General features: G+C 32.7%; 48 protein-coding genes. 43 read left to right on the forward strand and 5 right to left on the reverse strand.

Annotation, left to right across the window (positions count from 1 at the left end):
• Positions 1-319 precede the first annotated feature (319 nt).
• Positions 320-2359, reverse strand: coding sequence for a discoidin domain-containing protein (locus KQI85_RS06600; RefSeq protein WP_216575294.1), 2040 nt, complete (start codon positions 2357-2359; stop codon positions 320-322).
• 258 nt (positions 2360-2617) lie between these two features.
• Between KQI85_RS06600 and KQI85_RS06605 the strand changes: the two genes are divergently transcribed.
• A complete protein-coding gene (locus KQI85_RS06605; RefSeq protein WP_216575295.1) occupies positions 2618-3622 on the forward strand; it encodes a hypothetical protein in 1005 nt (334 codons plus the stop codon).
• A gap of 191 nt (positions 3623-3813) precedes the next feature.
• On the opposite strand, the gene KQI85_RS06610 is transcribed toward KQI85_RS06605, so the two are convergent.
• On the reverse strand, positions 3814-4992 hold the full coding sequence (locus KQI85_RS06610) for a PucR family transcriptional regulator (protein WP_216575296.1): 1179 nt from the start codon (positions 4990-4992) through the stop codon (positions 3814-3816).
• Positions 4993-5386: 394 nt separating this feature from the next.
• Between KQI85_RS06610 and KQI85_RS06615 the strand changes: the two genes are divergently transcribed.
• From KQI85_RS06615 to KQI85_RS06755, 29 genes are all read left to right on the forward strand, one after another.
• Entirely contained in the window at positions 5387-7297 is a 1911-nt protein-coding gene (locus tag KQI85_RS06615; protein WP_216575297.1) for an EAL domain-containing protein, read from the forward strand.
• Between the two features lie 121 nt (positions 7298-7418).
• On the forward strand, positions 7419-8417 hold the full coding sequence (locus KQI85_RS06620) for an aldolase catalytic domain-containing protein (RefSeq protein WP_216575298.1): 999 nt from the start codon (positions 7419-7421) through the stop codon (positions 8415-8417).
• Between the two features lie 281 nt (positions 8418-8698).
• Complete coding sequence (locus KQI85_RS06625) at positions 8699-9340, forward strand: YitT family protein (RefSeq protein ID WP_216575299.1); 642 nt, start codon at positions 8699-8701, stop codon at positions 9338-9340.
• Positions 9341-9494: 154 nt separating this feature from the next.
• Positions 9495-10925: a TldD/PmbA family protein gene (locus KQI85_RS06630; RefSeq protein WP_216575300.1), complete on the forward strand. Its 1431-nt coding sequence runs from the start codon at positions 9495-9497 to the stop codon at positions 10923-10925.
• 21 nt (positions 10926-10946) lie between these two features.
• Complete coding sequence (locus tag KQI85_RS06635) at positions 10947-12221, forward strand: metallopeptidase TldD-related protein (protein ID WP_216575301.1); 1275 nt, start codon at positions 10947-10949, stop codon at positions 12219-12221.
• 27 nt (positions 12222-12248) lie between these two features.
• On the forward strand, positions 12249-12845 hold the full coding sequence (locus KQI85_RS06640; protein ID WP_216575302.1) for a GNAT family N-acetyltransferase: 597 nt from the start codon (positions 12249-12251) through the stop codon (positions 12843-12845).
• Entirely contained in the window at positions 12838-14688 is a 1851-nt protein-coding gene (recQ, locus tag KQI85_RS06645; RefSeq protein ID WP_216575303.1) for a DNA helicase RecQ, read from the forward strand. Before KQI85_RS06640 ends, recQ begins: the two co-directional genes overlap by 8 nt.
• A 20-nt stretch (positions 14689-14708) precedes the next feature.
• Positions 14709-15212: a transcription elongation factor GreA gene (gene greA / locus KQI85_RS06650; RefSeq protein WP_216575304.1), complete on the forward strand. Its 504-nt coding sequence runs from the start codon at positions 14709-14711 to the stop codon at positions 15210-15212.
• A gap of 79 nt (positions 15213-15291) precedes the next feature.
• The gene (locus tag KQI85_RS06655; protein WP_216575305.1) at positions 15292-18078 is read left to right on the forward strand and encodes a histidine kinase N-terminal 7TM domain-containing protein; all 2787 of its coding nucleotides are present in this window, start codon (positions 15292-15294) and stop codon (positions 18076-18078) included.
• Between the two features lie 6 nt (positions 18079-18084).
• Positions 18085-19170, forward strand: a complete 1086-nt coding sequence (locus KQI85_RS06660) for a response regulator (RefSeq protein ID WP_216575306.1) — start codon at positions 18085-18087, stop codon at positions 19168-19170.
• Between the two features lie 140 nt (positions 19171-19310).
• On the forward strand, positions 19311-20045 hold the full coding sequence (locus tag KQI85_RS06665) for an arginase family protein (protein ID WP_216575307.1): 735 nt from the start codon (positions 19311-19313) through the stop codon (positions 20043-20045).
• 17 nt (positions 20046-20062) lie between these two features.
• On the forward strand, positions 20063-22921 hold the full coding sequence (locus KQI85_RS06670; protein WP_216575308.1) for a hypothetical protein: 2859 nt from the start codon (positions 20063-20065) through the stop codon (positions 22919-22921).
• Positions 22922-23174: 253 nt separating this feature from the next.
• Positions 23175-23498 (forward strand): cupin domain-containing protein, encoded by a 324-nt coding sequence (locus KQI85_RS06675; RefSeq protein WP_216575309.1) that lies wholly within the window; start codon positions 23175-23177, stop codon positions 23496-23498.
• 22 nt (positions 23499-23520) lie between these two features.
• Positions 23521-23730: a hypothetical protein gene (locus KQI85_RS06680; RefSeq protein WP_371820562.1), complete on the forward strand. Its 210-nt coding sequence runs from the start codon at positions 23521-23523 to the stop codon at positions 23728-23730.
• Between the two features lie 367 nt (positions 23731-24097).
• Positions 24098-25432, forward strand: a complete 1335-nt coding sequence (gene gdhA / locus KQI85_RS06685) for an NADP-specific glutamate dehydrogenase (RefSeq protein WP_216575311.1) — start codon at positions 24098-24100, stop codon at positions 25430-25432.
• A gap of 393 nt (positions 25433-25825) precedes the next feature.
• Positions 25826-26743, forward strand: a complete 918-nt coding sequence (locus KQI85_RS06690; RefSeq protein ID WP_216575312.1) for an ABC transporter ATP-binding protein — start codon at positions 25826-25828, stop codon at positions 26741-26743.
• Positions 26736-27650: an ABC transporter permease gene (locus KQI85_RS06695; RefSeq protein WP_216575313.1), complete on the forward strand. Its 915-nt coding sequence runs from the start codon at positions 26736-26738 to the stop codon at positions 27648-27650. Before KQI85_RS06690 ends, KQI85_RS06695 begins: the two co-directional genes overlap by 8 nt.
• 15 nt (positions 27651-27665) lie before the next feature.
• On the forward strand, positions 27666-28109 hold the full coding sequence (locus tag KQI85_RS06700; RefSeq protein WP_216575314.1) for a LytTR family DNA-binding domain-containing protein: 444 nt from the start codon (positions 27666-27668) through the stop codon (positions 28107-28109).
• Positions 28110-28164: 55 nt separating this feature from the next.
• The gene (locus KQI85_RS06705) at positions 28165-28599 is read left to right on the forward strand and encodes a DUF3021 family protein (RefSeq protein ID WP_216575315.1); all 435 of its coding nucleotides are present in this window, start codon (positions 28165-28167) and stop codon (positions 28597-28599) included.
• A gap of 81 nt (positions 28600-28680) precedes the next feature.
• Positions 28681-30534 (forward strand): HD-GYP domain-containing protein, encoded by a 1854-nt coding sequence (locus KQI85_RS06710; RefSeq protein ID WP_216575316.1) that lies wholly within the window; start codon positions 28681-28683, stop codon positions 30532-30534.
• Positions 30535-30623: 89 nt separating this feature from the next.
• Positions 30624-32672: an amylo-alpha-1,6-glucosidase gene (locus KQI85_RS06715; RefSeq protein ID WP_216575317.1), complete on the forward strand. Its 2049-nt coding sequence runs from the start codon at positions 30624-30626 to the stop codon at positions 32670-32672.
• A gap of 368 nt (positions 32673-33040) precedes the next feature.
• A complete protein-coding gene (locus tag KQI85_RS06720; RefSeq protein WP_216575318.1) occupies positions 33041-33607 on the forward strand; it encodes a TetR/AcrR family transcriptional regulator in 567 nt (188 codons plus the stop codon).
• A gap of 4 nt (positions 33608-33611) precedes the next feature.
• The gene (locus tag KQI85_RS06725; protein WP_216575319.1) at positions 33612-36002 is read left to right on the forward strand and encodes a glycoside hydrolase family 2 TIM barrel-domain containing protein; all 2391 of its coding nucleotides are present in this window, start codon (positions 33612-33614) and stop codon (positions 36000-36002) included.
• 19 nt (positions 36003-36021) lie between these two features.
• On the forward strand, positions 36022-37395 hold the full coding sequence (locus KQI85_RS06730; protein WP_216575320.1) for a glycoside-pentoside-hexuronide (GPH):cation symporter: 1374 nt from the start codon (positions 36022-36024) through the stop codon (positions 37393-37395).
• A 70-nt stretch (positions 37396-37465) separates the two neighbouring features.
• Positions 37466-39796 carry an alpha-galactosidase gene (locus KQI85_RS06735; protein WP_216575321.1) on the forward strand — a complete coding sequence of 777 codons (2331 nt, stop codon included), beginning with the start codon at positions 37466-37468 and terminating at the stop codon, positions 39794-39796.
• A gap of 380 nt (positions 39797-40176) precedes the next feature.
• A complete protein-coding gene (locus KQI85_RS06740; RefSeq protein WP_216575322.1) occupies positions 40177-40395 on the forward strand; it encodes a helix-turn-helix transcriptional regulator in 219 nt (72 codons plus the stop codon).
• Positions 40388-41197, forward strand: coding sequence for a DUF3169 family protein (locus KQI85_RS06745; protein ID WP_216575323.1), 810 nt, complete (start codon positions 40388-40390; stop codon positions 41195-41197). The genes KQI85_RS06740 and KQI85_RS06745 overlap by 8 nt, the downstream gene beginning before the upstream one ends.
• 326 nt (positions 41198-41523) lie before the next feature.
• Positions 41524-41871, forward strand: coding sequence for a hypothetical protein (locus tag KQI85_RS06750; RefSeq protein WP_216575324.1), 348 nt, complete (start codon positions 41524-41526; stop codon positions 41869-41871).
• Positions 41872-42143: 272 nt separating this feature from the next.
• On the forward strand, positions 42144-43556 hold the full coding sequence (locus KQI85_RS06755; protein WP_216575325.1) for a spore germination protein: 1413 nt from the start codon (positions 42144-42146) through the stop codon (positions 43554-43556).
• 69 nt (positions 43557-43625) lie between these two features.
• Here the strand turns inward: KQI85_RS06755 and KQI85_RS06760 are convergent, their stop codons facing one another.
• Both KQI85_RS06760 and KQI85_RS06765 read right to left on the reverse strand, forming a co-directional pair.
• A complete protein-coding gene (locus KQI85_RS06760) occupies positions 43626-44120 on the reverse strand; it encodes a hypothetical protein (protein ID WP_216575326.1) in 495 nt (164 codons plus the stop codon).
• 2 nt (positions 44121-44122) lie between these two features.
• Positions 44123-44515, reverse strand: coding sequence for a DUF4430 domain-containing protein (locus KQI85_RS06765; protein WP_216575327.1), 393 nt, complete (start codon positions 44513-44515; stop codon positions 44123-44125).
• Positions 44516-44731: 216 nt separating this feature from the next.
• Here KQI85_RS06765 and KQI85_RS06770 point away from each other — a divergent pair, with 216 nt between their 5' ends.
• The 8 genes from KQI85_RS06770 to KQI85_RS06805 all read left to right on the forward strand — a co-directional run bounded on the left by KQI85_RS06770 (position 44732) and on the right by KQI85_RS06805 (position 52995).
• Positions 44732-45502: a heparan-alpha-glucosaminide N-acetyltransferase gene (locus tag KQI85_RS06770; RefSeq protein WP_216575328.1), complete on the forward strand. Its 771-nt coding sequence runs from the start codon at positions 44732-44734 to the stop codon at positions 45500-45502.
• 63 nt (positions 45503-45565) lie between these two features.
• A complete protein-coding gene (locus KQI85_RS06775) occupies positions 45566-47290 on the forward strand; it encodes a class I adenylate-forming enzyme family protein (protein ID WP_216575329.1) in 1725 nt (574 codons plus the stop codon).
• Positions 47291-47312: 22 nt separating this feature from the next.
• On the forward strand, positions 47313-48092 hold the full coding sequence (locus tag KQI85_RS06780; protein ID WP_216575330.1) for a threonine/serine exporter family protein: 780 nt from the start codon (positions 47313-47315) through the stop codon (positions 48090-48092).
• A complete protein-coding gene (locus KQI85_RS06785; protein WP_216575331.1) occupies positions 48089-48550 on the forward strand; it encodes a threonine/serine exporter family protein in 462 nt (153 codons plus the stop codon). The genes KQI85_RS06780 and KQI85_RS06785 overlap by 4 nt, the downstream gene beginning before the upstream one ends.
• A gap of 64 nt (positions 48551-48614) precedes the next feature.
• Positions 48615-48935 carry a hypothetical protein gene (locus KQI85_RS06790; protein WP_216575332.1) on the forward strand — a complete coding sequence of 107 codons (321 nt, stop codon included), beginning with the start codon at positions 48615-48617 and terminating at the stop codon, positions 48933-48935.
• Positions 48936-49064: 129 nt separating this feature from the next.
• Positions 49065-50054 carry a methyl-accepting chemotaxis protein gene (locus KQI85_RS06795; protein ID WP_216575333.1) on the forward strand — a complete coding sequence of 330 codons (990 nt, stop codon included), beginning with the start codon at positions 49065-49067 and terminating at the stop codon, positions 50052-50054.
• 366 nt (positions 50055-50420) lie between these two features.
• Complete coding sequence (locus KQI85_RS06800) at positions 50421-52418, forward strand: ATP-dependent helicase (RefSeq protein WP_216575334.1); 1998 nt, start codon at positions 50421-50423, stop codon at positions 52416-52418.
• A gap of 4 nt (positions 52419-52422) precedes the next feature.
• Positions 52423-52995, forward strand: coding sequence for a thymidine kinase (locus tag KQI85_RS06805; RefSeq protein ID WP_216575335.1), 573 nt, complete (start codon positions 52423-52425; stop codon positions 52993-52995).
• 83 nt (positions 52996-53078) lie between these two features.
• Here the strand turns inward: KQI85_RS06805 and KQI85_RS06810 are convergent, their stop codons facing one another.
• Positions 53079-53399: a DUF1292 domain-containing protein gene (locus KQI85_RS06810; protein ID WP_216575336.1), complete on the reverse strand. Its 321-nt coding sequence runs from the start codon at positions 53397-53399 to the stop codon at positions 53079-53081.
• A gap of 226 nt (positions 53400-53625) precedes the next feature.
• Between KQI85_RS06810 and KQI85_RS06815 the strand changes: the two genes are divergently transcribed.
• The 5 genes from KQI85_RS06815 to KQI85_RS06835 all read left to right on the forward strand — a co-directional run bounded on the left by KQI85_RS06815 (position 53626) and on the right by KQI85_RS06835 (position 57324).
• Positions 53626-54201: a hypothetical protein gene (locus KQI85_RS06815; protein WP_216575337.1), complete on the forward strand. Its 576-nt coding sequence runs from the start codon at positions 53626-53628 to the stop codon at positions 54199-54201.
• A 372-nt stretch (positions 54202-54573) separates the two neighbouring features.
• Positions 54574-55035 carry an Lrp/AsnC family transcriptional regulator gene (locus KQI85_RS06820; RefSeq protein WP_216575338.1) on the forward strand — a complete coding sequence of 154 codons (462 nt, stop codon included), beginning with the start codon at positions 54574-54576 and terminating at the stop codon, positions 55033-55035.
• A gap of 60 nt (positions 55036-55095) precedes the next feature.
• A complete protein-coding gene (locus KQI85_RS06825; protein ID WP_216575339.1) occupies positions 55096-55725 on the forward strand; it encodes a CBS domain-containing protein in 630 nt (209 codons plus the stop codon).
• 52 nt (positions 55726-55777) lie between these two features.
• Positions 55778-56359 (forward strand): nucleoside triphosphate pyrophosphatase, encoded by a 582-nt coding sequence (locus tag KQI85_RS06830; RefSeq protein ID WP_253293777.1) that lies wholly within the window; start codon positions 55778-55780, stop codon positions 56357-56359.
• Positions 56360-56520: 161 nt separating this feature from the next.
• Positions 56521-57324 carry an ECF transporter S component gene (locus KQI85_RS06835; RefSeq protein ID WP_216575340.1) on the forward strand — a complete coding sequence of 268 codons (804 nt, stop codon included), beginning with the start codon at positions 56521-56523 and terminating at the stop codon, positions 57322-57324.
• The last annotated feature ends 347 nt before the right edge of the window (positions 57325-57671 follow it).

Here is a 57671-nt window from a genome sequence, read left to right on the forward strand (position 1 = left end):
CCGTAACTTTGAGAATTTTAGAAATAGAATTTTGCTATCAACGACTTAGTTATATTAAAGAAACCTGATGCTTATGCACCAGGTTTCCAATATGGGATTTTACCCCCGCTCTTGACAAAGAGCCATTAAAAAACTCCTCATCGATAAACAGTATACCAACATTAGAAATCTAAAATCATTGGTATCTGTATGTCGATGGGGAGTTTTTGGTTAACCGTATCTGAATGATTAATCGTAATTATTCTTCAAATAGCATTAATTATTCTTAGTTAATATTAATTACTCTTAGTTAACATTAATTACTCTTAGTTAACATTAATTACTCTTCAACATATATCTCGAATAGGTTAAGTCCATTATTCTGTGAGTATATAGTAAGTTGTCCGGCATTACCAGTATAATTAAAAGTCTCAGAAGAACCGGAAGCTGTAAAATGTAATGTATTAATTATGGTACCACTTGCATCACATATACATAATGTTCTCTCTGCAGCACCTGAACTTGCAGCTGTAATAGTGATAGTTGATGGACCTGATACATCGAATGATACAGAACGTGAGTTAATATCACCAGTTCCATTAAGTGCAAGAGCAGTAGCATAAGTTGTATCACCAATGTTCTTATTAAGGTGCTTAACAGTAAGATATTCAGAAGAAGATGCATTAAGTGTTAAACCATCTATCTCTGTAGTCTCTTTAATCTTCTTATATGAAGCAAAAGCATCTGTATCAAATGTCCATATAGATGGATCATAACTTCCCTCATCATCAGAAGAACTTTCGTCACTCATTGATTCATCATTATTAGAATCAGAACTGCTATCATTATCTGATTCCGATGTCTCAGGAATAATTACTTCGCTTGAAGATTCATTGTATTCTTCGGAAGAATCTTCAGATGGTATTGTTGAACCATCGTAACCGAATAACTGCCACTGAATAATACCGGTTGAATATGTATCATTAGAAGTCATACTTAATCTTACAGCTTTAGCAGATACAGGCTTGAAGTTGGCAGTATTAAAAGTATCTTTTTCTGTATCAACAGTTGCAAGTGAAACCCAGTTGCCTTTTGCATCCTGATATTGAAGTTCGGCAGATGAAGGAAGATCAATACCTGCACCATCATAGAACCAATATACACTTGTGCCGCTTATAGTATACTCTTCATCGAATGTATACTGAACCCATTGAGTTCCGGTATAAGGCCAGTTACCATATACAAGACTTCCACGATCTTCAGATGAAGTTGGTGTATATCCATTATTAAGAGCATCCATAGTCTCCCAAGGTGAGCAGTATGAACTTGAAGTTGTTGCAAGTCCTGCAATATTAGTAAAATCAGAATTAGTTTGGTTAGAATTATCTGTAGTATCCTCAGAAGAACTGCTTTCTTCGTAAGTAGTGTCATTATCAGAAGAATTAGTATCATTGATGTTAAAACGTCCACTTTCTGATTTGATCTGTGACCATATATATCTTAACATCCAGCCGTCCCAGTCAGTAAGAGTCTGTGAATTGCCTGCCCACATGATAGTACTGTCAGGAAATCCCATAGGTGGTCTGTCATCTTCTTCATAAAAATCAGGAAGACCAAAGCCATGTCCTATCTCATGTTCTATAACATGTGCTTCATCATCATTAAGACATTGAAGAATATACTGGTCAGAAACTCGTTGTCCCCAGTCACCTCCGGCACCACCTTCGAATCCACTTGTACCCCACAGATACATATCAAATCTGTTAGAATAATCACCGTCATAAGAATATGAACTGTCAGAAAAATGTTCTGCTCGTGACAGAGTAGAAGGTGCACAAGGAAGAAGTTCTGGTATATTCTGATTAGATTCATATAATCCATCAGTAATAGTATCAGTATAGATAATCTCATCAGGCTGAGGATCTTCAATAATAGCTTCATTATTAACAGCCCATCCGGTTATATTCACATCTATACTGTCATAAGGCCATTCGTCATATCCTGCAAGATAATTATTCCAATTGTTGATCTGACGATTTAACATCTCTTTTATCTGTTGTCTTACAGATAGTGTAAGAGGTTCATCAGATTGCCATCGTATTACATAGTTAAGTGATCCATTACCTGCGAATATCTGATCGAATATAAGATTACGTCTAGAAATAGAATCTTCAACGAGAATTCTGTTATTATATACCCATTCAATTGAATCTTTATATTCAGAAGGCATATCAGAAAGTGTTATATTCTGGCTGCTTGCAGCAAATATATTATTAGTATCAAAAAAAGTTGTCAAAGCAACATGACCAACGACAGCAGTTACAGCAAGTGATACAGCAACTGTTCCTGATATAAGAATGCCTTTAAATTTTTTACTCATAAAAATGTCTCTCTTTCTAAAAACTTTGTAGTCTATATATATCCTGATAATGCGATATCTGATTACGATATTAGGATATATTTGTATTCTTTAAATCATTTTATAATAGGTCGAAAGTCTTCTCAATGGTATAAAAGTATTATTAAATTAGCGGGCATAGTACCAAAGTCACAAAAATAGTATCCTGATATGATAGTCACATATTGAATATGCTTTCAATATAATAATGTAACAATAAAATAAAATGGAGGATTAATAATGTCAGGAAAATTAAAGGATGCAAAAGATAAAATATTAGGCAAAGATAGCAGCATGAGTGATAAAAATAACAAAGAGTCTTCAGATATAAAAGATATGGAGATTGAATCTTTGGCATGTGGTGGATGTGGCTGTGGTAATAATGGCAGGTGTCCGGTTAGAATATTTGGTACAGTTGACTTGGCACCTGGAAGTGAAGTGGGATTAAGCTATGGCAGTTTTGTTAATCTTGTACCGGGAACTACAATAGGGCTTACACCTGGAAGCACAGTGAGTCTAGATCCTAACACAACAGTATACCTTAATCCGGATGCAACAGTAGGCCTCACACCCGGAACAACAGTAGGAGTAACAGGAACAGTAGGACTTAATACAGGAACAACAGTAGGCCTCACACCCGGAACAACAGTAGGACTTAATACAGGAACAACAGTAGGCCTCACACCCGGAACGACAGTAGGAGTAACAGGAACAGTAGGACTTAATACAGGAACAACAGTAGGCCTCACACCTGGAACAACAGTAGGAGTAACAGGAACAGTGGGACTCACACCAGGGACAACAGTAGGGATTACACCTAACAGTGTGGTTACAACAGCTAATAATTTTAGCACAACAGATATATTTACACCGACAGCGACACCTCTTACTCCATATACAATAACAGCAGATGGAACATATTATTCACAGCCATTTGATGTAAGTAATTATAAAGATTATACATGGTATATAGAGAATGCTACACAGAGTGATGCAGGTATAACAGTGTCACCACAGTTTGCACCAGTTAATACAACAGGTGTAATCTGGACTCCGGTCTATGTGCCGGAACCTTCAATAGATGGAACAGCAGCACAGACAACAGTTAATGTAGCACCTGGAACAGCAGCAGTACTTGGCGGTGGCAAACAGATACAATATACAAGACTTGCGATAACAGTAACAGGTCTTACTGCAGGTCAGAGTATTGTTGTAAGAGGAAGTATACAGGGAAGCCAATATTAGAATAGGGATATAATAATTACCTGCAATACCATAATTAACCACTAATTGAGCTAAGCCAATACTAGAACAGTGATATAATAATGAATATTTAGATACTTGCACCTATTTTTTATACAAAGTAGGTGTAAGTATTTTTATCTGTGATAATTGAATTATTTATAGTGTATCATTTCATTTACAAGAATCTTTCATCATGCTTGAGTGGATATATCATACAGCTCATAGTATCTGATAATAATGAAGATTTCTTCGTAAAATGAAGAATCATCAACAATATCATTAAGCAGTTCTTTAACTTTTTTGATTCTGTATCTTACAGTATTAGGATGTTGGAATAGTGTTTTTGCAGTTATATTAATCTCTCCATTATTATTGACATAAGCTATAAGTGTATCAAGAAGAGAAGAAGAATATTGATTGTCATATTCAGTAATTATATTAATTATCTTATTATAGAGTATCTTAAAGCTTTCATTAGTATTATAAGCAAATATATACTTATAAAAACCACAATTATCATAATACATATATTGAATATCTTTATTATGACAGATCATATTGGCATTTACAGATTCAGTTATACAGAGATTAAGCTCTGAAAGAGAAGAATGAATACTACTTATGCCTATATGAAAAAGTTCAGGATTGATATCAAGCTTTTTAAGGATGTTAAGAAATATACCAGCACAGTCTCTAATAGTTTCCTCATTCTTAAAAGAGTATATTAATACCATGCCATTTTTATACTTGACATAAGAATAATTGTAGGATGATAATTGCTGATATTTTTTATATAAAAGCCTGTTAAAACAAGATATAACCCAATTATAGTCTTTGGTGAGTTCTTTTTTTGTAATATAAGCAGATACAATATTATTACTAAAATGTGGATTAATCTCATAAGCTGTATGCTCAACAGTATGTTTAGACGGTGTTGTATTAATGATACTGTTAAGATGTTCTTCTGCAATAAGATATTGCTGCTTGCCTTTTAGAAGATCATTAACGCATACAATAAGATCTTCCATATATGCGTTATTAAAAGTAAAGACAGGTATGTTTGAAGCATTGCACATATTAATAACATCATCAGGGATTGTATCGAAGAATATAGTCTTAACAGCTATTGCAGCAACATTAAGTTCTACAAGATGATGAAATGCTTCACGAATAAGAGATTCGTTATCTTTTGCAAAAAAGAGTGATGAGATAACAAAGTCACCCTCACAAAATCCGGCATAGTTGTTAATAATGCTCTCGTATTCAAGAATAACAATATTACCTACATCTTTTGAAAGTCCATCATTTTTATTAATAAGTCTGAAGTTTGAAAAAAGATCAAGATTAAGGATCTCATTAACTTTAACCATATATACCACCTTGCTAATTTATAAATTAAAAATAAAAACAGTGTAACACTATTTATTATAAAAGTAAAGGTCAACTCTCCACCACCTAAAGGTAGTAGTTTTCTGCCTATGACAAACGAAAGAATTTTATATATGAAAATGGTTCTATGAGCAACCTTTATGAAAAAGCTGAACATAAGATTGATAGCTGTGATAGATTATAGATAAGAGACTATATCACGAATTAGAAAATTGTAATATAATATATAGTACTAAAAAATTCGATGTATATAAGTAGGAGGATATTATGTAAATTTGAAGAGTGCAATAAAACATCTTCAAAGATTGATATGATGAAGAAAATTATGATAAAGAGAACTATGATAGAGAGAATGTTCCATGTTGGAGGTAAGTTATGAAGTATATTATACATTATGATATAGCGGCATTGATTGTATTTATATCGATAGGAATAGGATATTATATGTCGCAGAAGTTCCCGTCAAGGCAGGCTAAGAGATATGAGAAGCTTCTTGTAGTATCTGCAGTGTCAGTTGTTCTTGATCTTATTACAGTACAGTGCATTGCATACGCAGCTGTAGTACCTGTATGGTTTAATTATATTATAAACATACTTTTTTATCTTACATTTAATAGTGTACCACTTTTATATTGTCTCTATATAAAAGAGATAGTTGATGGCAAACAGACAAAGAGTGGATTTGAACCAATGATAATACCATATATATGTATTGCTTTAATGATTGCGACTAATGGTATTCACAAGCAGGTATTTTATTTTGATGCAGAGCATAACTATTGCCATGGTTATGGATATTATGTTGTATATGTAGTTACATTCGTATATCTTATACTTAGCCTTGTGTTAACGATTCGTAACAGAAAAAAATTAATAGCGATACAGAAGATAGCAACAATAATATATAATATATCTTCTATATGTGTTGTATTATTACAATGTATATATGATAACCTGCTTATATCAGAATTTGCAGTTGCCATATCGGTTCTTCTTATGTATATGACTTTACAGAATCCACTTGAATTCTCTGATGCGAGAACGGGAACATTTAACAGAGAAGCATTTACAAAGGCTGTAACTGAGAGAATGTTTGGAAGAAAAAGACAGACAATAATAGGTGTACAGCTTGAAGGAACACAGAAGATAAGAGAATTTATGGATAGTAGTAATGAACTTAAGATATTAGATGAATTCGGAAAGTTCCTTAAGGATATTGCAGGATATAAGCGAGTATACAAGATTGCAGATGTGCAGTTTGCAATAGTTGTTGAGAAAGATGTTGAAGATATAAAAAATGCAATACTAAGATGGGTAGATGCACCATTTGAGATAGATGATCTTAAGATTAATCTGTGGGTAAGCCTGTGCATTGTTGAAAATACCAAAAAAGCTGAGCAAAATGGAGACTTTTTAAAACTTATGGATTACTGGGGTGCAAGAGAGAGCAACATAGAAGCAAGCAGGATTATAGATAATGATAAATCAGTACTTGAAGAGATAGAGTATGAATATAAGTTAAAACATGTACTTGAAAAATCTATCTCAGAGCAGTCATTTGAAGTATATTATCAACCTATATATGATTGGAAGAATAAAAAATTTGCGGTTGTAGAAGCACTTGCTAGAATGTATGATAAGAATATGGGCTTTATCTCACCGGATGAATTCATAATAATGGCAGAGAAGAGTGGACAGATTATTAAGATTGGTGAGATGATATTAAGAAAAGTATGCTCAATGATAAAAGAAGATAATCCTATGCAGTATGGAGTTGAGAAGATACATATTAATCTGTCAGTAATTCAATGTATGCAGGAGAATCTTGCAAAAGACTTTACAAAGATAATTGACAGCTACAATATCTCACATGACAATATATGTTTCGAGATAACAGAGACAATATCTTCTGATATGACAGACAGTATTAAGAAGAATCTGGATTATTTTATTAATAATGGTTTTGAGATGTCTATGGATGATTATGGAACAGGTTATACTAATATAATGAGTATAGCTAATTACCGCTATAACAGTGTTAAGATGGATAAGAGTATGGTATGGACTTCGATGGAGAGCGATACAGTTAGAGTACTTCTTGAACAAAGCATATCTATGTTCAAGATGCTTGATAAGAAAATTGTAGCGGAAGGTGTTGAGACAAAAGAACAGATAGAGATGCTAAAGCAATTTGGATGTGATTATTTTCAGGGATATTATTATTCAAAACCACTTAAGAGAGAAGATTACATATCATTTATGAAAAAATATGGAAATGTAAAATGAAAAAAATATGGAAATATAAAAGAGGTTGACAAAAATTAAAAAATGATGTAAAATTAATGTACTTTATAGGTTTAAAGCGTAACACTTTAAAGCAGATTTTAAAAACAGGAGGACAAAGATAATGACAATAGATAATCAGAAAAACCAGCGTAATAGAGGAACATTAATTTCATATCGCCCAGATATAAAAGTAGTTGACTGTACATTAAGAGATGGAGGATTAGTTAATAACTTTTATTTTGATGATGAATTTGTAAAAGCATTATATAAAGCTAATATAGAAGCTGGTGTTGATTATATGGAGTTTGGATATAAAGCATCAACAGAATTATTTAATGAAGCAGAATTTGGAAAATGGAAATTCGCAAAAGAAGAAGATATAAGAGCAATAGTTGGTGAGAATAATTCACCTCTTAAGATATCAGTTATGGCAGATGTTGGAAGATGCGATTATAAGAAAGACATAATTAATAAGAAAGACAGTGTTATAGATCTTATTCGTGTTGCTACTTATATTCATCAGATTCCAACAGCAATTGAGATGATTAAGGATGCCAAGAAAAAAGGCTATGAAGTAAGTGTCAATATTATGGCAATCTCTAAAGTGAATGATGAAGATCTTACTAATGGACTTGAACTTCTTGCTAAGACAGATGTTGATGTGATCTATCTTGTAGACAGTTTTGGAGCTTTTTATCCTGAACAGATAAGAAAACTTACAGATAAGTATCTTACAATAGCTGAGAAGACAGGTAAAAAAGTTGGTATTCATGCACATAATAATCAGCAGCTTGCATTTGCTAATACTATTGAAGCTGCAGCAGGTGGTGCAAGCTATCTTGATTCAACATTAAGCGGAATGGGAAGAGGTGCAGGCAACTGTTTTACAGAGACATTGTTAGCATTCCTTAAGAATCCAAAATATAATCTGATTCCGGTTATGAATCTTGTAGCAGAATATATGCCAAAGATAAAGGCATCAGGTGCTGTATGGGGATATGATATACCATATCTTCTTACTGGTGTATTAAATAGTCATCCTTCATCAGCGATTAAGTTTATCAAAGATAATAGAAATGATTATGCCAAATTTAATCAGGAGATACTTGATTTGGAATAATTACAAATTTGTTAAAAATAACAGTTGACAAATCATTCAAAAGTAATATTATTATACTAATAAGAAACTGAAGATAAGTTTAATGATAAACAGAATAAAAGTGAAAGGTAAGCGATAGTATGTTGCGGATGAGATTTCACAATAGAATAGAGAGTATATTAAAGAGTCAGACCATTTGATGGTCTGGCTCTTATTTATTTTGTGCTTTACTATGATAACAAGATAAAAGAAATTGTTAATACTAATACAATTGTTAAGAATATTTATAGGAGGAGAAGAATATGGAAAAAAGAAAAACTTTATTTCGATTATTAATGATAATAATCGGAAACACTATCTATGCACTGGCGGTGGCATTATTTATTATGCCTAATGGATTAATAACCGGTGGAACAACAGGACTGGCTCTTTTTGTAAATCATATAACTAATATTCCGGTGTCAGCTTTTGTTGCAGTATGGAATATTGTAATGTTTATAATTGGAGCAGTGATACTTGGCAAAGCATTTGCTATGAAGACACTTCTTAGTACATTCTATTATCCGGTTGCACTTGAGATTATACAGAAGATAACAGGTAATTATAAAGTTACAGAAGATGTTATGTTAGCAACAGTATGTGCCGGACTTATGATTGGTTTCGCAATAGGACTTGTAATACTCGCAGGTGCAAGCACAGGAGGAATGGATATACCACCACTTGTTCTCAATAAGAAGTTTAAGATGTCAGTATCAGTAACAATGTATGCAATCGATTTTGTGGTTCTTATATTACAGATGGCATTTACAAGTGTTGACAAGATACTATATGGAATTATCCTTGTATTGCTATATACAGTTACACTTGGCAAGATACTTGCGTATGGTGAGAATATGAAAAAGGCTGAAGTTCAGTTACATAATCAGAATCTTCAAAAAGCATAAAGTGATAAAAATTTGCAAATCCCGTCATAGACTATGGCGGGATTTATGTTATAATATAGACTGTGTCGGTTTTTTAGCTATATAAGATTAAAAAAATGAAGAATTAATATATATAGTAAGGACAGACATATAGAATAAGAAAAGAGGTAGCAGTATGAAGGTGGAGAAAAGCGTTCTTTTAGAGAAGAAAAGACCATTACTAAAGAGATTACTGTCAATACTTACTGACAGTTATGAATATGTTTCAATACTTGCCTGCGATACAGTAGGTAAAGGATATTCGATATCAAAAAGCGGAATAGTTGTTCAGGAACAGCAGCTTTTTACAGACAAAGGTTATGTTGTAAAAGTATATGATGGCGAGAGTTATGGAGAATATTCATTTAATAACATAACAGAGAATAATATTGATGAGATAAAAGAAGCTGTAAGTGAATCACTTATGCCATGGAAAGATAGTCTTAGAGAAGAACTCTCAGTTAAAAAGTATAAAAAGATGACAGAAGAGAAGATTTCATTTGAAAAAAGTACAGAATATGAAAAAGATCCGTCAGAGATGGGAGATGAAGCTATAATAGATGCTTTATCAGCAATAAGACAAAATACACTTGATAAAGAATCAAAACTTATAGATGCAGCTGTAAGTTTTTCATACCAGAAATATCACAAACTGTTCTTATCTGATAATAAAGAACTTGAGCAGAATGTAATGTGGTCAACAGCAGCACTTTCAGCGAGGTCAGCAAAGGGACAGGAAGTAAAATCTGCATTCTCTACAGCTTCAGGAATAAAAGGTGCTGAAGTAATAGATGAGATAAGAGAGAAGATAGATGAAGTTATAGAAAAGGTTAACCTTCTTCTTATTAGCGAGCCTATGATACAGGGAGAGTATGATTGTATATGTGCACCTGATGTAACAGGAATGATTGTACATGAAGCATTTGGACATGGCGTTGAGATGGATATGTTTGTCAAAGATCGTGCACTTGCAAAACAATATATCGGAGAATATGTTGCATCACCACTTGTTACAATGCATGATGGAGCATCTGCATATACACAGACAGCTACATATTTCTTTGATGATGAAGGAACACTTGCTCATGATACTGTTATAATAGAAAAAGGTATCTTAAAACAGGGTATATGTGATGCACAGGCAGGTATGGCACTTGGCTTTGAACCTACAGGTAACGGAAGAAGACAGAGTACAGAGAGAAAAGCATATACAAGAATGACTAATACATATTTTGAAGAAGGAACAGATAAAGTAGAAGATATGATAGCTTCAATAGAATATGGATTCCTTCTTGAGAATGCAAGCAGTGGAATGGAAGATCCTAAGAACTGGGGAATTCAGTGCCTTGTAGATTGTGCAAGAGAGATTAAAGATGGTAAATTTACAGGAAGAGTATTCTCACCAATAGTACTTACAGGATATGTTCCAGACCTCTTAAAATCTATAACAATGATGTCTGATGCAAAAGAATTAAGCGGAAGTGGTATGTGTGGAAAAGGTTACAAAGAATGGGTTAAAGTATCAGATGGCGGTCCATATATAAAAGCTAGAATCAGATTAGGATAATTAAGAGAGGATGGTTGCAGGATGATAGATATAATATTAAAAGCTATTAAGAATAACTCTATAGAGAAATATCTTATAGAAGAAAAAGTTACAAAAAGTGCTGAACTCTTTTTTGTAAAAAAAGAGCTTGATATGAGAAGAATGAAGAATGTAGCTCATTATACTGTTACAGTATTCAGAGATTTTGAAGAAAATGATATTAAATACAGAGGAAGCAGCATTGTTAATATCGTTCCGGAGATGGATGAAGATATGATTGAAAAAGCCATATCAGAAGCATATTATGCAGCACAATTTGTCAAGAACAAGTACTATGAACTTATAAAAGGTGAGAAAAAAGAGATGAAAGTTATGCCATCATCTTTTGAAAATTATACACTTAATGAGGCATGTAATGCATTTGTAGAAGCATTATATAAAGAAGATGTAAGAAAAGAATCTTTTATTAATTCAGCAGAATTTTTTGTTAATAAGAATGTTGTAAGAATTATTAATTCAGAAGGAATAGATGTATCATATACAAGATATAATGCTAATGGTGAGTTTGTAGTTCAGTGTATAGAACCACAGGATGTAGAATTATATCAGAACTTTGAATATACTGATCTTGATACAGAAGCTTTGTCAAGACAAGTAAGAGAAGCATTAGATACAGTATGTGCAAGAGCTAATGCAAAGACAGCACCAAAAAAAGGTGAATATACAGTAATATTGTCTGGTAAGAATCTGTCACAGTTATTTGAATATTATGCAGCAAGAACAAGTGTAGGATATATCTATGCAGGAATATCAGATCTAAAACCTGGTGATAATGTTCAACGTGAAGATGCCAGTGGAGAGAAAGTTAATGTTACACTAAAAAGTACTATTCCATATTCACTTGAAGGAATTGAGATGAAAGATGTAGAGATTGTACAGGAAGGTATAGTTAAGAATATCTATGGTAATGCAAGGATATCATATTATCTGGGCGTAGAACCAACAGGTATGCCTGATGCAGTTAGTGTAGATAATGGAACAGTTACATTTGAAGAGATGAAAAAAGAACCATATCTTTATGTGGTTAATTTCTCAGATTTTAGTGTCAATCCATTGACAGGATTCTTTGGTGGTGAGATAAGACTTGGATATCTGTTTGACGGTGAGAACGTAACACCGGTTACAGGTGGCTCAATTAGTGGTAATTTTATTGAATTACAAAATAATCTTGTATTTTCAAAAGAAAGATACAAAGATAGCAAATATGAAGGACCATTTGCAGTAAGAATTAAGAATGTTCAGGTTGCAGGTGAGTAGATAATTAATATAGGTAAAGGTGAAGATATGGAGTTAAGAAGACTTAGTGTTGAACAGATTGTGGAATTATATGACAGACATCTTAAGTATGATTTTCTAGAAGACGAGTTAAAGCCAATAGGCAGGATTACAGATATGTATGACAGAGGTGTCTATTTTGCGGCTGGAATGTATGATGAAGAGAATGTACTTAGAGCATATGCCTATTTTGTACATGATGCAAAGGAAAAGACAGTTCTTCTTGATTATTTTGCAGTTGTAAGAGGTAATAGAGATAAAGGATATGGAAGTAAGTTTTGGGAAAATGCAGGTGCATTTCTTAAAGAATATGATATAGACAGGCTTTATCTTGAAACTGAGAATATTCATTTTGCAAAAGATGATGAAGATATGAACACAAGGATTAGACGAATTGCATTTTATAAGAAGAATGGTCTTACAATGACAGATGTAAGAAGTATGCTATTTGGTGTTAATTATAATATTATGACGTTAGAACTTAATAAAGATAATGTTGCAACAGGTATATGCGATACTGATACAGCAAGACAACAGTTAAAGAATATATACAATATTATGTTTGAAGAAGAAAAATTCAAGGATAAAGTGATAATTTATGAATAAATATGAGATATTAAAGAAGTATTTTGGTTATGACAGTTTTAGAGAAGGGCAGGAAGTACTAATTGATGGTATATTAAGTGGACATGATACACTTGGAATAATGCCAACCGGTGCCGGTAAGTCATTATGTTATCAGGTTCCGGCACTCATGCTTGATGGCATTACACTTGTAATATCTCCACTCATATCACTTATGACAGATCAGGTTATGGCACTTAACCAGGCAGGTGTACATGCAGCTTATATTAATAGTTCGCTTACACCTAATCAGACACGACTTGCACTTATGTATGCAAAAGAAGGAAGATATAAGATAATATATGTCGCACCAGAGAGGTTGCTTTTACCGGAATTCATTGATTTTGCGTCATCAGTTAATATATCAATGATTACAGTTGATGAAGCACATTGTATATCACAATGGGGACAGGATTTTAGACCAAGTTATCTTAAGATTCTTGATTTTATCAATCTTTTGCCAAAACGTCCGGTTGTAAGTGCATTTACAGCAACTGCAACGCATGAAGTAAAAGATGATATTATTAATATAATGAAACTTATAGATCCTTGTATCCTTGTAACGGGATTTGACAGGAAGAATCTTAAGTTTGTTGTAAAAAAACCAAAAGACAAATATGCACAGGTTATAGATTATATTAATGAACATCGCAATGAATCAGGCATAATATATTGTCAGACCAGAAAAAATGTAGAAGAAGTATGCGAAAAACTTTGTCAGGATGGCATAAATGCGACAAGATATCATGCAGGACTATCTGACACAGAGCGAAAACAGAACCAGGAAGATTTTATATATGATACCAGACCGGTGATGGTTGCAACTAATGCATTTGGAATGGGTATAGATAAATCCAATGTAAGATATGTTATTCATTATAATATGCCTAAGAATATTGAAAGTTATTATCAGGAAGCAGGAAGAGCAGGTCGAGATGGACTGCCTTCCGAATGTATATTGCTTTATAGTGGTCAGGATGTTGCGACTAACCAATATATGATAGATTATGTAAGCGAGAATAATGAGCTTGATTATGATACACTTAAAATTATAAAAGAACGTGAGAGAAACAGGCTTAAGAAGATGACTTATTATTGCTTTACCAATGATTGCTTAAGGACATATATATTGAGATATTTTGGCGAAAATGCAGAGAATTACTGTGGGAATTGTTCTAATTGTCTCACACAATATGAAAATGAAGATGTAACAGAAGTTGCAAAGGGTATTCTTATATGTATGAAGGAATCAAAAATGAGATATGGAATAGCAGTAATTCTTGATACACTTAGAGGAAGCAAGAGTCAAAAAGTCTTAAAATATTCGCTTGATAAGAGCAGTCAGTATGGAAAGTATCAGACTATGACTATACATAAACTTCGTAATATATTCAATCATCTTCTTGTGAATGACTATGTATATCAGACTGATGATGAATATCAGATAGCCAAGATATCAGAAAAAGGAAGAGATTTTCTTGACAGTGATACCGAGAGCATTATAATAAAGCTGCCAAAAGAGATAGAAAAAGTGGATACTGATAAAAAAGCAAAGAAGCAGACGTCAAAGAATAGCAGCAATGTATCCGGTGCTATGTCAGGAATGTTTGAAGAACTTAGAAGTCTTAGAAAACAGATAGCATCAGAACAGCAAGTGCCACCATATCTTATTTTTGCTGATAAGACACTAATCGATATGTGTGATAAAGTACCACATACCAAAGATGAGATGTTAATGGTATCTGGTGTAGGTGAGAAGAAGTATGAGAAGTATGGTGAAACATTCTTAAAGGCAATAAAAGAATACGAGATTAATAATATGTAAAAATAAGGGAGATGTTTTGGATGGGCGACAGACTTATGAAGAGTGATGTTGAGAAGATAAAACAGGAGATTGAACATAGAAAACTTGTAGAAAGACCAAAACTTATAGAAGCTGTTAAAGAAGCAAGAGCACAGGGAGATCTCAGTGAGAATTTTGAATATCACGCAGCTAAAAAAGATAAGAATCGTAATGAGAGCAGAATCAGATATCTTGAGAGAATGTTAAAGAATGCAGAAGTAATCGAAGACAATTCTAAAGAAGATGAAGTTGGACTTAATAATACTGTTGAAGTCTATTTTGAAGATGATGATGAGACAGAGACTTACAAGATAGTAACTTCAGTAAGAGGTAACTCACTTGGCGGTTATATAAGTATAGAATCACCTATAGGTAAAGCAGTTATGGGTAAGAAAGAAGGCGACAGAGTATACGTTGAAGTCAATGAAAAAGTCGGATATTATGTTGTAATCAAGAAAATTACCAAGACTGTTGATGATTCACAAGACCATATCAGAGGATATTAGACATTTTAAAAAGTAAAAAATAGTTGTCTTGCCACCGATAAAGAATATGGATCTATATTTTTTATCAGGTGGTGAGAGAATGGCGGAATTAATATATATAATACAAGTAATAGCTGTAATAACGTCTTTTATGGGGTTTTTGCTTGTATATAAACAAAGATCTTCAAAGACACAGAAACTGATGATGGCAGTTATGCTGTGTCTTTTTATATATAGTTATGGTTATCTGCTTGAGATTATGAGCGGAAGCCTTCTTGAAGCACTTATGGCAATAAGGATGGAATATCTTGGAATAGCATATATAGCTACATTCTATTTATTGTTTCTGGCATCATATCTTAACATACAATTTAATAGAATAATAGAAATGTGTCTCTTTTTTCATGATACATTGATAGTTCTTTTGGTTTTTTTGGTTAAATATAATAATATCTATTATAGAAATGTGCAATATGTATATACAGGTGTAATGCCACATATAAAACTTGTTCCAGGAATTATATATACATATAACTGCATTATTAATTTTGTACTTATGGGAACCGGACTTGGCTTTATAATATTTAAATATGTAAAAGCTGAGACTGATAAGAAGAAGAAATCACTTAGAACTATGTTATATGCGTCATGTATACCAATAATTGCATATATAATCGGAATACATAAGATGCTTGGTGATTATGATATAGTACCAGTTGGAATACTTGTGTCGATGATTATATTCATTGGAATTATTATGAAAGAGAGAATGTTCAGTATAACAGAGATGGCTTATGAACAGATAGTTCTTGATATGAACGAGCCTATAATAATAGCTGATAATGAATTCAATATAGTGCATAAGAATCATGAAGCAAAAAGAATATCATACAATTTTTCACAAGAATATGAAGAAGAACTTATAGAGAATATATGTACAACAGATTCACAGGAATATAGACTTAATGACAGATATTATCACAAACACATAACACGTATAGGAAGTGGTGACAGTACAGATGCATATGTAATAGTTCTTTTAGATATAACAAAGAGTAAAGAAGACTATGTAAAGATGGAGGAACTTCGCAATAAAGCTGATGCTGCGAATAGAGCAAAGAGCATATTTCTTGCTAATATGAGTCATGAGATTAGAACACCACTTAATGGAATTATTGGATATTGTGAGCTGCTTATGAATGATAATATAGATATGAGAGTAAGAGAGAGAGCACAAGGAATAGATGCTTCTGCTAAGATGCTCCTTACAATTTTTAATGAAGTTCTTGATATATCAAAGATTGAGCAGGGAACAGTTGAACTTAATGAAGAAGTATATAATACACAGTCTTTAATCAATGACATAATAAGTAATGCTATGTTTTTCATTAAGAATAATGGAATAGATATGAATTGCAATATATCCGAGAATATAGCATATAAGATGTATGGAGATATTGGTAAGATAAGACAGATTGTTAACAATACGCTTATAGGAGTGCAACAATATATAAATAAAGGAAAGATTGAGTTTAATGTATCACAGGAAAAAGTCGATGTGGATATATGTATATTGTGTTTTGAGATAGTTATTGAAGGAACATATATTAATTGTGATGAGATAATAAGAATCTATAATACACTTACAAGAAAAAACAATGTAGACAGTGAATTGTTAGATGAGACTAACATAGGTTTTTCAATATCAAAAGCATACGCAAAAGTTATGAAAGCAAGGATAAGACTTGAAATTCCGACAGAGAATGAGATAATAATAAAAATTGCCTTTAGACAGAAGATAAAAGATGAGCGTGAAATTGGTAGAATGCTATATGGAAGTGAACTAGATAGAACGGGCAAGAAGATAAGAGTAGAGAAAGCAGATATTCTGGTAGTTGATGACAACAGAGTTAATCTTGATGTTATGAGTGGATACTTTAGAACTTTTAACGTAGAACCAGACCTTGCATGCAGTGGTAAGGAAGCGATTGAATATACGCATAAGAAGAGATATGATATTATATTTCTTGACCAGATGATGCCTGTAATGGATGGACTCGAAACAGAGAGAGCGATTAGAAGAGAAGAAACTGATAGTGAAAATCATACGATAATAATAGCATTTACAGCTAATGCAATCAGTGGCGAGAGAGAAAAACTTCTTGCATCAGGGTTTGATGACTTTATATCAAAGCCAATAAGGATGTCAGAACTTAGTAATATTCTTGTTAAGTATCTTGATAAAAGTGTGATTACATATTGTGCTGGTAATGATAATGTTAGTGAAAAAGCCAAAGATAAGACTTTTGATATTCTAAAAGAACTAGGTATAGACGTAGAAAAAGCTTTGTCACTGTGTGATGAGAGTGTAATAGAATATGTGAACACACTAAAGATTAATGAGAAGTATAGTAAAGAAAAAATAATGCAGCTGACAGATTCGTATGAGAATAATAACATAGAAGATTATACAATTATAGTACATTCAGTGAAGAGTACACTTTATATGATAGGTGCCAAAGAATTGGGGGATGAAGCTAAAAGACTTGAGATGTCAGGTAAAGAAGGAAGAATAGAATATATAGATAATAATACAAAATCATTCATTGTGCGTTATGATGAACTTATGAATGGCATCAGAGAGTTTATTAAAGAATATGAGAATGACAAAGACAATGAAGCATATATAGATATACAGACGGATACACAAGATATGCATAGCAAAATAGATGTACAAGAGGATATAGAAACTGTGCATAGTGATGAAGACACGCAGGATGATGAAAAAGAGATGAAAAAGAACATATCAGATATGCTGGCACATGACAATTATGATGATGCAATTAATATGATCGAAGTACTTAAGATGTATACAAAAAAGGAGTGAAAATGTATGATTAATATTCTATCAATTGGTGATAATGCAATAATAGACGGCGAAGTAAGATATATGAATAACACGCTTTTATTTGTAACAGTAACAGAGCCACTTAAAGCGTTTAATTCTATAATAAAAAGTCCACCGGATATAATAATAATTGATATGACAGATGAGAAGCTTGATTCGCAGATGGTATTTGAGAGAATACGAAGAATACAGGCATCGAAGACAATGCCTGTAGTCCTTATAACAAGGAATGAAGATGATCCGGAATTTCGAAGATTACTTCAGGATGGAGTGACAAAAGCACTTAGAAGACCATATAAGATGGACGAATTGTATTATAAGATATTGCGTATACTTAATATTCATGCCGGAGATGTTAAGAAAAAGGTTCTGATAGTTGATGATGATCCTGCAATACTTGACACAGCAAGAATGTATCTTGATGCACAGTATGAAGTTATAACTAAATTAAGTGGAAAAGAGTGCCTTGAATATCTAAAAGACAATCTGGTAGATCTTATGATACTTGATATAGTTATGCCTGGCATGGATGGAATTGAACTTCTAAAAGAGATAAGAAAAGATAACAGACTTAAGAAGATTCCAGTATTATTTCAGACAGGTATGTGTGATAACAAGACAGTTACAGACTGTATGGAACTTCATCCACAGGGCTATACAGTAAAACCGATTGTAAAAAAAGATCTTATGTCTGTAGTAGGATCAATATTTCAGAAAAAAAGAGAGATTAGTATATGCTACATAGATGCAGATGCCACTAACAGAGCAGTTTTTAAAAAAATACTAAAAGCACCATATATACCTAATATAATGGAAGGAAGCATAATGACAGTTAATGCTGTTAATATAGAAAAGACATCATGTATTATTATCAATTATGATAATTCAATGTTTTGCCTGCCACCTATTAGGAGCAAACTTGCAAAGACAAGAATACCTGTTATACTTGTATCTAAGAATACAGCCAATTCGGCATTGCAAAAAGAATTATTAGAATATAAGACTTATGCATTGCCATTTCCAATAGATGCAGAAGCACTTAATAGAAAACTTGATGAACTAAAACTCTGATATGTGAGAATAAGTATAAGTATATGTTATAAAGTACTATATCAAGTTATAAGGCTGTAAGTAAAATACAGGTAGTAGTAATGCAATATATTATATATTGTAGATAAAATACAAGTGAAACAGATGGAGATAGACAGAATATGATTAAAATTATGGATATGCAGGGAATATATAAAGATATGGACTTTTATCGAGAATATCAATATACGATTAGTGATTGCACACAGATAGAAGGAACTAACTGTTATTGTGATGATGAAGCAAGACATGTACTTAGACAAATAATAGAAAGCGATACAGCTAAGATACGTTTTAGCGATTCAGGCAATTACCATTACCTTACAGCAATATATCTTGAGATGATACGAGAACCATTTTCTCTTATTGTATTTGATCATCATCCTGATATGCAATTATCAGCTTTTTCTGAGATATTGTCATGTGGGGGCTGGGTATGTGATGTATTGCTGAATAATAAGTATATACAGGATGTTATAATAATAGGTGTAAAGGATGAACTTATAGAACTTGCGGACGAAAGACTTAGAGACAGAGTGAGATTTATAAAAGAATCTGAACTTGAGACAGGGATAAAAGAGATACAAAAACTTAAGTCAGAGTATCCTATATACATATCAATAGACAAAGATGTTATGGATACAGAGAGCGTTATAACAAACTGGGATCAGGGAAGCCTTACAATAGATGGACAGATCAGATGCCTTGAAGCACTCATAGATAACAATAGCATAATCGGAGCTGATGTCTGTGGTGAACTTATGGCAGAAAATGGTATATATAACGATGCTGACGCAATTAAGAATAATGAATGTAACAAAAAGATACTTAAGGCGTTATACAGCGCATTTATATAAAAAAGGAGATGACATATGTGCTTGTTCTTAAAGCTAATAGTGAATTAAAAAAGACATATAATAAACTTGTAGCATCAACTAAGTCAAGGGTTGAATGGAGTGGTACATTTGTTGTTAATAATGATAATGTAATACTTCTTGGAACAGAGAAAAGTCTGGTATTTAGTATGGAGAAGAGAAAAGTCTTTGGCGATGTAGTTGAGATGCATATTGATGATAGTAAAGCATACATTGTAAATAGTGCAAAGCCTGGAATTGTCAGTTATTTAACTATTCCTTTATATGTTCTTGGTAAATGGGGTGCACTTAAAGGGCTTGTAGTAAACCACGATTATAAAAAACTTACGGAGATGTTTACTGCTATAGTTAAGAGCGTTGGAATAGAAGTAGATTTTACAGATAAGCATCTCTATTTTTATAAAAATGGGATAAGATTTGACTATGAAGACGTACTTAGTGAACTTATAAGAAATATAGAAGAGATGGAATCAGGCAATAGTAAAGAAACAGATGGACATAATGAATATAAGATGGGACTGTGGCGTAAGATAAAATGGATATCTGCAAGGGATAATTTTGCAAAAATGCCAAAACAAAACAGAGTTGAAGTATGTGATATTGGAAAGAACTTTTTCAGCGTTCCTTTTAAATGTCCATATTGTAGTAACAAATTATATATGGTAGTATTTGAAAAAAATAAGGAATATATAATAGAGACAGATGTGCAAAGAGTATATCTTGCAAGAGCATATACCTGTCCACATTGTCATAGTATGTTCACACCAAAACCTGATAAACTTTTGTCAGAAGGAGATATTTTTAAGATTGATTTTGAAGATGATGCAGTAGCATATGAGGATTATGCTTCACTTCTTAGCGATGCCGGTTCAAGAACGACTAATTATAATTTTAACAGATATGAGAATCAGCCAAAGAAAGAAGAAAACAAAGCAAAATCACATATAGAAGATTATGCAGATAATGACTATGACGAAGATAAGATTATAGAGATGATGGACAACAGCTTCTTTGATGAAGAAGATGTTAAAAAGAACAGAGATAAGATGCTTGATAAAGCAAAGAAGAAAAAAGGCATCTTAAGTGGAATAAAAAATAAAATGTCCCGTGATAATGATGAAGACTATGAAGAAGACAGTGATAACGAATTCACTTATGATTCAGAGTCAGATAATGACACTTATGATTACAAGTCGAATAATGCTTCTTATGATGGTGAGTCAGATAATGAAAAATCTTATGAAGATAACCAGGATTCTAATTATAGAAGCAACAATAATATAGAAGGTAAAAAGAACGACAATAAGAATGTTAATGGAAATAGACAAGATACAGACTCATATAATAATAATGACAATAACAATAAGAATACAAAAAGAGATAGCAACACAAGAATGGATAGCGATGTAACAGACAATAAGACTAAAAAAAATACACAACAAAGAAGAGTGTTATACAGAGGAACAGTATTAGAAGAGCCAGAAGAACTTATATACAAAGACGATGATAGTGATGAATTAAGAGTGCGGACACCTCGTACAGAAAGTGAGATTAGACAGCTTGTTGGTGTAGTTAAAGCTCTTAACTATGATGATACAAAAAAGATATTAGATGCGATATCAAAGAGTCCTGTTGAATATTTTAAACGACAACCTTATGTTGATGCAATTAAAAAAGCAGCAAAACTTAAAGCTGAAACAGAGATTAGAAAGAAGATGTCTGGCAGCGATAAGATGAATGCAAAGCAGATAACAGAACTTAAGAACCATACTGCAAAATATAGAGAAGATGCACCACATATAGTAAAACAGATAAAGTTTGCAGCAGATAATGTAAAACAGAATGAAAAAGCACAGATTGACAAGATAATGTCAAACTTCAAAGGAAGAAAAAGAGAAGATCTGAAAAAACTTAAAAAAGATCTTAAGGACAGAGGTTTTTCTGATGAATCATTAGAGCCATATATAAAGAGAATAGACGATTCTATACGAAAAAATGATGAAAAAGAGATAGACAAGCTGTGTCCTGATATTGCTAATATGTCATATGATGATGCACTATATGCTTATGATAAGATATCAAATGGAATGTATCTTCCGGAACTTAAAGACAATGCACTTATGATGCTTGACAAACGTCTTAGTATGATTAAAATTAATGAGAGTGATCTTTTAGTTAAAAAACTTAAGAAGATGATAGAACAAAAAGTAATAGATACTTCGCAGATACATTATTGTAATGCAAGACAGATTGCACTTGAAAGAGATAAAAAAACAATACTTAAGAGAAAAGACTATGAAAATGCAGATGATATAGAAGATATATCGCATAGAACTTTATCATCAGAAAGCTTATCACATGATACAAGAAACGATGATATAGATAAAAGCGAGATATCAGATATAATAATAAATAATGCACTTAAGAATTATGGATTTATTAAGAATAAGTATGAATATCCAATAGTTGTTTTTGATTCAAGCAGACAGTCAAATGGTAAGTCAGGCTTTATAATAACACCAGAGCATATATTTTATAAGAATGTAATTAATCCTGATAAGATATATATTGCAAATATTGCAAAAGTTGAAGCGGAGAAGAAGCTCTTTGGGAAAGGTCTTATAGTAGAGCTTATTAACAAAAATAAGATAAAACTTCCATCAGGAGCAGGTTCAAAGAATATGACAGAACTTGCAGGCGTACTTACAGAATTCATCAATTATCTGAAAGAAAAGCCTGAATCAAGAGATCTTAAGTATATGGCAAGAACTGATCACAAAGTAAAATGCTGTTACAGGTGTGGATATACTTTCACTGAAGGTAACGTATGTCCAAAATGTGGTAATGTGCAGAGATAAAAATAGTGTAGTTAATTGCGAAAATATATTTTAACCGAAAGTACGCCCTATTAACTTTACTATATTACCGCAGTAGGCACTCTCGCTTCATTGCAAACGTAGCAGTACTAAGCTCACTATACATCTTAAGATGTATAGTGAGCTTAGTACTGACGATTGCAAAGACTACTGCTTGCAATATAGTAAAGTTATAGGGCTGTTTGCAAATATAGTTTCGCAATTAAAAATAATGCAGAGATAAGGAGAAAATATAATGTTTGTAAAAAATAGTGAATGTAGAATAACTGATTGTGAACCTGGAGTAACAAGAAAGATTTTAGCATATTCGGATGAACTTATGATGTGTGAGATTACATTTGAAAAAGGTGCAAGAGGTAATGTACATAGTCATGAACATCTTCAGATAACATATATAGCTGAAGGAAGTTTTGAATTCACAATAGATGGAGAGACTAAGATAGTTAATAAAGGTGACAGTGTATATATGCCATCTAACAGTGTTCATGGAGTAGTATGTCTTGAAGCGGGTAAACTTGTAGATGTATTCAATCCTATGAGAAAGGATTTTTTGAAATAGTATGAGACAAGAAGATTTTAAGATGGAGAGACCCGGTCTTGTTAATGTCGGTGACAGAGTTGAGATAACAGAAGGAAAACTTCCTAATGCATGGTACTATACAGTTGAGCCGGCCGTTGCTATGTCAGGAAACTATACTTTTAGAGAAAAGATAAAATCAAAAGAAGGAATAGTAAAGGATATAAAAGAGACTGACAGAGGTTTCTATATAACTGTTGCGTTTGATGAATAGTACTTATATAACAATATATGTAAATGTATAAAAATATACACATGCAGATACATAGACATGTATATGCTATGAAAGGACTGTGTATTTAATGATATTTGTATTATGGAATATTGCGACAAATATTACTATAAAAAATGCACAAATCATACCTAAAAGAATAATGATGTTATAGACAAGTTTAACAAAATTAAGAAAAATGATAAAAAAGTTAACACAAATGACAATCACTAGTTTATAATATACAAAGATGCTTTAATGCATTAAAAAATTGATATAACATAGCAGGTTACATTGCAGAGCAGCAGGTAACATCGAAGCTTTGCGATATCAAAATATATTAATATTATATCTAGGGGGAAACTGATATATGTCATACACAGACGAGATTTATAACAGGGTTGTTGAGCAGAACCCAGGCGAACCAGAATTTCATCAGGCAGTTAAAGAAGTATTAGATTCTTTAAAAGTAGTAATTGATGCCAATGAAGAAAAATACCGTAAATTAGGAGTTCTTGAACGTATTGTAGAACCTGAGAGAATTATCTCTTTCAGAGTACCTTGGGTTGATGACAACGGACAGGTACAGGTTAACAAAGGATACCGTGTACAGTTTAACAGTGCAATCGGACCATACAAGGGTGGTTTAAGACTTCATCCATCAGTTAACCAGGGAATTTTAAAATTCTTAGGATTTGAACAGATCTTCAAAAACTCACTTACAGGACTTCCAATCGGTGGTGGTAAAGGTGGTTCAAACTTCGATCCTAAGGGTAAATCAGACAGAGAAGTAATGGCATTCTGCCAGAGCTTTATGACTGAATTATCTAAGTACATCGGAGCTGATCAGGACGTTCCAGCCGGAGATATCGGTGTTGGTGCAAGAGAAATCGGATATCTTTACGGACAGTACAAGAGACTTACAGGATTATATGAAGGTGTATTAACAGGTAAAGGACTTTCATATGGCGGTTCTTTAATCCGTACACAGGCTACAGGATATGGTCTTGTATACATCTTAAAAGAGATGTTAGAGCATAACAATCAGTCACTTGAAGGTAAGACAGTAGTCGTATCTGGTTCAGGTAACGTTGCTATCTATGCTACAGAAAAAGCTCAGCAGTTAGGTGCAAAAGTAGTAGCATTAAGTGATTCAAACGGATTCGTATATGACGAAAACGGAATCAACCTTGACGTAGTTAAAGAGATCAAAGAAGTACGTCGTGGAAGAATCAAAGAATATGTTGAAAAAGTTCCAACAGCTAAATATACAGAAGGAAAAGGAATCTTTAAGATCAAATGTGATATCGCATTACCATGTGCTACACAGAATGAACTTGACTTAGAAGATGCTAAAGCTCTTAAAGCTAATGGCTGTTTCGCAGTTGCAGAAGGTGCTAATATGCCTTCAACAAGAGAAGCTACAGATTTCTTCCTTGCTAATGATATGTTATTCATGCCTGGTAAAGCTGCTAATGCAGGTGGTGTTGCAACAAGCGCACTTGAGATGAGCCAGAACAGCATGAGACTTAGCTGGACAAGCGAAGAAGTTGATGAGAAACTTAAAGGTATCATGAAAGGTATCTTTGCAAAAGTTGACGCAGCTTCAAAGAAATACAACTTAGAAGGCAACTATGTAGCAGGTGCTAATATTGCTGGTTTCGAAAAAGTTGTAGATGCTATGCTTGCACAGGGAATTTGCTAATATAAATTTTCCTGAATAGCTATGCTTACATACAGTATAGATATATAATATAACAAAGAGGTTCACATTAGACTATTTTTGTTGCAGATTTAAGTTTATATTTATATGCTTAGTATCTGTGATGACTATTGGATAATGTGAACCTTTGTTAATATGTGCAATATTTTTTATATGTGCAACTGCTAAAATATGTACTGTTTTTATTATATATGCAACTTACATAGTTCAGAATGCAACTTACCCTGATTAATTTGATATAGTGAATAACTTTTATTATGCTGAATATAAGATAGATATTGGAAACATATAAGACAAATATCAAAGATTGAAAGAACATTGTTATTAAGAGAATATTGGTGTTAGACAAATATTAATAAAGTGGAGGAAGAATATATGGAAGATATAATAAAAGTTCAGCATTTAAAAAAATATTTTAAAGGAGTAAGAGCTGTTAATGATGTAAGCTTTAATGTAAAATCAGGCGAGCTTTTTGGTTTTCTTGGTGTTAATGGAGCTGGAAAGTCAACTGTCATTAATATGATGTGTACGCTGTTTAAACCGACTTCGGGTGATATCGAAATATGTGGATATAAAGTTGGCAAAGATGATGCAGAGATTAGAAAAGAGATAGGCGTTGTCTGGCAGAATAACTGTCTTGACGGCAGACTTACAGTTAAAGAGAATATATGTGTGAGAAGTGCACTTTATGATATGGAAGAAAAGGTTGATAAAGTGTGTGAAATTATGGAACTTACGGAGGTATGGAATAGAAGATACAAGGATTTGTCTGGTGGACAAAAGAGAAGATGTGAGATAGCAGCAGCACTTGTTAATTCACCAAAAATACTTTTTCTTGATGAACCAACAACAGGGCTTGATCCGGCTACTAGAAAAATAGTATGGAATAATATTAACCGTCTTAGAAAGGAGAATAAAGTAACAGTATTTCTGACAACACATTATATGGAAGAAGCTAATGAGGCAGACAGAATAGTAATAATTGATGCAGGTAGAATAAAAGCGCAGGGAACTCCTTTTGAACTAAAAGAAAAATATACAACAGATGTTCTTAGAATTATTACAAGAATGGAAAGAAATAAAGAATTTGAAGATTATCTTGTAAAGAAAAATGGAGAATATAAGTATAAGCGAAAAGATAATATATATGAGATAGATATTAATAAAAGTACAGATGCAATAGAACTGCTATATGTTATGAAAGATAGCATCGAAGGTTTTGAGATGATGAATGGAACACTTGATGATGCATTTCTTAATATAACAGGAAAGGTGGTAAACGATTATGAATAAAATATTTTATCTCACAAAAAGAAATTGTCTTGTATATTTAAGAGACAGGAGTGCAGTTTTTTTCTCAGTAATGTCAACACTTATTGCGTTAGGACTTATGGTAGTATTCTTAGGTAAAATGAATAGTGAAAATGTCATATATATTTTGGAAGATTATTCTAGTATGGTAATAACAGAAACAGACAGAATGAATGTGTCATATCTTATACAGATGTGGACGCTTGCAAGTATGCTATCTATTAATACTGTTACAGTAGCTTTTACAGTTATAGGTACAATGATTAATGATGAAACAGCAGGAAAGATAATGGCATTTTATATAACACCGGTAAAAAGACTGTATCTGGCACTTGGATATATAATGTCAGCATGGATTATATCAGCAGGAATGAGTGTATTTACGCTTGTGATTGGGGAGATATATTTTGTAATGCAGGGATATGAACTACTTACAGTTAAAATTTTACTAAAGATTATAATGGAAGTTACTGTAAGTGCATTCACATTTTCAGCTATTGGTTATGTTATGGCATTATGTGTGCACAGTAACAGTGGTTGGAGTGGAGTGCTTACAATTACTGGCACACTTGTTGGATTTGCAAGTGGGATATACATACCAATATCACAGTTTTCACATACAATACAAGCAATAGTAAAAGTTACACCTTTTTTACATAGTGCAGCAATTCTTAGAAAAACAGCAACAGCAGATATTATTGTCAAAACCTTTAAGAATGTTCCTGATGAGGTTATGCAGGCATATTGTGATAAGATGTCAATAGATGTTATAATTAATGAGGAAATATGGAATGAGAGGCAACAGATTATTCTGATTCTTGTGTATTCAGTAGCAGCTATTTTGATAGCGGTGACTATTACTAAAAAAAGAAAGTTAAAAGACAGATAGAAAGGTGTGAACAGCGTGAAGATCACAATACAGGATTGTGAGAGTAGTGAGGAAGAAGAGATAATTATAAAGTGTCATTCTGTGGATGAACAGTTATTAAAGATGATTTATGCAATTAAAAATGGCAGAGATAAGATAACTGTATATAAGGAAGATAAGTTTTTTCGCATTAGTCCAAAAGATATATATTATTTTGAAGCAGTTGATAATAAAGTTTTTGCATATATGGAAAAAGAAGTATATGAGACGAAGTATAGGCTTTATGAGTTGGAGGAAAAATTTGCAAATACAGATTTTTTCAGGGCAACGAAGTCGACTATAATTAATCTTGTACATGTAAAAAATTTCGCACCGTCATTAGGGGGCAGATACGAGGCATATATGAAAAATAGCGAAAAACTTATTATCTCACGACAGTATGTAGCAGACCTTAAGAGTAAGCTTGGAATAAAAAATTGATACTAATACTGATATATGGTGAATGAGACATGGTTATAAGACTAAGGAGGCAATAATGAAAAAATTTTGCTATATAATGAAAAAATTTACTGAGATTACAACAGGAGAGCTTATTGCAGTTACAGTATTTACAAATATTATATATAAAGTCGATGTGATAGAGTCAGATATGCTTTGGCAGATTCTTGTAACTTCGTTATTATGTGCGCTAAGTATAGTTATATATCCGGATGTTGTTGTGAGCAGAAGAAAAGCGATAACCCTAAGTATAGTGCATTATTTAATAATTGTATTGATAGTTATGTTAAGTGGCTATGAGTATAATTGGTATGCTATTAACTCAGCGAGAAGTATTACATATATTTTAACAACCATAACAATAGTATTTGTAATAATATCTGCAATATCATGGAAAAAATCTGCAATAGAAGCCGATAAAATGAATAAGAAACTAGAAGAATATCATAATGATAATTTTAATGCAGAATAAAAGTATTAGAATGATACTGATTGATAGAATTTAGATAATTTATACGGTTAATGATAATGGTGTACGTTGGAGGCGTTTTATATGGTAAAATCGTCAGATGTAAAGCAGTTTTATGAAAAATATATGGATAACATAGAACGGGAGAATAAGATTCAGGCAGATATGCGTGATTTTAGCATACCGGAAGAAGAATGGAAGATTAGACTAAGAGAGAATTCCATTGAGAGAAGAAAGATATATCTTGAAAACGAAAATCTGATATATAGTATCATGAAGCCATTCATAGATGGAGAAGAAGAATTCACAGATGAACTTGGTGATGCAATACTAAAATATATGGATCTGCTTTCAAGAGCTGATGTTCAGAATATTAATATTACAATAGGTATTCTTGACAAGATTATAGATTACTATAAAAAAAGAGATAATCTTCATTCATATATGAAAGCGTGTTATTATAAGGCATTTTTTGAGCAGAAATGTGGAGATATATCTAACTATTATACAGCCTATGAATATTTTACCAAAGTTACAATTCATAAGGATGAGTTTGAAAAATCAGATTATGATATAAAAGAGATAATAGTATATTCATTCGTAAACAGAGTATACTGTTCAGCACTTAGCATAAGAAAAGGCGATGATAATAAAGAAGCTCTTTTGGCACTTGATGAAGCAGAAGAATTTTTTTCCAAAAAAGAAGTTATTGAATGTGGTGAAGAATTTGATTTTGACAGAATGCTTATAAGAGCAAAGAGAGTATTTGTATCAGTTGCTAATGATCTTTTTTTTGATAATGAAGATGATATTGACAAGAATAGACAGTATATCAACAGAGCATTCGAAAAAGCAACAGAACTCTTTGATTATGAGACAGAAGTTAATCCGGATAATATATCAATAAAACTTGTGGCAGACTATACTTATCTTAAATATCTTATAGGATTGTATGGAAAACATGAATTTTTTAATGAGATATATACATTTTATATAAAAAAGAGAAAAAAAGCATTGTCAGAGCCTGGAATGGTAAAATCATTAGTAATCAACGTTGCACCGTTAGTTGTAAGATTCTGCGACTGTTCGGATATGACATGGCAGGGAAGACAGGAAGTAAAATTTGATATACTTAATGATCTGTGCGATGTATATGCCAATCATGAGATAAAGACACAGAATTATTATGTGAATCAAAAAGTCTGGAAAGTACTTGATAGTATCCTTAGGACAACTTCGGAAAATGATTTTGCCAAACATTGCATTATAGATATAGCGGTTATGTCGGATGCTGAATCTGCGATACATGCAGTTATGGTAAGAAAGATAGCGATGGCACTGGCAGAGAAAATATTTGAATTAAGACCGGAGATATTAGTGGATAATAATTATACTACTGTAGAAAGTGTGCTAAAAGAACATAAGAATATAATGAATTATATAAATGATGCAGCAGTTCTACATGATATAGGTAAAAGTCTGTGCTTTGAGAAAGTTAATAATTACTTCAGAAAGATTACAGAAGCAGAATTTGAGATAATAAAGAGACATCCTGTAGATGGAGCAATGCTTCTTGATAAAGTACCATTAATGTCAAAATACAGAGATATATGTTATTATCATCATAAATACTATAATGGAAAAGGTGGTTATCCAGAGGATGCAGATAATACCAGGTCGGATAAAAAAATATATGTTGATTTAATTACAATTGCTGATACAATAGACTCAGCGACTGATAGTATAGGAAGAAGTTATAATGCTTCAAAGAGTCTTAAAGTTGTTCTTTGTGAACTCAAAGATGGCAAAGGAACAAGATATAACCCCGATATTGTTGAGCTTATCGAAGAGAATAGAGAGTTGTTTGAAGTACTTAAGAGAATAACATTGAGAGAAAGAGAAGATATATATTATCAGATATACAAAAGATTTTCTTAGTATATGCTTTACAAAATGGATAATATGCTAAGCTGATTAGATAAACTAAGCAGGTATATAATCAATACAAAGTAATAAAGGAGAGAGATATGAGAGAACTATTATATAAGTATGGGCGAGGGGATTTTAGAACATTTGACGAGGGCATAGAGCGAGAATGGCTTATGACTAATGGAATAGGTGGATTTGCGAATCAGTCTATAATAGGGGCGAATCAGAGAATATTCAGTGGATATCTTATAGCTTCACTTAATCCACCTATAGACAGATATACAGTATTCTCTTCAACACACGAATGTCTGCGTATTAACGGAAGAGAATTTGATTTTACGTCACAGGAATATCCGGGATATATAAAAGAAGGACAAAGATATATGGTATCTTTTGAATATAATGGTGTTCCAACATACACATACAAAGTTCATGATGTAACTGTTAAGAAGACAGTATCATTAGTATATGGAAGAAATAAAGCAGTTGTATGTTATGACATAAAGGGTGGTAATGCAAAAAGTGAACTTACAATAACACCATTATTTACAATACGACCATTTGACAAACCGGCACTTGCTAATGAAGTCAAACTTGGATATGAGATCCATGATGACCATAGTATAAGCCTTACATCTGATATATATAAGGATATCACAACTAATGTATATGTATCATCAGGAAGAATAGTAGAACGCAATACTTATAAGACATCAATGGCAGAACCGGACTTTACTATTGATGCTAATGAATATTATAGAATTGATGGACGTAATGGTTTTCTTGGAGTTGACAATCAGTTTACACCGATAGATATTGTAAGAACTGTAGAACCACATGAGAATGTGAAATTGTATATAAGCTGCAAGGTAGCAGATGGAATATCATGGGATGAAGAATTAGATGGATTTACAGAACGAGATGAGTATATTAACAGGATAAATCATCTTATGGCATCAGTTGACAATTCAGATACATTTGTGAGAAAATTAAGTGCAGCAGCTGATAATTTTATAGTTGACAGAAAGTCAACCGGACTAAAGACAATACTTGCAGGTTTCCCATGGTTTGCGGACTGGGGAAGAGATACAATGATTGCACTTACAGGACTTACACTTTGTACTGGAAGATATAATGATTGCGCACAGATACTTGAATCATTTTCAAAATATGAGAAAAATGGACTTATACCTAATGTATTTCCAAATACGCAGTCAGAAGAACCAATGTATAATACAATAGATGGTTCGATGTGGTATTTTTATGCAGTATATAAGTATCTTAAATATACAGATACATTTGAAAGTTTTGAATTTGTAAAAGATAAGATATATTCAGTACTTAAGAATATAATAAGAGCATATGAGAACGGAACAGAATATGGCATTCACATGGATGATGATTATATGATTATGGGTGGAAGTGATCTTGATCAGCTTACATGGATGGATGTAAGAGTTGGTGAGATAGTTGTAACACCAAGGCACGGTAAAGCTGTTGAGATTAATGCACTGTGGTATAATGCCCTTAAGATAATGGAATGGCTGTCAGAGCGATTCGAAGATATCGAAGGACATGAACACTATGAACATCTTGCAATGAGAGTAAAAGAGAATTATACAAAAGTTTTCTGGAATGAGAAAAAAAGCTGCCTTAATGATGTTATTGATGAATATGGCGTTGCAGATGATTCAATAAGACCTAATCAGATATTTGCAGTATCACTTCCTTTTGAACTCCTTGATGGCGAGAAAGCACATAAGGTTGTTGATAAAGTATATGAAGAACTTTATACACCATATGGACTTAGAAGTCTTGGACGTAATGAGAAGGGATACAAAAAAGAATATATCGGAAAACTTTTTGACAGAGATATGGCTTATCACATGGGTACAGTATGGGCATATCTATTTGGACCATTTATAACAGCATATACTAAAGTTAATGATCACGCAGACTGGGCGGTTATGGAGGCTTATGATATGTGCCAGATATTCGGCCTTCATCTTAATGATGGATGTATAAATGGTGTCAGTGAGATATTTGATGGAGACTTTCCATCAACAGGACGTGGCTGTTATTCACAGGCATGGAGTGTTGGTGAATTGATAAGATGTTACTATGAAGATGTACTTCCATATATGTAGAATATTCAATTAGAATGTACAGGTATTTAGTTGAATTGATATACTAATATATGTTATAAAGTTTTTATATGGTATTAACAGAGCTATGAGTGGTTAGTAATGTATATAATATTGATATAGACAAGGAAACTGATATTAGTAAAATAGTACTATGATGAGTGAATAAAGTACACTAGGAAGCAAAATACATAGGATAAAAGACCTAGAATGGTTGGATAAAAGCAGGGCTAAAAACAGGATTTAGTGCAAAAAAAGCACGAAAAAACTTGTTTTTAGCTCTTGTTTATTTTTTTGAAGTGTGATAGAATTAAGAAAAACCGAAAAACGAATTAAAGTTTTCAAGTTTCCACAAATGTAAAGGAGTAATTATGGACGTAAAAGAGAGAATAATAGGAGCAACAATAGAAGAATTTAACGAGAAAGGAATTAAATTTACAATGGACAGTCTTGCAAAGAGACTTTCTATGAGTAAAAAAACTTTATATTCAGTATTTGCCAACAAGGAGACACTTTTAAGAGAAACTGTTAGTTGTGGATTTGGAGATATAAAAGCTGCAGAGAGAAAGATTTTAGAAGATGATACACTTGATGTAGTAGATAAGTTAAGAAGAATTATTATCGTACTTCCTGATAAATATCAGGCTATTGATTTTAGAAAATTATCAACTTTAAAAGGAAAATACCCTGACATATATTATGAGATAGCATCAAAGATTGAAGGTGGCTGGGAACCTGTATTTGAACTTTTCAATCAGGCAATCGCAGAAGGAAAAGTAAAAAATGTTAACTTATATGTAATTAAATCAATTATAAGTGGTGCAATGGAGAATTTTATTAGTACAGAAGAACTTTCAGAACATCAGGTTGAGTATGGTGAGGCACTTGAGATCCTTATCAACGTAGTTATGGATGGAATTGTAGTTAAGGGGGAATAGTGTAATGGAGTCACTTTTTTATATTAATAATGACTGGAAGTTCGCTTTCACTTATGAAGAGGGAATGACAGAAGATGATTACGATGAGAGTAAGATGGAGGATGTCCGAATCCCACATACAGTAAAAGTGACGCCATATAATTGTTTTGATGAAAGCTGCTATCAGACGATAGCAGCCTATAGAAGATGGATAGATGCACCAAAAGACTGGCAGAACAAGAGAGTATTCTTAAGATTTGAAGCTATTGCACATATATCACAGGTATATGTAAATGGCCAGTTGTGTGCAGAACATAGATGTGGATATACAGAATTTAAAGCTGAGATAAGCGAATATCTTAATTTTGGAGAGAAGAACCTTATAGCGGTTGTTGTTAATACAAGAGAAGACAGTAATGTTCCACCTTTTGGTAATGTAATTGATTATATGACATACGGTGGTATATATAGAGATGTTAGTATTGAAGTTAAGAACAGACATTATATTGATGATGTATTTGTTAAGACGTCAGGTAAGAAGATTGAAGCAGAACTTTCATTTGATGAAGAATTAAAAGAGATTATAACAGTCAAGACATACATTAGAAGATGGAATCCACAGTCAGAAGAAGAGTTTGAACAACTTACAGTTGGCAATGTGGATATAATAGGAATAAGCAGAATAGAATGCGAGTATGACAAGGCTGAATTATGGGATATAGATACTCCTAACCTATATGAGTTCAAGACAGAACTTTGTATGGAAGGAGAATTAATTGATAGTAAGATAGTAAGATTTGGTTTTAGAAAATGTGAATTTAAGTCAGATGGTTTTTATCTTAATGACAGAAAAGTAAAATTAAGAGGATTAAATAGACATCAGTCTTATGCTTATGTAGGTTATGCGATGCCGAAAAGAGCACAGGTTAATGATGCAGATATATTAAAATATGAATTGAGTGTTAATGCTGTAAGAACATCACATTATCCTCAGTCACACTATTTTATAGATCGTTGTGATGAACTTGGACTTTTAGTATTCACAGAGATTCCGGGCTGGCAGTACCTTGGTGATAAAGAATGGAAAAAACAGGTTGTTCAAAATACTATAGATATGGTAAAATACTATAGAAATCATCCGTCAATTATCATTTGGGGCGTTAGAGTTAATGAGTCACAGGATGATGATGAATTATATAGGGAAACAAATCGTATTGCACATACAATGGATCCAACAAGGAGTACAGGAGGTGTAAGATTTTTACAAAAGAGCAGCCTTCTTGAGGATGTGTATACATATAACGATTTTGTACATAATGGTACAAATAGAGGACTTGATGATAAAAAAACAGTAACATCTGATTTAGATAAGGCATATCTTGTTACGGAATATAATGGTCATATGTTCCCAACTAAGATGTTTGATTGTGAAGAACATAAGACAGAGCATTGTAAGAGACATGCAACAGTACTTAATGCATTATATCATAATGAAGATATAGCAGGTGGTTTTGGATGGTGTATGTTTGATTATAATACTCATAAAGATTTTGGTAGTGGAGACAGAATATGCTATCATGGTGTACTTGATATGTTCCGTAATAAGAAACCTGCAGCCGAAGTATATGCAAGTCAGGGAGATACAGATAATATTCTCTTTGTATCTTCATCAATGGATATCGGTGAGCATCCTGCAGGCTATATAGGAGATGTGTTCATATATACTAATGCTGATTCTGTAAGAGTATATAAGAACGATGAATTCGTAAAAGAATTCACACCAGATAAAGAGACTTTTGGTGCAATGCCACATCCACCTGTAATCGTTAATGATTTTGTTGGTGAACTTATGGCTAAGCATGAGAATATGAGTGATAAGAATGCTGAAGCAATAAAAGAAGTTTTATTTGCGATAGCAAAATATGGACAGAATGACTTACCTTTTAAGATAAAGACTAAGATGCTTAAATTGATGATGACAGAGCACCTTACTTTTGAATATGGCCTAAATCTCTATTATAAATATATAGGTAACTGGGGTGCTAATGTTACTACATATAGATTTGAGGCAGTCAAAAACGGAGAGGTAGTTAAGTCTGTTGTGAAAAAACCGGGTACCAGAGCGGATCTTATCTGTACAGTTGATACTAATGTATTATGTGAGGATAACACATATGATGTTGCATCAGTGAGAATTGTTGCAATAGATGAGAATGGTAATCATCTTCCATTCTATATGCAGCCGGTAAAACTTGAAGTTCAGGGACCAATTGAGATAATAGGACCTGATGTAATTAATATGGTAGGAGGAGCATTTGGTACATATGTAAAGACTATAGGTGAGAAGGGAGATGCAAAGCTCACACTTACAACTCCATCTGGTATTACAAAGACTATAGATTTTGTAGTCAGATAACAATGGAGGAAAAAATGGGATGGACAACAAATTAACTAAGAAGACCAAATTTAGTTTTGGTATTGGTGCAATTGGTAAAGACATGGTCTATATGATTGTATCGGCGTTTTTACTTTACTATTACAACACAGTGCTTGGGATAAGTGCTACATTTATTGGTGTTGTATTCATGGCGGCGAGAATATTTGATGCTTTTAACGATCCGATTATGGGAATTATCGTCGAGAAGACTAATACTAAGATGGGTAAATTCAGACCATGGATTTTAACAGGTACAATACTTAATGCATTTGTACTATATGCTATGTTTAATGTTCCTGAATCATTACATGGTAAAGGGCTTCTTATATATGCGTCACTTGCGTATGTACTATGGGGTGTAACATATACAATTATGGATATACCTTATTGGTCAATGATACCTGCAATAACTGATAATGCCAAAGATAGAGAAGATGTATCAGTAATAGCGAGAATGTTTGCTGGATTTGGTTCAGCAATACCAACAGTTCTCACAACAATAATCGTTCCTATCCTTGGTAAAGGCAATGAGAGAGCAGGATATGGAAGATTTGCACTTTTAATAGCTATTATATTCGTTATAGCTATAATCATAACAGTGCTTAATGTAAAAGAAGTTGCTAAAGTATCTAACAAGACAAATAGTGTAAAAGATATGGTAAGTGCGCTTGTAAGAAATGATCAGGCACTTATAGTTGTTGTTGCAATTATAGTATTCAATGCATCATTGTATCTTACACAGCAGCTTGCATTATATTTTTTCAAATTTGATATTGGACATGAGAACTATTATAGTATATTTGCTGCAGTCGGTGGTGCCATACAGCTTATAGCGATGAGTACATTCACTGTATTAAGAAAAAAATTTAGTAGAATACAGATATTTACAGGTGCAGTAGCATCATCATTCTTTGGATATATGTGTATGTTCTTATTAAGTTGTATTGGTATAACACATATTGTAGCACTTTTAATAGCAGCAGCATTTATATTCTTTGGATTTGGGCTTGTTACAGTACTTACAACAATATTCTTATCAGATACTGTAGATTATGGTGAATATAAGAATGGAAGAAGAGATGAGAGTGTTGTATTCTCATTACAGACTTTTGTTGTCAAGTTAGCATCAGCAATTTCAGGACTTATCGCAGGTGTTGGAATTGATATTATAGGATTTGATAAAGATGCCACAGTTCAGTCAACAGCAACGCTATTTGGATTAAGATGTATAATGCTTATAATACCTTTAGCAGGAATTCTTGTAACAATGTTGTATTTTAGAGCAAAATATAAACTTACTGAACAGAGAGTTGAAGAGATCAAAGAACAGTTAAAAGAGCAGACAGTTGAAGAACTAAAAGAACAGAGATAATAAAATATATAATGCAGGATAGAGGGGTCAAAATAATTTTGGCCCTTCTGCTGTTATGGAGGTAATAAACATGATATTCAATAAAGAAAAATTATATGTTATTAGTACAGATACAACATCATATGCATTAGAAGTTATGGAGACAGGACATCTTGAACATCTGTTTTATGGAGGTAGGATAGAAGTATGCGATGCTCTTCCACTTAGAGAGAAGAGAGAATTTCCAGAAGGTAATGCTGTGTCATATAGTAAAGATTATTCTGGATTATGTATGGAGAATGCTAATCTTGAGATTGGAACAACGGGTAAAGGTGATATAAGAGAACCTTTTATAGTAATAGAATATGCAGATGGAACATATACATCTGATTTTTGCTTTGAAAAAGCAGAGATTATGAAAAAAACAGCAATTAGAGGACTCCCATCTTCATACGATGAGAATGGAGAAACAGAGAGTCTTGTAATTACACTTAAAGAGAAGAATCATGATGTAGAATTAGTACTTACATATTCGGCATTTGAGCAGGCTGATTGTATAGTAAAACAGGCAACAGTAGTTAATAATAGTAAAGACAATATAAAGCTTAAAAAACTTATGAGTAATCAGATAGATTTTGATGATAATGGATATATTATTACTAACTTTACAGGAGCATGGGCAAGAGAGATGAACAGAACAGATACACCTTTGTATAGTGGAAAGTTTGTAAATGAATCAAAATGTGGATTTTCAAGTAATAGAAATAATCCATTTGTAATGATGGCAGACGCAAATACAAGTGATTATGCAGGGGAATGTTATGGATTCAATCTTATATATAGTGGTAATCATTATTCATGTGCGGAAGTTAATGCTTATGGCAAGACAAGATTTGTAAGTGGAATTAATCCGTTTTTATTCGAGTATATAATAGAACCGGAACAGAGCTTTGATGCACCAGAATCGGTAATGACTTATTCGGAACAAGGATATATGCGATTAAGTCATAATATGCATAAGTTTGTAAGAGAGCATATTGTAAGAGGTAAGTATAAGAGAGAAGAAAGACCGGTTCTTATTAACAGTTGGGAGACAGCTTACTTCAAATTCAATGAGGCAAAACTTTTAAAACTTGCCAAAGCGTCTAAGAATGTAGGTATTGAATTATTCGTTCTTGATGATGGATGGTTCGGAAAGAGAGATTCAGATAATTGTTCACTTGGCGATTGGAAGGAGAATCTTAAGAAACTTCCACAAGGATTAAAGGGACTTTCGGAGAAGATTAATGAACTTGGAATGAAATTTGGTATATGGGTAGAACCGGAGATGATTAATGAGGACAGCGAATTGTATAGAAGACATCCTGAATATGCAGTTAAGATTCCTCTAAGGCAACATTCAGAAGGCCGTAATCAGATGATGTTAGATCTTACAAGACAGGAAGTAAGAGATTATATCATTAATGAGATGAGATATGTATTCTCACAGGGCAATATTGAATATGTAAAATGGGATATGAACAGAGTATTCTCTGATATATATTCTGAGAGTCTTGCAGGAAGAAGTCAGGGCGAATTTATGCACAGATATATTCTTGGATTATATTATATATTAGATATTCTTACAAAAGAGTTCCCTGATATTCTCTTTGAAAGTTGTGCATCGGGTGGTAACAGGTTTGATCTTGGCATGATGTGTTATATGCCACAGGTATGGGCAAGTGATAATACAGATCCTATATGCAGAACAACGATACAGAATGGAATTAGTTATGGATATCCTATGTCTGTTGTATCAGCACATGTCTCATCAAGTCCTAATCACCAGACATTAAGAAGAACTCCGCTTGAGACAAGATATAACGTTGCAGCAGCAGGAATTCTTGGCTATGAACTTAATATTGCAGAGATGGGCAAGGAAGAGACAGAAGCAGTTAAAGTTCAGATAGATACATATAAGAGATATAGACAGACACTTCAATATGGAGATTATTACAGACTTGATGAGAGTGATGGCGCAATTAAGTGGATAACTGTATCAAAGGATAAAAAGACAGCAATAGGGATGTGTATTAATACAATGACTAATCCTAATAAAGCATATCTTAAGTTCAGAACCAGAGGACTTAAAGATGAATTAACATATAGAGTTAAGAATTGTAAAGTGCCAGTTGACATAAGAGATTTTGGAAGTCTTGTTAATACAGTTTCGCCAATACATTTAAAAGAAGATTCGTTGTTAATAGATGTTGCAGCACGATTTGTTAATTTTAACTGTGAGAATGATGAATTTATTGCAAAAGGAAGTCTTCTTAATAATGCCGGAATGAAATTGTCACAAGGTTATGCAGGAACAGGATTCAACGATAAGACAAGAATATTCAAAGATTATGCATCAAGAATGTATATATTTGAGGCATAGGTATATTAAGTGCTGTTATATTTAAGCAAGAATTGATGAAAAAGCTAGTAAGCAAAAGTTAATATAAAGAGCGATAGAAAAAAGTAATAGGAAAAATTAATAGAAAAGACAATAGAAAAGACAATAGAAAAAGCTCCGGTAGACTAAGAATTGCTCTACCAGAGCTTTTCTTATGCTCTAAACTCTATTCAAAAGTATAGTTTAGAACCTTTTTGTATGCAAAAATTACATTAAAAAAATATGACAAGAAAAGTTGTCAAAAAGTATTGACAAGAAAAGTTGTCATGTATATAATAAGAGTATAGAAAATGACAAGTAAAGTTGTCAAAAAATGAATTGCGCAATAAGTTAATAAAAAATCTATGAAAGGAAGTGTTAAGATGCCATTGTACAATCGACTGAAAGAATACAGAAGCAAGATTGATGTTAATCAGCAGCAGATGGGAGCACTTGTAGGAGTATCAAGACAGACTATAAGTCAGATAGAGCGAGGAGATTATTCGCCATCAGTTACTTTGGCATTGAAGATTGCCAAAGTGTTTGGAGTAAATGTTGAAGAGATTTTCTGGTATGAAGAGGAGAGTGTTGATAATGAGTAATAATATTAATGAAAGCAATGTTAAAAAGAAAATTGAAGCAGATGATAAGAAAGCATTTAAGCCTTTTATAATACTAATGATAATATGTATTATAGGCGGTGGTTTTGTTGGTTTCTTCTCAGCAATGTTAGCAGATAATGCTGATATGAGCATATTAGTATCATATATAAAAGACGGTGTTCAAAATGGTGCACCAGTAATAGCACTTATCACAACTATGATATTAGTAATATATGCAGGAATTGTGCTTAAAAAAGTTAAGAAAGAGTATAATACATCTTTAATCGAAGAAGGTAACGATGAGCAGATTGAAGAATCTGAACGTAAGATGGCATATGTTATGCTGTTTTCGGGAATAGATCTTGTAGTAGTTATGTTCTCATTAGCAGCAGCAACAGAAGGTCTGCTTGTAAGTGATGAGATAGTAATGCCACTTATAAGAGCTGCAATAAGTGTATTTGATATATTTTTTGCAATGTTTGTTATAACTAAGATTCAGAAACAGTGTGTTAATATGATTCGAGAAGTTAATCCTGAGAAAAAAGGAAGTGTATATGATAGAAATTTCCCAAAAGAATGGTTTGCAAGTTGTGATGAAGCGGAAAAACAGCAGATATATGAAGCATCATGGAGTTCATACAAAGCAATGTCAAAAGCAATAAATATAATTTGGCTTGTATGTATTATTGGTGGTGGATTATTTGGATGGGGGATTATGCCATCATTCGTAGTATCTGTATTATGGCTTGTACAGATTATATCATATAGTGCAAACAGCCTTAAGAAGAGTAAGAAGAAATAGATTGTAATTTAACTGATTTTTACTGGTTGAAGATTCTTTACATTAGAGTATAAACAATATTTTATAAATACTTTACTTAGTTAAAAACAAGTCATTTTTATGGGTAAAATTAGCGAGTATTTCATATATGGTAAAGATAAGATAAAGGAATTGTGCATATTATCCAAACATTACAGTGGAAATTATTAATAATAACTATTCCAAATATATAAAAATACGGGCTGATATTGTTAAAATTTTGATTTGCAAAAAGAACATAGTATGGTTATAATGACAGCGTAAATAGAGATATGTAAAAGGTTTTAATAATAAGGAGTATGATTATTATGTTAAGAAAATTTATCCAGTGTAGAAGTAATGAACAAAGATTAGAATTTGTTAAAGAGTCAAATGTTAAAGACTGGACATCTTCACAGCTTGAGACAGCACTTGAAATCGTTGGATTTAATAAAGATATATCAAATTTTTCAGATGAAGAGAAGAAAGTAACATTAGCAAATGTTATTGCTGATAATATGAAAGCAGAAGGATCAGAAGATCAGATCTTTACAGATAATATGAAAGATGACAAGATGGTAGAAGATGAGACTGTATATGGAACAAAAACAGATGAAGAGAAGTTCAGACAAACAGTTGCATATGCTTTTGTTAGTCAGGCTACAATGAGATTATAATAAAGATTATAAAATAAGTAATTTGTAATACATCGATACCTCAATTTATAATAGATAATCATATTTAATATGTGATTTCAATGAATATCGCCAGTTACGACATATTAAGACGTAACTGGCGATATTTTTTTGCATAAAAATCGTACTAATGCAGATTATATATATCAATACGATTAATAATATTAAATTTTATGATTGTAGTACAGGATGAAGACCTTGGAGAGGGTCTATAAACACTACTACTTTATAATACGAGGATGTGTGCAGGCAGAATGATGATATCGTCAAGAATTGATGAGAATATATTGTATTTTGACAGAGAGCTTAGATTAGATACTAATTTTGATATTATAAGGAGAGATATTGAGATAGGTGAGAAAAGAGCATCTTTTTATTTTATTGATGGCTTTATCAAAGATGAGGTTATGCAAAAACTGATGGATGCACTTTTTAAGATAACAAAAGATGAATGGCCCACAGATATTAAGACATTTATAGAGACAAAAATATCATACGTAGAAGTTGAAGAGTCAGAAGAAGTTGAAGATATAATCATTCAGATTCTGTCAGGCGTGTTATGTATGTTTATTGATGGTTATGACAAAGCGATTAAGTTAGATGTAAGAACTTATCCGGCGAGAGGAGTTGAAGAACCTTGGAAAGACAAAGTTATGAGAGGTTCAAGAGATGGTTTTGTTGAGACTTTGATATTTAATACTGCACTTATAAGGAGAAGAATAAGAGATAGGGAACTATGCGTTGAGATGCTTAATATGGGGAGTAGTTCTAAGACAGATATTGCAATGTGTTATATGGAGAACAGAGCAGATTTAGATCTTGTTAAAGATCTTAAAGAACGTATTATGAATACAAAAGTTGATGCACTTACGATGAATCAGGAGAGTCTTGCCGAGTGTCTGTTTGGAGGAAAGATGCTTAATCCATTTCCAAAATTCAAATTCTCAGAAAGACCTGATACGTCAGCAGCGGCACTTCTTGATGGCAACATCATAATACTTGTAGATAACTCTCCATCAGCCATGATACTTCCAACATCAGTATTTGATGTTATTGAAGAAGCAGATGAATTCTATTTTCCACCAGTTACAGGAACTTATATAAGAATAAGCAGATTTGTTATAACTTTCATTGCATTGTTTCTTACACCGGTATGGCTATTGTATACCAAAAATCCACAGTGGCTTCCTGATACTCTTAGATTTACACTAATGAAGGAGACTGTGAATGTTCCAGTTATTCTTCAATTATTGATTCTTGAACTTGCAATAGATGGGTTAAGGCTTGCTGCTATTAATACTCCGACATCGTTAAGTACTCCACTTAGTGTTACAGCAGGTCTTGTTATAGGAGAATTTACGGTAAAATCAGGTTGGTTTAATGCTGAGACAATGCTTTATATGTCATTTGTTGCACTTGCTACTTATACACAAGCAAGTTTTGAATTTGGATATGCATTAAAATTCATGCGTATAATTATGCTTTTGTTAACAGAGATTTTTAGTATATATGGTCTTATTGCAGGCATAATACTTACTTTTGCAACGATTATATTCAATAAGACAATATCAGGTAAGAGTTATATATATCCTATATATCCATGGAATAAAGAGAAGTTTATAAGAAAAGTTCTAAGAGTAAGATTACCTCATAAGAGAAAAGAGTAAAAAAAGTCGTTACACAAATTGAAAGATGAGGTGACACCTCAAAATTAATCTGTGTAGCGACTTATTTGTCTATTGACTGATATGGTTGCGTATAAAACTCATAATGTGACATAATGGTTTGAATAGGATAAGCGCTGTAAAGAAATTACCAATACAGTGTATTATATCAAAAGGTATTCCTGAAATAAACCATGCAATTCCGGAATTAATACCATAAAAAGCTACCCATAATATAGTACATAAGAATCCGAATGACAGACCATAAAAACCATTTAATATTGCCCAAAATAAAGGATTAGTCTGTTTTTTAAATATCTTGGCAAGAAAGAATAAAACAAGCCATACATACATATATGTAAGAACCCACATTCCAAAACCGTATGTTATTCCTTCGAGTAAGACAAAGGTATATAATGGAAAAAGTGCTTCTACGCCAAAATATATTGTATATACAATTAATAAAACAGATACAACTTCAACATTAGGAAGAAAAGCAAGTGCAACCTGTCCTACATATAAAAGTGCACCTAAAAAACCATATAAGACCAGCCTTTTGATGTTCATAATTAATAACCTGTTGTAAGAGTTAATTCAAACTTGTCATTATCAGCGATAGGTGTCTGTGAAGCACCTGTTTCAAGCATCTGACCATCTTTTGTAATGCACCACCATTCCTGTTTTGAATCATCAGCAGTGATTCCATTAACAGTAGTGATGAAAAGACCATATTCGCTGTCAGAACCTTCAACAAGTTTCTCGTCAACAAGAACATCAGCAAGATATTCAGCATCTGTCTTGTAAGTAAAAGAAGCTGTGTCATCAGGTGTTACAACTTCAACAGTGATTGTTTTTGAGCCTTCAGTTGTCTTTGGCTTATTGCAGAAATATACAGTTGCAAGAACAGCAATAACAACAACTAAAGCACCAAGAGCTGCAAAGAGTTTCTTATTATTCTTCATTTTAAATCTCCTTTAAATAAGTATTGATTAATAGTAGATAAAATTCTGTGCCATAGACACAAATTACTTATCGTAATTAATTTATCAGTTGTTCATTATTATGTCAAGAAAAGTATGAAGAAAATGTGAAAAAAATGTGAACAAAAATATTTGCATTTATGGAGATAATCTATTTAATCTTGCACAAAATTGTGTTACAATAAAATGTATTTTAGAATGAAAGATTATAAGGGTGAGATAATGAAAAAAGAGAGAATACATCTTTTAGATACAGTGAGAGGGATACTTATACTTGGAGTTGTTATATATCATTTTTTATTTGATGTAGCAGTGTTTACAGATATAGATATGACATGGTTTGATGACTGGTGGGTTAATCTTATAAGAGATATAGGAGCAGGAACATTTATATTCATATCAGGAATATCATGCCACTTATCACACAATAATATGAAGAGGGGTATTAAAGCGGCAATAGTTGCAATACTTATAAGTGTTGTGACATATTTTTTTGTACCTGATGAATTTATACTGTTTGGAATAATACATCTTCTTGCATTATGTATGTTATTATATGAACCGGTTCTTAGAATATTTAATAGAGTTCCGGCAGCATTTGGAGCACTTATGGCACTTTCATGCTATCTCTTAACATCGAATGTATATTATGGATATATTGGAATAGCAGGCTTTTTAGAGATACATCTTCCATTAGAGCTGTATGGCAATGTACTTGGCTATATAATAGGCTTTGGCATGTACTCTCCGGTTAGTTCGGCAGATTATTTTCCTGTGATACCATGGATATTTCTATTTATAGCAGGAATAATGGCAGGAGAATATTTTGAGCGAGATAATATAAATGGCATATTTTATAAGAATATGATTCCACCGGTTACATGGCTTGGAACTAAGACAATGATTATATATATATTACATCAGCCAATTATATATGGAATATTTGAACTTATATATGTGCAGTCTTAGTCATCGGATATAGAGTTTGTTTTGATGACTATCTGTTTAGATAGATTAAAAAGGAGAATGGGTATGACATTATATGAAATAGTGAAAAAAGCAGCATCTAAAGTACCAAAAGATGTTGCGTATGAGTACTTTGATTATGAGAGAACTTATGAAGATTTCATAGAAGATATAGATAAGATGGCTTATGCGCTTAGTGTATATGGGATAAGCAGAGCTGATAAAGTCGGAATATGTATGGTTAATTCGCCCAAGCTTCTTACACTTTTATATGCAGTTAATAAGATAGGAGCAGTAGCAGTTATGCTTAATCCTAAGTCAAAAGGTAAGGAACTGTATACTGAACTTACTATGACAGATTGTGCTATATTATTTTTTTCAGATGTAGCAATAAAGAATATATATGAATATGCAATACTTGCACAGCAGAATAAGATTATACCTGTTATAAAGATAGATACTAAAGAGAATCTTCCTATTATGTTCAAATTGGGAATTATGAAAAAATTATATCCTTTTGGTTGGGATAGCAGGATTATATCCTGTATAGGAAGAGAATACTATTATTCATATAAAGATTTTTTTGAAAAATATAACACTTTGGTTATAGAGAAAGCAGATAGCAGATATAACGTGCATAATGCATCTGCAAAACAGGACAATAATGTTAATGAGTATAATGATAAAGAGCCGGCGATAATATTATTCAGTGGTGGGACAACCGGAGAGATTAAAGCTATCGTACATTCATCAGATTCTTTTAATCAGTCGGCAAAGTATTGTCTTAAGACGGAAGAACCATTACCGGATAAGATTACAATGCTTGCAATTTTACCTGCATTTCATATATTTGGGCTTAGTGTTGCGATACATCTTCCTTTTGTTGCTATGGGAAAAGTTATTCTTATGCCATTTTTTCATGCAGATACATTGTGCAGACGCTTTATTAAGGAAGCACCATCATTCATGCCCGGTGTACCAACGGTATTTGAGCGAATGTTAAAAAATGATATTTTTAAGAAAGCAGCAATGAATCATACAATTAATGCAAAGTCATTCAGACATGGATTTGTCGGAGGAGATCATCTGACAGAAGAAGTACGTAATGAATTTAATAATATTCTTAGAGAGAATGGCAGTGATGGATATATATCTATGGGATATGGAATGACGGAATGTTGTCCGATAGCTGTATGTGACAGAGATATTGATGAAGAGGCATGTATAGGTTATGCGTTTCCAGGTAATATAATTAAGATATGTACACCTGGTACAGATATAGAATTAGAAGATGGTGAAAAAGGCGAGATATGTGTTATATCTCCTGCAATGATGCTATATGCATATACAGAAAAAGGCAGAATAATAAAGCCATACGGTGAGAATGTTAAGATGCTTCATACAGAAGATATTGGTTATATAAGAGATGGCAGGATATATTTTGAATGTAGAATCAGACGAATAATAAAAGTATCAGGCCATACAATATTCGCAACGGCTGTTGAAAGCGTGATAGAGAGTAATGAGAATGTTGAAAAAGCGTATGTTGTGCCGGTACATCATTCAGTGAGAGGTCAGGGAGTCTTTGCTTATATTGTAGTAAAAAAATCAGAGAGCGAAGCAGAATATAGACATATTCGTGAAGATATAAGCCGAATGTGTAAAGAAGAATTGATTCCTTATGCAGTACCTGTTGGTTATAGGTTCATAGAAGAGAAGGATGTTCCTAAGACTTCGCTTATGAAGATAGCATGGGGAGAATTAGAGAAGATGGCGGCATTGGAATATTAATACAGATGGAGGAATTAAAGTAATGGAGAATTATGAGTTATTATTAGAGGTAGCATCATTAGCCGGTGAAATAATGCTCAAAAATGGTGCAGAGACATATCGGGTTGAAGATACCATTAATAGAATACTTAAGATGTCAAATCTGGAGACAGTAGCATCATTTGTAGTAACTACGGGAATTGTAGCATCACTTTCTGGTAAGGATGCTCCTACACTTACAGTCGTAAAGAGAGTTAATAGTCGTTCTAACCATCTTGCAAAAGTGTGTGATGTTAATGAGATATCAAGAAAATTCTGTAGTGGAATGATAACGCTTGAAGAAGCGTATGCCAAGTTAAATGAGATTGATAAAAGAACACAGTATCCTGACTGGTTAAAGAATATATGTTATGTTGTGGTAGCAGTATTTTTTACAATTATGCTTGGAGGAAGGATGAATGATAGTATTATATCTTGTATGAATGGTATTATACTTGCCACTCTTTTGTATATTGGCGATAAGATAAAATCGACAGAATTTCTTATGGATGTATTTATATCAATGGTGGTTGCTATTATGACTATAATATATTCAAAGATATTACATATAGCGATTAACATAGATATAGTAATCATCGGCTCGATTATGGCATTATTCCCTGGAGTAGCACTTACTAATGCAATAAGAGATACACTTTCAGGCGATTATGCTTCAGGTGGTGCCAGAATGCTTGAAGCAATAGTAAAAGCAATAGGAATAGGGCTTGGAGTAGGTGCAGGAATAGGATTTATGCAACTATGTATAGGAGGTGTATTATTATGATAAGCAAGGCATTGGCAGCATTTATGGCGGTACTTGCTTTTTGTGTTGTTATAGATGTTCCAAAGAGATATGTACCACAGGCTAGTTTTGTTGGAGGAATAGGCTGGTTTTTATATCTGTATACTTATAATCTATATGATAAAGTATGGGTAGCAACATTTGTATCGGGCTTTATAATAGCACTTATTTCACATATTTTTGCAAAAGTATATAAAGCACCAGTAACTATATTCCTTATAGCAGGAATAATACCTATAGTACCGGGTGGACAGATGTATCGTTCAGTATATTATATACTAATGTCTAATGCAGATAAGGCAGAATACTATATAAGAGAGAGTATACAGGTAGCAGGAGCTATGGCACTTGCAATATTTGTAACAGATTCTATATTTAAGTATATAAGAATGAGTTTTAAAAAAGAAAAAAAATATAAAGTTCCAAAAAGTAGTAAATAATATGTGATAAATATTCGAAAAAATTTCCGAAGATGTAAAAAGCATATTTTGGAGGTAAATTCAGATGAAAGAAATGCATAAGGTCAATATTATTATTACATGGGCATGCGTAGCAGTGCTTATAGTGACGACAATATTAAGCTATGGTAACTTACCAAAGACATATTATGGTTTAGGAGTAATGCTTCTAACTGGAATAATAGTAACAATTCTATATTATTCGAAAGTTGATGAGTATAAAAAAGCACTTGGAATTGTATTAATTCCGTCATATGCAGTACTTATATATTCAGCAAGTGTCAATGGTAATACAGTAGCGTTTATGGCATCATATATAACGCTTGGAATGGCAGTTAGGTATTTTAACAAAAAACTTATTAAATGATATGCAATCCCATATATAATAACAGCTGTTATATGTGGAATAGTATATCCACCGATAATAGATGGAAGTCCTTATGATGCAATGTCCATTATATCCAAAATATCAATATATACAGCAACATGCATTCTTATGTATTCAGGAACAGCTTATGGTGAGAAGATGGTCAATAATGCAAAAGAGATGCTTAATATAGTCGAGAATAATAAAAATGTTGTAGTTGATATAGCTAAGAAACTTAATACTGATATAGTCGCATGTGCAGATGAAGTTGGAACAGTTAATGCACAAGCGGCAGCAGTAAAAGAATCAACAGGTCAGATGGAAGACGTTGTTGAAGAGACAAGTAAAGCGATAATACGTGTTAATGATAAGATTGTTGCATCCACAGAGCAGATTAATAAGAACTATGAATATGCAGCGGACCTTGGAGCAAGATTTAAAGATGTTAATGTGGCAGTTGAAAAAGGCGATAACGAAGCTAAGATTATAGGAAAATCAATGGTGGATATGTCAGATACAGTAAGTGGGGCGAAGGAAGCTACACTTGGGCTTCTTGGCGAGATGGATAAGATAACAGAGATTCTTGATGAGATTAATTCGATAGCATCCCAGACTAACCTATTATCACTTAATGCATCGATAGAAGCTGCAAGAGCAGGTGAACATGGTAAGGGCTTTGCAGTAGTAGCAGATGAGATTAGAAGCCTTTCGGAAGAGAGCAAGGAAGCAGCTAATAATATTCATGGTATAATAAAATCATTAGCAGCAACAACCCAGTCTGTATCAGATAAGATAAATGAAGGAGCTAATGCAGCAACTAAAAGTGCTGAGAAAGTTGAGAATCTTCTTGAACTTCTTGGTGATATAATGAATACAACAACACAAGCATCTGAGATTGTAGATGAAGAATTTAAGATAATTGAAGGCATAAAGCAGAAATATGATGAAATTCAGGACGAACTAGAAACAGTAGTTGCAACATCAGAAGAGAATTCAGCAATGATAGTTACGATTACAGAGAGTATTACATCCCAGACAGAAGCAGTATTCAGTCTTAATGATTCAATAGGTAATCTTAAAAAAGCGTCAGAAGAACTTCATGAACATTTCAATGAATAACGAGAAGAGTAAAGATATTAGCGAAGATTAGTCAGATATAGAGAATAAGAAAATGCATTAAATGATAACATATAAGTTGTCTTTAATGCATTTTTTATATATGCAATGAACTAAAAGAGGCATAAGCAGAAATTACCTTGATAATTATAGAAGATGGATAGGAAAATTTAATGATAATTGGATAATTGGAAGTAATATAGATTTAGAGTGTCAAATGAAAGTTGACTTGACAATATATAGCGTATATGAAATAATTTTCAGATGTGGAATTAAGATAATGTCAGCAAATTATACCGAAAGAATACTAATAGAATATTAATAGGATAATAAGGATATATTTGCTGTATATAATAAAAGGTGAATGATATGGAGATAAATCAAGGTCAGAAAAAAGCTATAGAACATTATAAAGGTCCAATGCTTGTCCTTGCCGGACCGGGTTCAGGTAAGACTTTTGTTATAACGAGAAGAACTCTTAATCTTATAGAGCATTATGGAGTTAATCCGGGGAATATTCTTGTGATAACATTTACAAAAGCAGCAGCTATAGAGATGAAAGAGCGATTTATAAAACTTGCAGGTGGACCTATGCCAGTTACATTTGGTACATTTCATGCTATATATTTTAATATACTTAGATATGCATATAATTATAATGCGTCCAATATAGTAAGAGAAGAGCAGCGAATAGCGAATGTAAGAGAAACCGTTCAGAAACTCAATATGGATATAGAAGACGAAACAGAGTTTGTTAACGATGTGTTGAGCGAGATAGGCCGTGTTAAGAATGAAGGAATAGATATTAATAACTATTATTCGTCTAATTGTGCAGATGATACATTTAAGAAGATATATAACTCTTATGAAAATTATCTGATAAGTAATAATCTGTTGGATTTTGATGATATGCTTGTAATGTGCTATGAACTTTTAAAAGAGCGTAAAGATATACTTGCAGCATGGCAGAACAAATATAAATATATACTTATTGATGAGTTTCAGGACATCAATAAGATACAATATGATGTGATAAAGATGATAGCGGCTCCCACAGATAATATATTCGCAGTTGGTGATGATGATCAGTCGATATATGGCTTTAGAGGCGCAAAACCTGAGATTATGCTTAATTTTGAAAAAGATTATGATAATGCAAAGAGAGTTTTGCTAGATACTAATTATCGTTCAGTAGAGACTGTTGTTGAGTGTGCAAAGAGAGTTATTGGTCATAATAGAGTACGATTTGATAAGAATATAATTGCAGGCAATACGAATCGAATTCCTGTTGATATTATGGAATTTGCCGATTCGAAGGAAGAGAATGAGTATATTCTGTCTAAGATAAAAGAATATAAGAAGAATGGACATAATTACAGTGATATGGCAGTTCTGTTCAGGACTAATATCGGACCACGGCTTCTTATACAGAAGTTTATGGAATATAATATTCCATTTAAGACGAGAGATTCGATACCTAATATATTTGAACACTTTATAGCTAAGAATATTATCTCATATATAAAAGTAGCACTTGGCGATACCAGCAGAGCACAGTTTTTACAGATTATGAATAAGCCAAAGAGATATATAAGCAGGGACAGTCTCCCTGATGTGGAAGTTAATTTTGATGAACTGTGCTATTATTATAGAGATAAAGACTGGATGGTAGAGCGAATCAACAAACTGATATATGATCTTAGAATGTTAAGGAAGATGGCACCGTATGCAGCTATCAATTATATAAGACATGCAATTGGATATGAAGATTATCTTAAAGAGTATGCAGAATATAGAAGAATGAAATATGAAGATCTTCTTGATACACTTGATGAGATAATGGAGACAGCAAGAGGGTTTGCTACATACGAAGAGTGGTTTGAACACATGGATGAGTATTCAAAAGAACTTATAGAACAAGTGAGAAAGCAGAGAGAGAATGTTGATGGTGTATCTCTTGCAACATTTCATTCGAGTAAAGGTCTTGAATATAGAGATGTATTCATAATAGATGCGAATGAAGGAATAACCCCACATAACAAAGCAGTTCTTGATGCTGATATCGAAGAAGAGAGAAGAATGTTCTATGTTGCAATAACAAGAGCTAAAGAGAATCTATGTGTAGCTTATGTTAATGAGAGATATAATAAGAAGCTTGTTCCGTCACGTTTTGTAGGAGAGATGAGTATTGGAGATAATGAACTTAAGGAAGGTACTCATATTGAACATGTAAAATATGGTGAAGGTATAATTCGTAAAAAGGAAGATACTAAACTGTATATATTTTTTAAAAATTCAGGTAAGGAACTGGTTATGGATGCAGAGTTTCTTATTACCAATAGAATAATTAAGATTAAGGAGAATTAGAGGTATGGCTAAACTATATTTTAGATATGGTGCAATGGGAAGTTCTAAGACTGCTAATGCACTTATGGTTGACTATAATTATAAAGAGAGAGGTAAGACAAGCTGTCTTGTAAAACCTAAGATAGATTCTCGTGATGGCGATAAGATTGTGCGTTCAAGAATCGGACTTGAAAGCGAATGTGAATATCTTGAAGAATTAGTAAGATTAAGTGATGATGAACTTAAAAAATATGATTGTATAATTGTAGATGAAGCTCAGTTTGCAACCAGATCACAGGTTGAATTCATGGTTCATATTGTAGATGATCTTGGAATTCCGGTAATATGTTACGGATTAAGAGCAGATTTTCAAAATGAACTTTTTGAGGGGAGCAAATGGCTTCTTGCATGGGCAGATAAGATTGAAGAGATTAAGACGGTATGCTGGTGTGGAAGTGGTGCAAGATGCAATGCGAGAGTTAATGAAAAAGGTGAGATAGTAAGAGTCGGTGAGCAGGTTGTACTTGGCGCTAATGACAAATATATATCACTTTGTAGAAAACACTTCAATCTTGGAATGGTAAAACCCGAAGATTAATATAGCCCCTAGAATACATATAAGTTAAGATTAGCTATATATGTATTCTGGGGGCTATTGTTTTTATGATTGCGAATTATAGATTATTCTTCATCGTCAGCATCAACTAATTCATCAAATTCCTGAGAATCAAGGAATTCATCAAAAGCATCAGATACGATATCATATTCTTCATCGCTTTCAATATTATCAAGAACTGGTTCACCATTATCAGTTTCACTATAACGATATAAGAATACTTCACCTTCATCAGCTTCTTCACCTTCTAAAGGAAGTAATGCTATATAATCATTGTCACCTGCTTCAAAGATTGTGATAACTGCACATTCAAGTTCTTCGCCATTATCAAGACTAAGTGTTACAGTGAATTCACCATCATTTTCATTTTCAAATTCTTTTGACATTATATACCTCTTTTCATAGACTATATTGTGTGATTAACCACATAATCACTCTAACAGAAATAAATATAAAAATCAAGGAAATAAAGTATAAAGAAAAGCTGAAATAAAAACGATATAAAAAACGATCAAAAACAATGAAAAAATGGTTGACTTGTGGGAAAAATATTATAAAATAGAACATAGGTCGTAAGTACCATTTATACTATATTTGGAAGGAGAAGCTTTCGTGGTTACAAGTAATGCAGGTGAAAACCGCAGCAAAGAATTTAAATCAAACAACAGAAATAACACAGAACGTTATCAAAATCAAAAGGATAACAGACCAAGGAAAAATTCAGGGAAAGGAAATAATGGTGCAGGCTACGAAGCTAGAGACGCAAAGCCACACTTTAAAGGTCAAAAAGATAGCAACGGTAATGGCGGATTTAAGAGAGATAATAACCGTGATAACAACCGTGACAATGCAAACAGAGACCGTAATAACAGAGATGGTGGCGGATTTAAAAACCGTAACTTTGTTCCAAGAGACAAGGATAAGGATTTAGACAGAGAGATGCGTCAGTCCGAGAGAAGAAACCAGTCTTCAAAAGAGAGTAAAGTCAAGGAACAGCAGCCAGACAAGATGGAGATTGTAAAACGCCTTGAGAGAGAGAAGAAAGCTGTTATGCGTAAAGAGAATGACAATCGAAAAGCAAAGACAGCCAAGCCTCAGATGAAGCCAAAAAGAGCTAACAATATCGATTGGACCAGAGAATATGAGAATGATTCATATGATGATGATGAATTCGATATGTATTATTAAGATATAGAGATGTTTAACAGAATATTTTTTATAAGAAAGATATTGTAATTGTTTTAACGAATGACATATAAAGCCTCATTTATTGAATGATAGATGAGGCTTTTGTTGATACATTCTTAATACAGACAGGATTATTAATCAGTATATAGAAAAAAATACTTGTGTTTTTTTAACATATATTGTAAAATAATTTTTGAAAGTTAATTTTCTTTAAAATAACAGCTTCAGAGTTAATATAATTAAGCTGAGAAGTAAAGAAGTAGAAGATGTCGAAGAAGACAATTTTTGTAGTAATACAAAGGTTGTCTTTTTTTTACGCAAACAGTATCATATTAGATAAGTATCTAATATATAAGGAAAAGAGGAATATATATGGATAAAATTGATAAAAAATTAGTAATACTATTACAGCAGAATGCAAGAATGCCTTTAAAAGCATTGGCAGAACAGGTATTTTTGTCATCGCCGGCAGTATCAGCAAGACTTGAGAGACTTGAAAAAGAGAATATAATAGTTGGATATGAAGCTAAGGTTAATCCATTGAAGTTAGGTTATCATATAACAGCATTTATTAATCTTGAGATAGTGCCTGCACAGAAACCGGAATTCTATCCTTTTGTAAGAGATTGTCATAATGTAATAGAATGTAACTGTGTAACAGGTGATTATTCAATGCTATTAAAAGTAGCATTTGCAAGTACTATAGACCTTGATACATTCATAGGTCAGCTTCAGAAATTTGGAAGAACAAGTACACAGATAGTATTCTCAACACCGGTTGAGACAAGAGGAATAGACGTTAATAAAGATGTTATTTCAATGGATGAGATGTAGCAAAAATAAGGGGAATGTAGTATAATACAGTTATGATAGACAGAGAGGAAGGTATTGCGTATGAAGGTAAAGACAATTATGATTCCATTTCCAGAATTAAAGAGTGTATCTGTTGATAATACACTTCGTGAGGCATTACAGATTATTGAAGATAATCAGCTCTTTTCAATGCCGGTAGTCGATGGAAAGAAGTTTATAGGTGTTCTTTCAAAACGATATGTTTATGAAACTTACTTTAAAGAGTTTGAAGGAACCAAGGAAGAATTCCTTGACAAAAAAGTTATCGAACTTATGAAGACAAGATTAGAGACAATAAGCGTAGAAAAGCCTATAGAAGAAGCAGCACTTATGTTTATTAATTCTAAGGTAAGATTTATACCTGTAACGAATGAAAAAGAAGAACTTGTTGGAATAGTAACACAGCAGGCAATATTCAAGCAGTATCAGAAGATATTTGGTTCTAAAAAGGATACATTTGTTGTTGTTACTTATGATTTCAAAGGTGTTCTTGCAAGAATATCAGAGATAATAGCAAGACATGGCGGTAACATTAAGAATATAGTCCAGATTGATACAGAGACAATTGGTCTTCAGGAGATATTTATAACTGTTGAGGGCAAAGATTTTGATAAAGTAGTAAAAGCTCTTATCAAGAATGGATTTGATGTCAGATTAAGTGAAGCTAAATAAGATGAATGTAACTGTAATATAGAGTTCACAAAAACTAAGTAAGGAAGTAATAATGAGAATAATACTAGCATCAGGTTCACCGAGAAGAAAAGAGATTCTTCATAATGCCGGATATGAATTTGAGATAATAAAAAGTGAAAAAGAAGAGATAATAACTAAGACTATACCTGCAGATGTTGTAAAAGAACTGTCAATAGTAAAAGCAAAAGATGTGGAGACAAAAGTATCAGATAATGAAGATTATATGATAATTGGTGCGGATACGGTTGTATCAGTTGATAATCAGATACTTGGTAAACCACATAGTAGAGATGATGCTTACAATATGATATCAGGATTGGTAGGGAGAGAACATAGAGTATATACAGGTGTAACTGTTATTATTAATGAAAATAATGTTAAAAAAGAACTTGTATTTGCAGCTGAGACTAAAGTCAGAGTAGCAGATATGTCAGAGCGAGAGATACAGGAGTATATAAGTCTTGATGAACCTTATGATAAAGCAGGTGCGTATGCTATACAGGGACGTTTTGCCAAATATATAACTTCCATAGAAGGAGAATATAACAATGTTGTTGGTTTCCCAATTGCAACATTTCACAAGACGTTAAAAGAGAATGATATATTACTGTAATAGTAAAATAAAATGAACTGGCATGGTCAAAAAAATGCAAAGTGGTAGTTTTAAAACAACCAGACTAATGATAGAATTTCCTACAAAAGTTATAGACATTCTTATAAATGAATAAAAATTCATTAAAGAAATTCTCTAGTACTATTTGGGAGGAAGATATTATGGAAAAAGATAAGAAAATATCAGTTATTGTAAGTGCTATTATAACAGTATTAGGACTTGTAGCAAGTATAGTTACAATAGCAAAACGTAATGCAGTAGAAGAACCAGGTGACAATCTTAATCTTTTATTTGCACTTTCATTAGTTGTATTTATCATAGGTGTGGTTGCTCTTATTACAGCACTTACATCAAAGAATGATAAGAAGAAGACAGACATAAAAGTTCTTACACAGGCAGCACTTTGTGCAGCATTATGCTATATTGGCTTTGCATATTTTAAGATTGATATACCTGTAGGAACAGAGAAGACAGCAATCCATTTTGGTAATGCATTCTGCGTACTTGCAGCATTATTAATCGGAGGTCTCTGGGGCGGAATGGCAGGAGCAGTTGGTATGACTCTTGCAGATTTAACATCAGGTTATGTTACAAGTGCACCAAAGACATTTTTATTAAAGTTATGCATCGGCTTAATTGTAGGACTTGTTGCTCATAAGATATTTAACGTATCAGAAGAAAAGAACAAAGGTAAAGTTGTAGGCGTAACAATTGGAGCATGTATAGCAGGTATGTTATTCAATGTAATTGCAGATCCACTTGTAGGATATTTTTATAAGTCATATATTCTTGGAGTTCCACAGGATATAGCAGCTGTATGGGCTAAGATTGGTGCTATGGCAACATTGGTTAATGCAGCAACATCAATTGCAATTGCATCAGTATTATATATTGCATTAAGACCGGCAATGAGAAAAGCAGGACTTTTGGTAATGCAGTCAGATAATAAGAAACTTGCAGCATAATATGTATGGACTAGAATGATATATAATCATAGAAGATATGCATAAATGATATGTATGGACTAGAGTGATATATAATCATAGAAGATATATATAGATGATGTGTATGGACTAGAGTATATAGTCGTGGAAAATATATGAATGATAACAGTATAGATAATATGGCAGTATAGAATGAACTAATAAGTATAGAAAAGATTATAATTATACATATATACATAACCAGATTATCTACAAGATAAATGGCAAAGAGACATAATTAAGAAGTCTCTTTGCCATTTGTTGTATATATGATGTATAATAGATTTAAAGTCTCTTTGGTAAGATTGAAGATAAAACTTGGAGGCTAT

Source organism: Falcatimonas sp. MSJ-15 (assembly GCF_018918265.1).
In the GTDB taxonomy this organism is placed as follows: domain Bacteria; phylum Bacillota; class Clostridia; order Lachnospirales; family Lachnospiraceae; genus Falcatimonas.

Coding starts and splice junctions, on each gene's coding strand:
- KQI85_RS06665 (WP_216575307.1), top strand. CDS start 19,311: ATGATTAAAATTATGGATATGCAGGGAATATATAAAGATATGGACTTT.
- KQI85_RS06765 (WP_216575327.1), bottom strand. CDS start 44,515: ATGAAGAATAATAAGAAACTCTTTGCAGCTCTTGGTGCTTTAGTTGTT.
- KQI85_RS06800 (WP_216575334.1), top strand. CDS start 50,421: ATGGAGATAAATCAAGGTCAGAAAAAAGCTATAGAACATTATAAAGGT.
- greA (WP_216575304.1), top strand. CDS start 14,709: ATGGGCGACAGACTTATGAAGAGTGATGTTGAGAAGATAAAACAGGAG.
- KQI85_RS06620 (WP_216575298.1), top strand. CDS start 7,419: ATGACAATAGATAATCAGAAAAACCAGCGTAATAGAGGAACATTAATT.
- KQI85_RS06655 (WP_216575305.1), top strand. CDS start 15,292: ATGGCGGAATTAATATATATAATACAAGTAATAGCTGTAATAACGTCT.
- KQI85_RS06825 (WP_216575339.1), top strand. CDS start 55,096: ATGAAGGTAAAGACAATTATGATTCCATTTCCAGAATTAAAGAGTGTA.
- KQI85_RS06710 (WP_216575316.1), top strand. CDS start 28,681: ATGGTAAAATCGTCAGATGTAAAGCAGTTTTATGAAAAATATATGGAT.
- KQI85_RS06635 (WP_216575301.1), top strand. CDS start 10,947: ATGATAGATATAATATTAAAAGCTATTAAGAATAACTCTATAGAGAAA.
- KQI85_RS06625 (WP_216575299.1), top strand. CDS start 8,699: ATGGAAAAAAGAAAAACTTTATTTCGATTATTAATGATAATAATCGGA.
- KQI85_RS06730 (WP_216575320.1), top strand. CDS start 36,022: ATGGACAACAAATTAACTAAGAAGACCAAATTTAGTTTTGGTATTGGT.
- KQI85_RS06715 (WP_216575317.1), top strand. CDS start 30,624: ATGAGAGAACTATTATATAAGTATGGGCGAGGGGATTTTAGAACATTT.
- gdhA (WP_216575311.1), top strand. CDS start 24,098: ATGTCATACACAGACGAGATTTATAACAGGGTTGTTGAGCAGAACCCA.
- KQI85_RS06830 (WP_253293777.1), top strand. CDS start 55,778: ATGAGAATAATACTAGCATCAGGTTCACCGAGAAGAAAAGAGATTCTT.
- KQI85_RS06775 (WP_216575329.1), top strand. CDS start 45,566: ATGACATTATATGAAATAGTGAAAAAAGCAGCATCTAAAGTACCAAAA.
- KQI85_RS06725 (WP_216575319.1), top strand. CDS start 33,612: ATGGAGTCACTTTTTTATATTAATAATGACTGGAAGTTCGCTTTCACT.
- KQI85_RS06795 (WP_216575333.1), top strand. CDS start 49,065: ATGTATTCAGGAACAGCTTATGGTGAGAAGATGGTCAATAATGCAAAA.
- KQI85_RS06780 (WP_216575330.1), top strand. CDS start 47,313: ATGGAGAATTATGAGTTATTATTAGAGGTAGCATCATTAGCCGGTGAA.
- KQI85_RS06805 (WP_216575335.1), top strand. CDS start 52,423: ATGGCTAAACTATATTTTAGATATGGTGCAATGGGAAGTTCTAAGACT.
- KQI85_RS06720 (WP_216575318.1), top strand. CDS start 33,041: ATGGACGTAAAAGAGAGAATAATAGGAGCAACAATAGAAGAATTTAAC.
- KQI85_RS06705 (WP_216575315.1), top strand. CDS start 28,165: ATGAAAAAATTTTGCTATATAATGAAAAAATTTACTGAGATTACAACA.
- KQI85_RS06750 (WP_216575324.1), top strand. CDS start 41,524: ATGTTAAGAAAATTTATCCAGTGTAGAAGTAATGAACAAAGATTAGAA.
- KQI85_RS06755 (WP_216575325.1), top strand. CDS start 42,144: ATGATGATATCGTCAAGAATTGATGAGAATATATTGTATTTTGACAGA.
- KQI85_RS06675 (WP_216575309.1), top strand. CDS start 23,175: ATGTTTGTAAAAAATAGTGAATGTAGAATAACTGATTGTGAACCTGGA.
- KQI85_RS06740 (WP_216575322.1), top strand. CDS start 40,177: ATGCCATTGTACAATCGACTGAAAGAATACAGAAGCAAGATTGATGTT.
- KQI85_RS06835 (WP_216575340.1), top strand. CDS start 56,521: ATGGAAAAAGATAAGAAAATATCAGTTATTGTAAGTGCTATTATAACA.
- KQI85_RS06810 (WP_216575336.1), bottom strand. CDS start 53,399: ATGTCAAAAGAATTTGAAAATGAAAATGATGGTGAATTCACTGTAACA.
- KQI85_RS06640 (WP_216575302.1), top strand. CDS start 12,249: ATGGAGTTAAGAAGACTTAGTGTTGAACAGATTGTGGAATTATATGAC.
- KQI85_RS06745 (WP_216575323.1), top strand. CDS start 40,388: ATGAGTAATAATATTAATGAAAGCAATGTTAAAAAGAAAATTGAAGCA.
- recQ (WP_216575303.1), top strand. CDS start 12,838: ATGAATAAATATGAGATATTAAAGAAGTATTTTGGTTATGACAGTTTT.
- KQI85_RS06770 (WP_216575328.1), top strand. CDS start 44,732: ATGAAAGATTATAAGGGTGAGATAATGAAAAAAGAGAGAATACATCTT.
- KQI85_RS06610 (WP_216575296.1), bottom strand. CDS start 4,992: ATGGTTAAAGTTAATGAGATCCTTAATCTTGATCTTTTTTCAAACTTC.
- KQI85_RS06600 (WP_216575294.1), bottom strand. CDS start 2,359: ATGAGTAAAAAATTTAAAGGCATTCTTATATCAGGAACAGTTGCTGTA.
- KQI85_RS06680 (WP_371820562.1), top strand. CDS start 23,521: ATGGAGAGACCCGGTCTTGTTAATGTCGGTGACAGAGTTGAGATAACA.
- KQI85_RS06735 (WP_216575321.1), top strand. CDS start 37,466: ATGATATTCAATAAAGAAAAATTATATGTTATTAGTACAGATACAACA.
- KQI85_RS06690 (WP_216575312.1), top strand. CDS start 25,826: ATGGAAGATATAATAAAAGTTCAGCATTTAAAAAAATATTTTAAAGGA.
- KQI85_RS06630 (WP_216575300.1), top strand. CDS start 9,495: ATGAAGGTGGAGAAAAGCGTTCTTTTAGAGAAGAAAAGACCATTACTA.
- KQI85_RS06790 (WP_216575332.1), top strand. CDS start 48,615: ATGAAAGAAATGCATAAGGTCAATATTATTATTACATGGGCATGCGTA.
- KQI85_RS06760 (WP_216575326.1), bottom strand. CDS start 44,120: ATGAACATCAAAAGGCTGGTCTTATATGGTTTTTTAGGTGCACTTTTA.
- KQI85_RS06695 (WP_216575313.1), top strand. CDS start 26,736: ATGAATAAAATATTTTATCTCACAAAAAGAAATTGTCTTGTATATTTA.
- KQI85_RS06785 (WP_216575331.1), top strand. CDS start 48,089: ATGATAAGCAAGGCATTGGCAGCATTTATGGCGGTACTTGCTTTTTGT.
- KQI85_RS06605 (WP_216575295.1), top strand. CDS start 2,618: ATGTCAGGAAAATTAAAGGATGCAAAAGATAAAATATTAGGCAAAGAT.
- KQI85_RS06615 (WP_216575297.1), top strand. CDS start 5,387: ATGAAGTATATTATACATTATGATATAGCGGCATTGATTGTATTTATA.
- KQI85_RS06820 (WP_216575338.1), top strand. CDS start 54,574: ATGGATAAAATTGATAAAAAATTAGTAATACTATTACAGCAGAATGCA.
- KQI85_RS06660 (WP_216575306.1), top strand. CDS start 18,085: ATGATTAATATTCTATCAATTGGTGATAATGCAATAATAGACGGCGAA.